The 57,671-nt window shown below is 61.0% G+C and carries 48 protein-coding genes and 1 other RNA gene (2 of these 49 cut by a window edge); 29 read left to right on the forward strand and 20 right to left on the reverse strand.

All coding sequences use genetic code 11. From position 1 onward, the window contains the following. The 4 genes from K5Y35_RS25865 to K5Y35_RS25880 all read right to left on the reverse strand — a co-directional run. Window positions 1–3,159 carry the beginning of a non-ribosomal peptide synthetase gene (locus tag K5Y35_RS25865; protein WP_222833308.1) on the reverse strand. 4,671 nt of this gene lie to the left of the window's left edge, so the window shows 3,159 of its 7,830 coding nt (coding positions 1–3,159); its start codon is at window positions 3,157–3,159; its stop codon lies off the left edge, out of view. Beyond that, window positions 3,156–6,557 carry a non-ribosomal peptide synthetase gene (locus K5Y35_RS25870; protein WP_222833309.1) on the reverse strand — a complete coding sequence of 1,134 codons (3,402 nt, stop codon included), beginning with the start codon at window positions 6,555–6,557 and terminating at the stop codon, window positions 3,156–3,158. Before K5Y35_RS25870 ends, K5Y35_RS25865 begins: the two co-directional genes overlap by 4 nt. A 178-nt stretch (window positions 6,558–6,735) precedes the next feature. Continuing rightward, window positions 6,736–7,719 carry a TauD/TfdA family dioxygenase gene (locus tag K5Y35_RS25875; protein ID WP_095111786.1) on the reverse strand — a complete coding sequence of 328 codons (984 nt, stop codon included), beginning with the start codon at window positions 7,717–7,719 and terminating at the stop codon, window positions 6,736–6,738. Window positions 7,720–7,758: 39 nt separating this feature from the next. Continuing rightward, window positions 7,759–8,499 (reverse strand): thioesterase II family protein, encoded by a 741-nt coding sequence (locus K5Y35_RS25880; protein ID WP_222833310.1) that lies wholly within the window; start codon window positions 8,497–8,499, stop codon window positions 7,759–7,761. 233 nt (window positions 8,500–8,732) lie between these two features. Between K5Y35_RS25880 and K5Y35_RS25885 the strand changes: the two genes are divergently transcribed. From K5Y35_RS25885 to K5Y35_RS25895, 3 genes are all read left to right on the forward strand, one after another. Beyond that, on the forward strand, window positions 8,733–9,533 hold the full coding sequence (locus K5Y35_RS25885) for a glucose 1-dehydrogenase (protein ID WP_222833311.1): 801 nt from the start codon (window positions 8,733–8,735) through the stop codon (window positions 9,531–9,533). Next, the gene (locus K5Y35_RS25890) at window positions 9,526–11,352 is read left to right on the forward strand and encodes a glycoside hydrolase family 15 protein (protein ID WP_128615316.1); all 1,827 of its coding nucleotides are present in this window, start codon (window positions 9,526–9,528) and stop codon (window positions 11,350–11,352) included. The genes K5Y35_RS25885 and K5Y35_RS25890 overlap by 8 nt, the downstream gene beginning before the upstream one ends. Window positions 11,353–11,744: 392 nt before the next feature. Then, window positions 11,745–12,134: a hypothetical protein gene (locus K5Y35_RS25895; protein WP_123463529.1), complete on the forward strand. Its 390-nt coding sequence runs from the start codon at window positions 11,745–11,747 to the stop codon at window positions 12,132–12,134. A gap of 111 nt (window positions 12,135–12,245) precedes the next feature. On the opposite strand, the gene K5Y35_RS25900 is transcribed toward K5Y35_RS25895, so the two are convergent. Beyond that, window positions 12,246–13,250: a GlxA family transcriptional regulator gene (locus K5Y35_RS25900; protein WP_222833312.1), complete on the reverse strand. Its 1,005-nt coding sequence runs from the start codon at window positions 13,248–13,250 to the stop codon at window positions 12,246–12,248. A gap of 89 nt (window positions 13,251–13,339) precedes the next feature. Between K5Y35_RS25900 and inhA the strand changes: the two genes are divergently transcribed. From inhA to K5Y35_RS25925, 5 genes are all read left to right on the forward strand, one after another. Continuing rightward, a complete protein-coding gene (inhA, locus tag K5Y35_RS25905; RefSeq protein ID WP_222833313.1) occupies window positions 13,340–14,026 on the forward strand; it encodes an isonitrile hydratase in 687 nt (228 codons plus the stop codon). Between the two features lie 254 nt (window positions 14,027–14,280). After that, a complete protein-coding gene (locus K5Y35_RS25910; protein ID WP_222833314.1) occupies window positions 14,281–15,072 on the forward strand; it encodes a CPBP family intramembrane glutamic endopeptidase in 792 nt (263 codons plus the stop codon). A gap of 102 nt (window positions 15,073–15,174) precedes the next feature. Then, window positions 15,175–16,740 (forward strand): methyl-accepting chemotaxis protein, encoded by a 1,566-nt coding sequence (locus tag K5Y35_RS25915; RefSeq protein WP_123463537.1) that lies wholly within the window; start codon window positions 15,175–15,177, stop codon window positions 16,738–16,740. 349 nt (window positions 16,741–17,089) lie between these two features. Next, window positions 17,090–17,236: a hypothetical protein gene (locus K5Y35_RS25920; protein WP_163005103.1), complete on the forward strand. Its 147-nt coding sequence runs from the start codon at window positions 17,090–17,092 to the stop codon at window positions 17,234–17,236. A gap of 6 nt (window positions 17,237–17,242) precedes the next feature. After that, window positions 17,243–17,662: a type II toxin-antitoxin system YafO family toxin gene (locus K5Y35_RS25925; RefSeq protein ID WP_123463541.1), complete on the forward strand. Its 420-nt coding sequence runs from the start codon at window positions 17,243–17,245 to the stop codon at window positions 17,660–17,662. Between the two features lie 293 nt (window positions 17,663–17,955). On the opposite strand, the gene K5Y35_RS25930 is transcribed toward K5Y35_RS25925, so the two are convergent. Further along, complete coding sequence (locus tag K5Y35_RS25930; RefSeq protein ID WP_128615233.1) at window positions 17,956–18,321, reverse strand: DUF6124 family protein; 366 nt, start codon at window positions 18,319–18,321, stop codon at window positions 17,956–17,958. 859 nt (window positions 18,322–19,180) lie between these two features. On the opposite strand from K5Y35_RS25930, the gene K5Y35_RS25935 reads away from it, so the two are divergent. Beyond that, window positions 19,181–20,323: an IS481 family transposase gene (locus K5Y35_RS25935; protein WP_222833315.1), complete on the forward strand. Its 1,143-nt coding sequence runs from the start codon at window positions 19,181–19,183 to the stop codon at window positions 20,321–20,323. A gap of 636 nt (window positions 20,324–20,959) precedes the next feature. Here K5Y35_RS25935 and K5Y35_RS25940 read toward each other — a convergent pair. Continuing rightward, window positions 20,960–21,640 (reverse strand): alpha/beta family hydrolase, encoded by a 681-nt coding sequence (locus K5Y35_RS25940; protein ID WP_222833316.1) that lies wholly within the window; start codon window positions 21,638–21,640, stop codon window positions 20,960–20,962. A 94-nt stretch (window positions 21,641–21,734) separates the two neighbouring features. On the opposite strand from K5Y35_RS25940, the gene ccoN (K5Y35_RS25945) reads away from it, so the two are divergent. From ccoN (K5Y35_RS25945) to hemN, 16 genes are all read left to right on the forward strand, one after another. After that, a complete protein-coding gene (ccoN, locus tag K5Y35_RS25945) occupies window positions 21,735–23,159 on the forward strand; it encodes a cytochrome-c oxidase, cbb3-type subunit I (RefSeq protein WP_041067879.1) in 1,425 nt (474 codons plus the stop codon). Between the two features lie 10 nt (window positions 23,160–23,169). Next, window positions 23,170–23,778 carry a cytochrome-c oxidase, cbb3-type subunit II gene (gene ccoO / locus K5Y35_RS25950; protein ID WP_003223389.1) on the forward strand — a complete coding sequence of 203 codons (609 nt, stop codon included), beginning with the start codon at window positions 23,170–23,172 and terminating at the stop codon, window positions 23,776–23,778. Window positions 23,779–23,781: 3 nt separating this feature from the next. Then, entirely contained in the window at window positions 23,782–23,979 is a 198-nt protein-coding gene (locus K5Y35_RS25955) for a cbb3-type cytochrome oxidase subunit 3 (RefSeq protein ID WP_102358145.1), read from the forward strand. After that, window positions 23,976–24,929 carry a cytochrome-c oxidase, cbb3-type subunit III gene (ccoP, locus tag K5Y35_RS25960; RefSeq protein WP_222833317.1) on the forward strand — a complete coding sequence of 318 codons (954 nt, stop codon included), beginning with the start codon at window positions 23,976–23,978 and terminating at the stop codon, window positions 24,927–24,929. Before K5Y35_RS25955 ends, ccoP (K5Y35_RS25960) begins: the two co-directional genes overlap by 4 nt. 482 nt (window positions 24,930–25,411) lie before the next feature. Further along, window positions 25,412–26,854: a cytochrome-c oxidase, cbb3-type subunit I gene (gene ccoN, locus K5Y35_RS25965; RefSeq protein WP_123463551.1), complete on the forward strand. Its 1,443-nt coding sequence runs from the start codon at window positions 25,412–25,414 to the stop codon at window positions 26,852–26,854. Next, the gene (gene ccoO, locus K5Y35_RS25970) at window positions 26,854–27,462 is read left to right on the forward strand and encodes a cytochrome-c oxidase, cbb3-type subunit II (protein ID WP_007917161.1); all 609 of its coding nucleotides are present in this window, start codon (window positions 26,854–26,856) and stop codon (window positions 27,460–27,462) included. The genes ccoN (K5Y35_RS25965) and ccoO (K5Y35_RS25970) overlap by 1 nt, the downstream gene beginning before the upstream one ends. Before the next feature lie 5 nt (window positions 27,463–27,467). Continuing rightward, complete coding sequence (locus K5Y35_RS25975; protein WP_003175465.1) at window positions 27,468–27,653, forward strand: CcoQ/FixQ family Cbb3-type cytochrome c oxidase assembly chaperone; 186 nt, start codon at window positions 27,468–27,470, stop codon at window positions 27,651–27,653. Beyond that, the gene (ccoP, locus tag K5Y35_RS25980; RefSeq protein ID WP_123463553.1) at window positions 27,650–28,633 is read left to right on the forward strand and encodes a cytochrome-c oxidase, cbb3-type subunit III; all 984 of its coding nucleotides are present in this window, start codon (window positions 27,650–27,652) and stop codon (window positions 28,631–28,633) included. The genes K5Y35_RS25975 and ccoP (K5Y35_RS25980) overlap by 4 nt, the downstream gene beginning before the upstream one ends. Before the next feature lie 528 nt (window positions 28,634–29,161). Next, window positions 29,162–29,416 (forward strand): type II toxin-antitoxin system Phd/YefM family antitoxin, encoded by a 255-nt coding sequence (locus tag K5Y35_RS25985; RefSeq protein WP_185015777.1) that lies wholly within the window; start codon window positions 29,162–29,164, stop codon window positions 29,414–29,416. Continuing rightward, complete coding sequence (locus tag K5Y35_RS25990) at window positions 29,416–29,835, forward strand: type II toxin-antitoxin system VapC family toxin (RefSeq protein WP_123463557.1); 420 nt, start codon at window positions 29,416–29,418, stop codon at window positions 29,833–29,835. Before K5Y35_RS25985 ends, K5Y35_RS25990 begins: the two co-directional genes overlap by 1 nt. Before the next feature lie 542 nt (window positions 29,836–30,377). Then, the gene (gene ccoG, locus K5Y35_RS26000) at window positions 30,378–31,793 is read left to right on the forward strand and encodes a cytochrome c oxidase accessory protein CcoG (protein WP_123463559.1); all 1,416 of its coding nucleotides are present in this window, start codon (window positions 30,378–30,380) and stop codon (window positions 31,791–31,793) included. A gap of 11 nt (window positions 31,794–31,804) precedes the next feature. Next, window positions 31,805–32,344: a FixH family protein gene (locus tag K5Y35_RS26005; protein WP_128614875.1), complete on the forward strand. Its 540-nt coding sequence runs from the start codon at window positions 31,805–31,807 to the stop codon at window positions 32,342–32,344. A 321-nt stretch (window positions 32,345–32,665) separates the two neighbouring features. Next, a complete protein-coding gene (locus K5Y35_RS26010; protein WP_222833318.1) occupies window positions 32,666–35,116 on the forward strand; it encodes a heavy metal translocating P-type ATPase in 2,451 nt (816 codons plus the stop codon). A gap of 22 nt (window positions 35,117–35,138) precedes the next feature. Further along, window positions 35,139–35,351 carry a cbb3-type cytochrome oxidase assembly protein CcoS gene (gene ccoS, locus K5Y35_RS26015; RefSeq protein ID WP_128615624.1) on the forward strand — a complete coding sequence of 71 codons (213 nt, stop codon included), beginning with the start codon at window positions 35,139–35,141 and terminating at the stop codon, window positions 35,349–35,351. After that, entirely contained in the window at window positions 35,344–36,027 is a 684-nt protein-coding gene (locus K5Y35_RS26020; protein WP_222833319.1) for a sulfite exporter TauE/SafE family protein, read from the forward strand. The genes ccoS and K5Y35_RS26020 overlap by 8 nt, the downstream gene beginning before the upstream one ends. Window positions 36,028–36,159: 132 nt before the next feature. Next, on the forward strand, window positions 36,160–37,542 hold the full coding sequence (gene hemN / locus K5Y35_RS26025) for an oxygen-independent coproporphyrinogen III oxidase (RefSeq protein WP_128615625.1): 1,383 nt from the start codon (window positions 36,160–36,162) through the stop codon (window positions 37,540–37,542). Here the strand turns inward: hemN and K5Y35_RS26030 are convergent. Beyond that, window positions 37,539–38,021: a hypothetical protein gene (locus K5Y35_RS26030; RefSeq protein WP_123463573.1), complete on the reverse strand. Its 483-nt coding sequence runs from the start codon at window positions 38,019–38,021 to the stop codon at window positions 37,539–37,541. The genes hemN and K5Y35_RS26030 overlap by 4 nt on opposite strands. 154 nt (window positions 38,022–38,175) lie before the next feature. Here K5Y35_RS26030 and fnr point away from each other — a divergent pair, with 154 nt between their 5' ends. Both fnr and K5Y35_RS26040 read left to right on the forward strand, forming a co-directional pair. Continuing rightward, a complete protein-coding gene (gene fnr, locus K5Y35_RS26035; RefSeq protein ID WP_025110355.1) occupies window positions 38,176–38,910 on the forward strand; it encodes a fumarate/nitrate reduction transcriptional regulator Fnr in 735 nt (244 codons plus the stop codon). A 78-nt stretch (window positions 38,911–38,988) separates the two neighbouring features. Then, a complete protein-coding gene (locus K5Y35_RS26040) occupies window positions 38,989–39,537 on the forward strand; it encodes an adenine phosphoribosyltransferase (RefSeq protein WP_027921719.1) in 549 nt (182 codons plus the stop codon). 135 nt (window positions 39,538–39,672) lie between these two features. Here the strand turns inward: K5Y35_RS26040 and K5Y35_RS26045 are convergent, their stop codons facing one another. The 5 genes from K5Y35_RS26045 to dnaX all read right to left on the reverse strand — a co-directional run bounded on the left by K5Y35_RS26045 (window position 39,673) and on the right by dnaX (window position 45,411). Further along, window positions 39,673–40,821: an acyl-CoA dehydrogenase family protein gene (locus tag K5Y35_RS26045; RefSeq protein ID WP_123463575.1), complete on the reverse strand. Its 1,149-nt coding sequence runs from the start codon at window positions 40,819–40,821 to the stop codon at window positions 39,673–39,675. Between the two features lie 207 nt (window positions 40,822–41,028). Further along, entirely contained in the window at window positions 41,029–41,631 is a 603-nt protein-coding gene (gene recR / locus K5Y35_RS26050) for a recombination mediator RecR (protein ID WP_123463576.1), read from the reverse strand. A gap of 66 nt (window positions 41,632–41,697) precedes the next feature. Continuing rightward, window positions 41,698–42,732, reverse strand: coding sequence for an NADP-dependent oxidoreductase (locus tag K5Y35_RS26055; protein WP_222833320.1), 1,035 nt, complete (start codon window positions 42,730–42,732; stop codon window positions 41,698–41,700). Window positions 42,733–42,926: 194 nt separating this feature from the next. Beyond that, on the reverse strand, window positions 42,927–43,265 hold the full coding sequence (locus tag K5Y35_RS26060) for a YbaB/EbfC family nucleoid-associated protein (RefSeq protein ID WP_003223337.1): 339 nt from the start codon (window positions 43,263–43,265) through the stop codon (window positions 42,927–42,929). A gap of 67 nt (window positions 43,266–43,332) precedes the next feature. After that, complete coding sequence (gene dnaX / locus K5Y35_RS26065) at window positions 43,333–45,411, reverse strand: DNA polymerase III subunit gamma/tau (protein WP_222833321.1); 2,079 nt, start codon at window positions 45,409–45,411, stop codon at window positions 43,333–43,335. 145 nt (window positions 45,412–45,556) lie between these two features. Between dnaX and K5Y35_RS26070 the strand changes: the two genes are divergently transcribed. Then, on the forward strand, window positions 45,557–46,306 hold the full coding sequence (locus K5Y35_RS26070) for a substrate-binding periplasmic protein (protein ID WP_123463582.1): 750 nt from the start codon (window positions 45,557–45,559) through the stop codon (window positions 46,304–46,306). Between the two features lie 130 nt (window positions 46,307–46,436). Here the strand turns inward: K5Y35_RS26070 and K5Y35_RS26075 are convergent, their stop codons facing one another. From K5Y35_RS26075 to K5Y35_RS26105, 7 genes are all read right to left on the reverse strand, one after another. Continuing rightward, the gene (locus tag K5Y35_RS26075) at window positions 46,437–46,934 is read right to left on the reverse strand and encodes a hypothetical protein (RefSeq protein WP_222833322.1); all 498 of its coding nucleotides are present in this window, start codon (window positions 46,932–46,934) and stop codon (window positions 46,437–46,439) included. A 119-nt stretch (window positions 46,935–47,053) separates the two neighbouring features. Beyond that, window positions 47,054–47,150, reverse strand: an RNA gene (ffs, locus tag K5Y35_RS26080) — signal recognition particle sRNA small type. A 146-nt stretch (window positions 47,151–47,296) separates the two neighbouring features. Further along, window positions 47,297–48,460 (reverse strand): putative zinc-binding metallopeptidase, encoded by a 1,164-nt coding sequence (locus K5Y35_RS26085; RefSeq protein ID WP_222833323.1) that lies wholly within the window; start codon window positions 48,458–48,460, stop codon window positions 47,297–47,299. 110 nt (window positions 48,461–48,570) lie between these two features. Next, on the reverse strand, window positions 48,571–50,928 hold the full coding sequence (gene ligA / locus K5Y35_RS26090) for an NAD-dependent DNA ligase LigA (RefSeq protein WP_222833324.1): 2,358 nt from the start codon (window positions 50,926–50,928) through the stop codon (window positions 48,571–48,573). Window positions 50,929–51,014: 86 nt separating this feature from the next. Beyond that, window positions 51,015–51,878 (reverse strand): cell division protein ZipA, encoded by an 864-nt coding sequence (zipA, locus tag K5Y35_RS26095; protein ID WP_123463590.1) that lies wholly within the window; start codon window positions 51,876–51,878, stop codon window positions 51,015–51,017. Between the two features lie 260 nt (window positions 51,879–52,138). After that, window positions 52,139–55,627 (reverse strand): chromosome segregation protein SMC, encoded by a 3,489-nt coding sequence (gene smc / locus K5Y35_RS26100; protein ID WP_222833325.1) that lies wholly within the window; start codon window positions 55,625–55,627, stop codon window positions 52,139–52,141. A gap of 2 nt (window positions 55,628–55,629) precedes the next feature. After that, window positions 55,630–56,289, reverse strand: a complete 660-nt coding sequence (locus tag K5Y35_RS26105; protein WP_123463594.1) for a GntR family transcriptional regulator — start codon at window positions 56,287–56,289, stop codon at window positions 55,630–55,632. 268 nt (window positions 56,290–56,557) lie between these two features. On the opposite strand from K5Y35_RS26105, the gene xdhA reads away from it, so the two are divergent. Beyond that, window positions 56,558–57,671, forward strand: the 5' portion of a protein-coding gene (gene xdhA, locus K5Y35_RS26110; protein ID WP_222833326.1) for a xanthine dehydrogenase small subunit. It continues 341 nt past the right edge of the window; the window shows 1,114 of its 1,455 coding nt (coding positions 1–1,114); its start codon is at window positions 56,558–56,560; its stop codon lies off the right edge, out of view.

Raw genomic sequence — 57,671 nt, forward strand, 5'->3', positions numbered from 1 at the left:
CCGGGCAATGATTTGCAGACTGAGGATCGAATCACCGCCCAGTTCGAAGAAGTTGTCGCTGCTGCCCACGCGCTCCAGCTTGAGCACCTCGGCCCAGATCGCCGCCAGCTTTTCCTCGACCTCACCCACCGGCGCGACGAACTGCTGCGTGACCAGCCCCGGCACCGGCAAGGCGCGCTTGTCGAGTTTGCCGTTGGCGGTCAGCGGCAGTTGCGCCAGCAGCACAATCTGCGCCGGCACCATGTACTCCGGCAGGCACGCCTGCAATTGCTCGCGCAGCCCCTGCGCCTGCAGGCTCACACCCGCCACCGGCACACACCACGCCAGCAGTTGCAGCCGCGCCGGGTCATCATCCAGAGCCAATGCCAACACCGCAGCCTCACTGACGCCATCGAGGCCGAGCAGCACCCGTGCGACTTCCGCCGGTTCCACGCGATAACCGCGCACCTTGACCTGATCGTCGGCGCGGCCGATGAATTCCATGGCCTGTTGACGGTTACGCCGCACGCGGTCGCCGCTGCGGTACACCCGCGAACCCGGCGCGCCGAACGGATCGGGCAGGAAGCGTTCGGCGGTCAATCCGGGCTGGTTCAGATAGCCCAGCGCCACGCTGTCACCACCGATGTACAACTCGCCGGCCACCTGATCAGCGACGCTGTTGAGCACATCGTCGAGCACGTAAACCTGCGCGCCCGTCAGCGCCGTGCCGACCGGAACACAGCGCGCATCGGCCGCCAGTTCGCCAACTTCGTGGGTCAACACACCGACCGTGGTTTCACTCGGCCCGTAGTGGTTGATCACGCGGCAGCCCGGTTTGAGCTGACGCACGCGCTCCACCAGAGCTGGCGAGCAGGCTTCGCCGCCGACGATCAACGCGTGCTGCGGCAACACATCGGCGGCCCGGGCAGCTTGTAACAGAGCGGCCAGATGCCCCGGGACGATTTTCAGCATGCCCACGCGGTGAGTGGCCATGTATTCGGCAAACCGGTCCGGGTCAAAACCCAGTTCTTCCGGCAACACGTGCAACAGGCGCCCGGAACACAACGCGCCGAACAGCACGGTAAAGCCCAGGTCGGCGGCGATGGTCGAGACCAGCGCCATGCTGCTGTCCGGCGTCGGTGCCAGGCGTTCCAGCGCACCGCGCACGTAACTGCCCAGCGCCCCGTGGCTGACCAGCACACCCTTGGGTTGCCCGGTGGAACCGGAGGTGTGAATCACATAGGCCGGTGACTGCGCGAACAGGCTCACGGCCGGGCTGACGTCCGCCATCGCCTGCCATTGCGTGGGTGCGTAAGCGAGCCCCTGACATCCATCCACCGCCAGCGCGGACACCCGCGCATCCCCTTCAGCGCACAGCAGCAGCCGCGCCCCGGCACCGCCGAGCATCTGCTGCAGCCGTGCGTTCGGCGCCTTGACGTCAAGCGGCATGTACACCGCGCCGGCCTTGAAGATCGCCAGCACACAGGTCAGCCAGTCCAGCGAACGCTCCATCAGCACCGCCACCGGCTCACCGATGTTCAGCCCCTGCGCCAGCAGATGATGGGCCAGACGATTGGCCGCCTGATCCAGCGCCTGAAAACTCATGCTCTGATGCAGGTCACGCGCAGCCAGTGCCTCGGGCTGCTGCGCGACTTGTCGATCCCACAGGTGCAACACCGACTGCGCCGGTTCGCCGGGTGCAGCAAGCACCGCTGGCGCCAACGGGGCAACACTGTGCAACGGCGCTTGCGGTGCTTTCAGCAACTCACTGAACAGGCCAAGCAAGGCCGGCACAAAACCGGCGACAGTCTCTGGACGATAGAGGTCGCTGGCATAGGTCATCTGCCCGTGAATCAAGGTGCCGTCATCGGTGATGTCCAGCGCCAGATCGAAGTGGGTGCCGTCCTTGTCCAGCGGGTATTCCGCCACGCTCAGCCCCGGTAGCGTCATCGAGCGTTGCTTCTGCATGCCGACGTTCTGGTTGAACTTGGCCTGGAACAGCGGGTTGTGACCGAGGGTGCGCTCGGCGACCAGTTCGTCCACCAGTTGCTCGAACGGCAACTCCTGATGCGCCTGGGCACCGAACGCCGCTTCGCGCACCCGCGCCAGCAAGTCGGCGAAGCTGCCGCGCTCATCCACTTCGCAACGCAGCACCTGGGTGTTGACGAAGAAACCGATCAGCCCTTCGACTTCGGCGCGGCCACGGTTGGCATTCGGCACGCCAACACGGATGTCGCGCTGCCCCGCGTGGCGCGAGAGGAACAGCGAGAACCCCGCCAGCACCAGCATGAACAGACTGATGCCCTGGCTGCGGGCAAAGGCGTTGAGTTGCAGGGACAACTGCGCGCCGAAATCGAAACTCAGGGTCTGCCCTGCAAAACTTTGCGTCAGGGGCCGGGCGTAGTCCGGCGCCACTTCCAGCAGCGGCTGTTCTTCACCGAGTTGCTGGCGCCAGTACTCGAGTTGCCGCTCGCCCTCGCCGGCTTCCAGCCAGCGTCGCTGCCAGATCGCATAGTCGGCGTATTGCAGCGGCAGAGCGGGCAATTGTGGCTCGCGCGCCAGGCTGAAGGCCTGATAGCACTGGACGAATTCCTTGACCATCACGTCCATCGACCAGCCGTCGGAGACGATGTGGTGCATGCTCACCACCAGCACGAATTGTTCATCGGCTACTGCAAACAGGCTGGCGCGCAGCAACGGCCCGTGGCGCAAATCGAACGGCCGCGCCGTGACGGTTTGTACCTGTTGCGCCAGGGCCGCCTCGCGCTCCGACACCGGCAAACCGGTGAGGTCGATGCGCTCCAGCGCAATGGGTTGCTGATCGAGAATCACCTGATACGGTTGATCGCCATCGGTATGGAACACCGTGCGCAACACTTCATGGCGCATGACCAGATGATCGAAGGAACGTTGCAGCGCCGCTTCGTCCAGGCGCCCGTTCAGACGCAGGCCGGCGGCCATGTTGTACGCGGCGCTCTGCGGTTCGAGCTGCCAGAGAAACAGCAGGCGTTGCTGGGCGAACGACAACGGAATCGGCGTGGCCTCGTGCCGGCTGACCGGCAGCGGCAACAGGCTGAAGTCCTTGCCTTCCTCACGCAGTCTGGCCAGAAACTGTCGACGCTGTTCCAGCGGCAAACCGACGAACCTTTTCGCGATGCGTTCCGCCATGGTGCCGCTCATACTTCCTCTCCTTCCAAAGCATTCATGAACTGATCCATGTCGGACCAGTCGTCGTCCGTTGCACCGCCGGCCTGTTGTGCCAGCAGCGCCGCCAGATCGGTCAGTAACGGTTTTTCGAACAGACTGCGCAGCGGTAACACCACGCCCAATTGAGTCTTGATGCGCGCAATCACTTGCGCGGCCAGCAGCGAATGGCCACCGAGTTCAAAAAAGTGATCATCCAGACCGACCCGCGGCACCTGCAGGACCTCGGCCCAGATCCGCGCCAGACACTGCTCGGTCTCCGTTTGTGGCGCGCGATAGTCGCCCTGCAACTGGCTGGCATCCGGCGCCGGCAAGGCTTTGCGGTCGAGCTTGCCGCTCGGCGTCAGTGGCAGGTTCGGCAACAGCAGCAAGTGCCCCGGCACCATGTAATCCGGCAGATGGCTTTGCAGCGCGGTGCGGATCTGCTGACGGAATGCCGATTGGCTGGCGGCGCCCGCCAGCACGGCCTGCTCGCCAACCACGTAGGCCACCAGTTGCTGACCGCCGCTGAGCGGCACCGCCAGCACCACGGCTTCACGAACGCCCGCGCACTGTTGCAGGCGTGATTCGATTTCGCCCAGCTCGATGCGGAAGCCACGGATCTTCACTTGATGGTCGACCCGGCCGACATATTCCAGCGCACCGTCAGCGCGCAGTCGGGCGCGATCACCGGTGCGATACAGGCGCTGGCCATCAGCAAACGGGTCTGCGATAAAGCGCTCGGCACTGAGCATCGGCTGACGGTGATAACCACGGGCCAGGCCCGGGCCACCGATGTACAACTCACCCACCGCGCCTTGCGGCAACAGGTTCAAGTCATCATCGAGCACGTACAGCCGACGGGCCTCCAGACCGTGGCCGATCGGAATGCCGCGCCACGACACGGCATCCGCCGTCAGCGCCGTGCAGTCATGAATAGTCGAGACGACTGTGGCTTCGGTCGGTCCGTAGGTATTGAGCAAGCGCACATGGCCCAAACCGGCCCGTTGCCACAGGCGCAAACCATCCACCGCCATCGCCTCGCCACCGACGTGAATCTGCCGCAGCGCGCCGAAACCGGCCGGCGGCTGCGCCGCGTATTCCTGCACCAGCCAGTACCAGTAGGCGGCCGGCAGGTCGGCCAGGGTGATGCCGTGATCGACAATCACCTGACGCAACGTCGCGCTGTCCCACAACGGCGCATCACGCAACACCACAGCGGCGCCATGACACAGCGGCGGGAAGAACTGCTCGACGAAACCATCGAAGCTGCTGGTGGCGAATTGCAGGACGCGGTCGCCTTCGCGCAAGTCGCTGTAGTCGATGGCGCGAGCGATGAACTCGCTCAACGCACCGTGACTGACCGCAACACCTTTCGGTCGCCCGGTGGAGCCGGAGGTGTAGATCACATAGGCGAGGTGCTGCGCATCAACCGTCACCGACAGATTGTCGGCGTGGTCACTGTCGTCCAGTTGCTCCAGGCACAGGCAATCGACGCCCCCCAGATCCGGCAGGCTGGCGAGGTTTTCGTGATCGCTCAGCAGCAGTTTCAGGCCGCTGTCATCCAGCACATGGCGCAGGCGTTCGGCCGGGGTTTGCGGGTCCAGCGGCACATAGGCGCCGCCGGCCTTGAGCACGGCCAGCAAGGCCACCGCCAGTTCCAGCGAACGCCCCAACGCCACGCCGACCAGCACGTCCGGCCCGACACCACGTGCACGCAACTGATGCGCCAGGCGATTGCTGCGCGCATTGAGTTCGCTGTAGGTGAGTGACGGTGACGGCGCCGTGGCGAGGCGTACCGCCGCTGCCTGCGGCGTGCGTGCCACTTGCGCCTCGAACAGGGTCTGCACACTGGCGAAAGCGGGTTCGCTCGCAGTGGCCTGAATCAGCTGTGCGCGCTCGACCTGCGCCAGCAGCGCGACGTCGCCGATCAATTGCTGCGGGTCGCGGCAGACGGAAAGCAGAATATTGCGCCAGTGTCCGGCCATCGCGGCGATGGTCGCGGCATCGAAAATATCGGTGGCGTAGGTGAAGGCGGCGAACAGTTGCTCGCCCTCTTCGCGGGTGTCGAGCATCAGGTCGCTGGTGGCGGCATGTTGTCGACCGCTGCCGGCCAGTTGTTCTTCGGTCAGATAGCCGACCTGCAAACCCGACTCCAGTTGCACGTGCTGCAAGTCGGTCACCAGCGGCTGGTGGTTGAACATCACCTGGAACAGGGGGTTGTGGCTTTGGCTGCGCGCCGGTTGCAGGGCTTCGATCAAGGCGTCGAACGGCAACTCCTGATGGACCTGGGCACCGAGGGCGGCTTCACGCAGGCTTTGCAACAGCTCGGCGAAACGGGTTTGCGCGGTGACTTCGCTGCGCAGGATCTGCGTGTTGACGAAGAAGCCGATCAGCCCTTCGGTTTCACTGCGGGTACGGTTGGCAATCAGGCCGCCGACACGAATGTCGGTCTGGCCGCTGTAGCGATGCAACAAGGTCTTGAACGCGGCCAGCAACACCACGAACAGGGTCACGCCCTGACGCTGGGCAAGGCTTTTCAATTCCTGGCGCAGCGCGGCATCGATCACCGTTTCCAGGCGCGCCCCCTGATGACTCGATTGCGCCGGATAAGCACGGTCAGTGGGCAATTCCAGCACCGGATGTTCGTCGCCCAGTTGCCCGCGCCAGTACTCCAGTTGCCGCTCACGCTCACCCGCCTCCAGCCAGCTGCGCTGCCACAGGGCGTAATCGCGGTAGTGCACGGTCAGTGCCGGCAGCGACGGTTCGCGCCCCGCCACCAGCGCGTCGTAGGTGCGCATGAACTCGTCGATAAGAATGTTCATCGACCAGCCATCGGCAATGATGTGATGCAAGGTCAACAGCAACACGTGTTCCTGCTCGGCCAGACGCAGCAGGCGCAGGCTCAGCAGCGGGCCGTGTTCCAGATCGAAGGCCTGACCGGCCTCCGCCATCATGTGCTGCTGCGCCAGCGGCCAGCGCTGGGCTTCAGGCAATGCACTGAGATCGGTGATCGGCAGTTTCAACGGCTGCGGTGCGGCGACGCGCTGGAACGCGCGCTCACCTTCCTGACCGAACGTGGTACGCAAGCACTCGTGCCGCGCCGCCAGCAGACTGAACGCCTGCTCCAGCGCCTGCACATGCAGATCGCCGGTCAGGCGCACCGCCATCGGCAAGTTGTATGCGGCACTGTGCGGGTCCAGTTGCCAGAGAAACCACATCCGCTGCTGGGCATACGAAAGCCCGTCTCGCTCGGCGATCCCGTCACAGGCAGTCATGGGCAGCTGCGCAAAATCGATGCCCTCACGGGCCATGCCGGCGAGGAACAAACGACGTTTGTCCTGTGGCAGTTCGATAAAGCGACGGGCTAGTTTCTGGGCGTCTGCGGCATTCATGCATGGGGTCCTTGCTGATCGGCGGCGTGACCAGGAGACCCGGTCGTATCAACAAGAACGAATGACAAACGCGATGATTTAGCGCGCTGACGCAACAGCGGCTCGACGGTAGATACACAAATGCCGAAGCCGGTACGAGACCGGCTTCGGCAGCTTTACCAACAGGCGCGGAGTTGGCTCAGAGCGGGCCCTGTGAATGCCCCTCGGCCATGGCAACAATCACTTTGCGCGGTCCCTCGAATGGCGAACGCGCGTGCGCCGAGAGCATATTGTCGAGCATCAGCACATCACCTTCCTGCCAGGGGAAACTGATCGCGCATTCATCGAGTACCGCACGAATCTGCGCCAACACCTCATCTTCAATCGCCGAGCCATCGCCGTAATAGACGTTACGCGGCAAGTCCTCTTCGTCGACGATGTCCAGCAGGCTTTCGCGCACTTCCGCTTGCAGGTTGGAAATGTGGAACAGGTGCGCCTGATTGAACCAGACGTTGTCACCGGTCACCGGATGCACCGCCACCGCCTGACAGGTCTGGCGGGTGCGCAATTCACCGTCGTCCTTCCATTCGCAGACGATGCCGTGAGCCTTGCAGTAGGCTTCGACAACTTCGCGATCTTCGGTGTTGAACACATCTTCCCAGGCCACATCCAACCCGTTGCCAAAGTTGCGCACATACATCAGCCCTTTGCTGACGAAGCGCTCGCGAATCGCCGCCGGAATGCGCCGATAGACTTCACGGCTGTCGGCAATCGGCGTCTCGCCACCCGACTTCGCGGCGATCATGCTGTAGAACCAGATCTTCATCGGCCAGTCGCGGGAATAGGCCTGCTCGTTATGCAGCGGAATGCTCTGGTGCGCCGGGTATTCGGTAGAGGTGTACACGCCCTGCGTCACGTTGGTGCGCGGCGTCGAACCGAATTCATAGTTCAACAGCGGATGGCCGAAACTGGCGGCGAACTGACGGAACTGCTCGGCACCGTTCAACCGAAAGCCACGGAACAGCACCCCACCGTCGCGCAGCAGGTGTTCGTCCACCAATTCTTTCAATTCATCGAACACCGCCAACAGGTCAGTGTCCGCATCGGTCGCTTCCACCAACAACGGCAAGCGCCCCCGTTGCGGCAAGAGTGGCCGAACGGAAAATCCCACAGCAACAGCCATGACTGGCCTCCTGTAATCACTCGATAGGTGAACCGTGCGCTAAAACGCCGGTGCCGCGGCCTGCGCATGCCGGCGGTGATGGACTTCCAGATGGGTCTTGATCGTGCGAATGACCCGCGCTTCATGCTCATGAATGAAGAAATGCCCACCGGTCATCATGTCCACGGAAAAGCTGCCCAGGGTTTCCTTGCTCCAGCCAATCAGTTGCTCGGTGGTCGCGCGGTCTTCCTTGCCGCCGAGCACGTGCACCGGGCAATTGAGCAACGGCCGCTGCGCCGGGGTGAAGCGCCCGCACATCATGAAGTCAGCGCGCAACACCGGCAGGGTCAGGCTCATCAGTTCTTTGTTGGCCAATACTTCCTCGCTGGTGCCCTGGAAGGTGCGCAGTTGCTCGATCAATTCTTCATCGCTGCGCGCATCGGCAAAGCCGCGATCGTAGTCACTGCGCATCGTCGGCGCGGCGGTGCCGGAAGCGAACAGCGCCACCGGTTCCGGTGCGCCGAGTTCGCGAAAGGCGTGGGCCATCTCGCAGGCCAGCAGCGCGCCGAGGCTGTGCCCGAACAGCGCATAAGGCGTGTGCAGACCGGGCTTTTGCTCGCGGGCCAGCTGGCGCGCCAGGGCGCGCATGTCGATTTGCAGGGGTTCGTCGAAACGGGCACCGCGCCCGGGCAGTTCTACCGGTTGCAAGTGCAGCCACGACGGCAATTGGCGCCGCCAGCGGCTGTAGACCATGGCGCTGGCGCCCGAATAGGGCAGGCACAGCAGTGTCAGCTTTGTCACCGCGTTTACCTCAATGGGTTATCTGTAAAAGAGAACGGATGAGGCGTCGCGCGAATTAGTCCGCGCTTCGCGAGCAGGCTCGCACAGGGGATTTGTGTGCGTCGCAGCCCCCTTGCAGGAGCGGGCCTGCTCGCGAAGAGGTCAGCCCATTCGACGCAGCATCTTGCGTCGAGTGAACTCTCGTCGCTTACCACCGGTCAGCTAATTAAGCCCTCAACCCAGGCCCCTCCCCTATGCACATTTCTCTCGCCGGTCAGGTAGCCCTCGTCACCGGCGCCAGCTCCGGCATCGGCCACGCCGCCGCCAAGGCCCTGGCCGCCGCCGGGGCTGCGGTGGTCATCAACTACAATCGCCAGGCCGAGCCCGCCGAAGCCCTCGCCCGGCAGATCGTCGCCGACGGTGGCCAGGCCATCGCGATTGGCGCCGATGTGTCGAAGGAAGACGAGGTCGAACGGCTGTTCGCCCAGACCCTCGAGGCCTTCGGCTCGCTGGACATTCTGGTGGCCAACTCGGGTATGCAAAAAGACGCCGCCGCCGTGGACATGAGCCTGGATGACTGGAACGCGGTGATCGGCGTCAACCTCACCGGCCAGTTTCTCTGCGCCCGTGCCGCGTTGCGAATCTTCAATCGCCAGGGCATTCGCCGGGGCGTGTCCCGCGCCGCCGGCAAGATCATTCACGTGAGTTCGGTGCACCAGCGCATTCCGTGGGCCGGGCACGTCAACTATGCGGCGTCCAAGGGCGGCGTCGACCAGTTGATGCAGACCCTCGCCCAGGAAGTCAGCCATCAGCGCATTCGCATCAACGGCATCGCGCCGGGGGCGATCCGCACGGCGATCAACGCGGCGGCCACCGAGGGCGACGCGGCGCAGGCGTTGCTCAAACTGATTCCCTACGGCCGCATCGGCGATGTCGAAGATGTCGCCAACGCGGTGGTATTCCTTGCCTGCGACGCCTCCGACTACATCGTCGGCACTACCCTGTTCATCGACGGCGGCATGAGCCTCTATCCGGAGTTTCGCGGCAATGGCTGAGCATCACCTGGAACGACAAAGCCCGATCGACGCCCACGGCATCATCGGCGACATGCGCACCGCTGCACTGGTCAACGACAAGGGCAGCGTGGATTTTTTCTGCTGGCCGGAGTTCGACAGCCCGTCGATTTTCTGTTCGCTGCTCGACAGCCCTGACGCCGGGATTTTCCAGTTGGCGCCGGACCTGCCCGACGCCCGACGCGAACAGATTTACCTGCCGGACACCAACGTGCTGCAAACCCGCTGGCTCAGTGAACGGGCGGTGGTTGAGGTCACCGACCTGCTGCCGGTGGCCGACAACCAGGACGACCTGCCGCTGTTGATGCGCCGGGTGCGGGTGGTCAGCGGCGAGGCGACCTTCCATGTGCGTTGTGCCGTGCGCCACGACTACGCCCGCGCCAAGACCCGCGCACAGATGGACCGGCAAGCCGTGGTGTTCAGCGCCGAGGGGCAACCGTCGATGCGGCTGACCTCGGATCAAGCGCTGCACATCGAGAACGATGCGGCGCTGGCCTCCTTTACCTTGAAGCACAACGAGCACGCCGAGTTCCTCCTCGGTGGCGCCGACGATCCGCGCTTTGAACAAGGTGCCGCGCAATTGTGCATGGAGCGCACCTTGAGCTTCTGGCGCGGCTGGATCGGCCAGTCCAACTATCGCGGCCGCTGGCGGGAGATGGTCAACCGTTCAGCCCTCGCGCTGAAGCTGCTGACATCGCGCCAGCACGGCGCAATTCTGGCGGCGGCGACCTTCGGTCTGCCGGAAACCCCCGGCGGCGAACGCAACTGGGATTACCGCTACACGTGGATACGCGACGCATCGTTTACCGTTTATGCCTTTATGCGCCTGGGCTTTGTCGACGAAGCCAATGCCTACATGGGCTGGCTGCGTGGGCGGGTCAGCGATTGCTGCGGCCAGCCAACCAAACTCAACATTCTGTATGCCATTGACGGTCGTCAGGAACTGCCCGAAACCGAACTCACTCACCTGTCCGGCCACGGTGGCGCGCAACCGGTGCGTATCGGCAATGGTGCGTATGAGCAGATTCAGCTGGATATCTTTGGCGAATTGATGGACGCGGTGTATCTGGTCAACAAGTATGGCGACGCCATTTCCCACGAAGGCTGGAACCACGTGCGCGAAGTGGTCGATCAAGTGTGTGAGACATGGCAGACCGCTGATGTAGGCATTTGGGAAATGCGCGGTGAACAACATCACTTTCTGCATTCGCGGCTGATGTGTTGGGTGGCGCTGGATCGGGCCATTCGTCTGGCTTCGAAACGCTCGTTGCCGGCGCCGTTTGTGCAATGGGATCAGACCCGGCAGGCGATCTACGCCGATATCTGGGGCAACTTCTGGAATGAGGAGCGCGGGCATTTCGTCCAGTACAAGGGCGGAACGGCGCTGGACGGTTCGATGCTGTTGATGCCGCTGGTGCGCTTTGTCAGCGCCAAGGACCCGCGGTGGCTGTCGACCCTTGAGGCAATCGAAAAGACCTTGGTGCGCGACGGTATGGTTTATCGCTATCGCAACGACGACGCCAACATCGACGGTTTGACCGGCACCGAAGGCGCGTTTGCCGCCTGTTCGTTCTGGTACGTCGAATGCCTGGCCCGCGCCGGCCAGGTGGAAAAGGCCCATCTGGAGTTCGAACAACTGCTGCGCTATGCGAACCCGCTGGGGCTGTACGCCGAAGAGTTCGACAGCAAGGGTCGGCATCTGGGCAACACCCCTCAGGCGCTGACGCATCTGGCACTGATCAGTGCGGCGAGTTTTCTTGATCGGCGTTTGAGTGGGGAAAAGAGTGTTTGGCAGCCGTAATTTCGTCAGTCTCTGTAGGAAATATGCCGAACTTCAGCGCTTCGCCGGACTAACCCCTACACAGAAATAAACAGAATCAGATCCCCTTTGGTGAGGGGATTTATCCCCCGACGGGCTGCGAGGCGGCCCGGCTCTTTGCCCGCTCGTTTCTTCAGCAGCACCGCATTGCATGGCTTTGCGACTGCTGCGCAGCCGATCGGGGATAAATCCCCTCGCCACAGTTTGTGTAGTTTTTTCCGACTTCGTCTAAACAACACTCAGGTAAATCCCTCCCCCGTAACCTGCACTTACACCCTGAAATACCCTGTTGCCAGCTGTTACATCCACCCCTACCATCCACCGCAACGGGCACAGCGGAGCTGTCCAATAAAACCCGAATTCAAGGAACCAGAATGACCCAGCACGTCCACCGCACCATCGGCACGCCCCTGCGCAGCGGCCTGACCCGCACCCAACTCTGGGAAGCCGCCGACCAAGGCCTGATCAAATGCTGGGAGATCGGCCGCCAGCGCGCCACCCGCTTCCCCGACCTCGCGCAAAAATGCCTTGCCGGCGAACTGCCGGTGCTCGGCTGGAAAGGCGGCGTCAGTCGCAGCCTGAAGAAAAACGAAAAATTCGGCTCGCTGAAGTATCTGGCGCAGTGGCAAGGCTTGCGCGGTGAGGATCTGGATATTGATCTGGGTGAAGAGCGTTCGCTGACCTGCTCGCGGACGAAGATGCGGGTGACGTTTACTCCGGATCGGGCGAAGTATTTCAATCAGCTGGCAGAGGCCGAGGCCTGATTCCGCAAGTGGGTAGCGCTTGTGGCGAGGAAGCTTGCTCGCGCTGGACTGCGCAGCAGGCCCTTTAAAATTCGGAGCGCGTCGCGGCTCAGCGCAAGCCCTCGCCACGTTTCAGACTCGTCCGATCACATCAGTGTCGATTGATGAATCTGCTGATGCATGCACCGAAAACCGCTCCCGATAAGCCTGCGGCGTCACGCCAATTGCCCGCAGAAAACTGCGGCGCAACGTTTCTTCACTGCCAAACCCGCAGTTGGCCGCGATGCGTTTGACCGGCAGGCCGGTGTCGCTGAGCAAGCGCCGGGCGGTTTCGACACGAATCAATTCAATCGCCCGTGCCGGGGTCTGGCCGGTGTCGGCGCGGTAGTGGCGGACGAAACTGCGCTCGCTCATCCCGGCCTGTTCGGCCAGGGTCGGGATGCCGAGGTCGCAGGTGAGGTGTTCGGCGATCCACGCGTGCAGTTCATCAAAGCGATTGCCTTGATTTTGCAGCGACAGAGTTACGCTGAATTGCGATTGCCCGCCCGGGCGTTTGAGGAACACCACCAGGTGCCGCGCCACGTCCAGGGCGATGTCGCGGCCCAGATCTTCCTCGACCATTGCCAGGGCCAGATCAATGCCGGCGGTGACGCCCGCCGAGGTCCAGACCGGGCCGTCGTTGATGAAAATCGGATTGGCCTCGACCTGCAGCTTCGGGTGCTGCTGCGCCAATTGTTCGCAACGGGTCCAGTGGGTGACCACGCGGCGACCGTCGAGCCAGCCGCTGGCGGCGAGCAGAAATGCGCCGGTACATACCGAAGCCACGCGCCGGCATTTGCCGGCATGCTCGCGCACCCAATCCACCAACAGCACATCTTCGGCCGCCGGATAAATGCCCCAGCCACCGGCGATGATCAACGTGTCGCTGGGCAGTTGCGGCAACGGCTCGGCCAACACCGCCAACCCCGCCGACGACATCACCGCCCCGCCGCCGCTGGCAATCACGCTCGGCGCATACGGGATCGGCAAGCCGCGCTGACGGGCGATGTCGTTGGCCGAGGCGAACACCTGCAACGGCCCGGTGACATCGAGGATCTGCATGTTGGCAAACGCGAGTACGTGAATGGCTTTGGGCATTTGGCGTAATTCGTGGGGTGATTGGCGTATACGCCAGAACCTACGCGCCTACAGTGAAGCCGTCCACCCCTTTTCATGGAGCAAGAACAATGACGCTGCAGATCGGTTTTCTGTTGTTCCCGCAAGTTCAGCAACTTGACCTGACCGGGCCGTACGACGTGCTCGCCTCGTTGCCGGGCGTGCACGTGCATCTGATCTGGAAGGATTTGATGCCGGTTACCGCCAGCACCGGTCTGCTGCTGAAACCGACCACCACGTTCGAGGATTGCCCGGATCTGGATGTGATCTGCGTGCCAGGCGGTGGTGGCGTCGGCGCGCTGATGGAGGATGAGTTAACGCTGGCCTTCATCAAGCGTCAGGCTGCGCAGGCGAAGTACGTGACATCGGTGTGCACCGGTTCGCTGGTGCTCGGCGCGGCGGGCCTGCTGCAAGGCAAACGTGCGACCACGCATTGGGCGTATCACGATCTGCTGCCAACACTGGGCGCAATTGCGGTGAAGGATCGGGTGGTGCGTGACGGCAATCTGTTTACCGGTGGCGGGATTACGGCGGGGATTGATTTCGCCCTGGTGCTGGCGGCTGAACTGTTCGATGCCGACACGGCGCAATTGGTGCAGTTGCAGCTGGAATATGCGCCGGCGCCGCCGTTCAATGCCGGTAGCCCGGACACCGCGCCGGGGGCGATTGTCGATGAAGCTCGCCTGCGTGCCGCGCCATCGCTGAAGTTGCGCACGGAAATCACCGAGCGTGCGGCGGCGAAACTCAACTTGCGCTAGATCCCAATCCCTACACAAATCCCTTGCTGGAATACTAATCCCCTGTGGGAGCGAGCTTGCTCGCGAAAGCGGTGCATCAGTCGAAACAACTATTGCCTGTCACACCGCTTTCGCGAGCAAGCTCGCTCCCACATTGGGATTTATGTTGGGCCAACGGTATCGGAGCTGTCCCGCTTTACCGCCACACCTTCACTTGTCCCCACGCCCCCACCCGTGTAGAAAGCCCTTCCACATATTCTGCACAGGGACTTTCCATGAAGGCGTTGCCATGGCTCTATCTGGCACTTCTCAGCCTCGGTTACGGGTGGGCGCTGAGCTACGGACAGGTCGGCTGGCTGGCGCTGATCAGCATCGGCCTTCTGTTATTTGCCGGATTTGCCGTGCGCCAGCAACAGGTACCGGTGGCGCGGTTTCTCGGTCATGGTCTGTTTATCGTCCTCGCCCTGTCGCTGGCCCTGCACTGGTTACCGGGTTTCTACAATGGTCGCGCCATCGACCCGCAGCGCTTCACCGACAACGCCGTGCCGTTCGCGATGTACCTGAATCTGGACAAACCGCTGATTGGTTTCTGGTTGTTGCTGGTCTGTCCGTGGATTGTCGCGCGGCGGTCGTTGCGCCTGACCGTATATGCCACCCTCCTCGCCCTGACCCTGAGCGCCATCCTCGCCCTCGGCGGCGCACTGTTGCTTGGCGTCATCACTTGGGCGCCAAAGTGGCCGGACCCGGCGTGGCTGTGGGTGTTGAACAACCTGCTGCTGGTGACACTGGTCGAAGAAGCGCTGTTTCGCGGCTATATACAGGGCGGGCTCAGCCGGCGCTTCCAGCACCTGCCCTACGGCGACAACCTCGCCCTGTTGCTGGCCTCGCTGCTGTTCGGCCTGGTGCACGCCGGTGCCGGCTGGACCTGGGTGTTGCTGGCGGGTCTGGCCGGTGTCGGCTATGGTCTGGCCTACCGTTTTGGCGGGCTGGGTGCGGCGATCGCCACGCACTTCGGGCTGAACCTGCTGCACTTTGCGCTGTTCACCTATCCGATGCTGGCGAGTTGAAGCAAGGCCCGTTTTGCGACGCCGTACTTATTACTGAAAAAAAACTTCAATAATTTCCTGACATCGCCGACAACCTTTCAAAGCCTTGCGGATTGAAAAACCATGCGTAACAACCAGCCCATTACACAACGCGAACGGACTTTCCCGGCTCAGCAGCGGTTGATCTCCACAACCGACGCCAAGGGCGTGATCACCTACTGCAACGACGCTTTCGTCGAGATCAGCGGGTTTTCGCGTGAAGAACTGATCCGTGCGCCGCACAACCTGGTCCGTCACCCCGACGTCCCGGCGGCGGTGTTTTCGCACATGTGGGGCACACTGAAACAAGGCTTGCCATGGATGGGCATTGTCAAGAATCGCTGCAAATCCGGTGACCATTACTGGGTGAACGCCTACGTGACACCGGTGTTCGATGGCAGTCAGGTGATCGGTTACGAGTCGGTGCGGATCAAACCCACCGCCGAACAGATCCGCCGTGCCGAAGCGCTCTACCAACGCATCAACCAGGGCAAGTCGGCGATCCCTTCCAGCGATAAATGGCTGCCGGTGCTGCAAGACTGGCTGCCGTTCATTCTGGTCAGCCAACTGAGCTTCGTGATCGGCGCGACCCTCAACTCGCACTGGGGCTTCGCCCTCGCGGCCGGTTTGTCGGTGCCGCTGGGCCTGATGGGCCTGCAATGGCAGCAACGCGGGCTCAAGCGCCTGCTGCGCCTGGCCGAGCAGACCACTTCCGACCCGCTGATCGCGCAGATGTACACCGACAGCCGTGGCGCCCAGGCGCGTCTGGAAATGTCCATCCTCAGCCAGGAAGCGCGCCTGAAAACCTGCCTGACCCGTCTGCAGGACACCGCCGAACACCTGACCGATCAGGCCAAACAGTCCGACGCCCTGGCGCACAACAGCTCCAGCGGCCTGGAACGCCAACGCGTGGAAACCGAACAGGTCGCCACCGCCGTCAACCAGATGGCCGCGACCACTCAGGAAGTGGCGAGCCACGTGCAGCGCACTGCTGACGCGACTCAGGAAGCCAATCGCCTGACCGGTCGCGGTCGTGACATTGCCGGCGAAACCCGTGAAGCCATTCAGCGTTTGTCGGTGGTCGTCGGCGAAACCGGCCTGACCGTGACCCAACTGGCCAAGGACAGCGACGAAATCGGCGGCGTAGTTGATGTGATCAAAGGCATCGCCGACCAGACCAACCTGCTCGCCCTCAACGCTGCCATCGAAGCGGCCCGTGCCGGCGAGATGGGCCGTGGTTTCGCGGTAGTGGCTGACGAAGTTCGCCAACTGGCGCAACGCACCAGCGAATCGACCGGGCAGATTCATGCCCTGATCGCCAAGTTGCAGCAGACCGCTTCGAGTGCCGTGCAAACCATGGAAGCCGGGCATCGTCAGGCCGAAGAAGGTGTGGCGCGGGTACTGGAGGCGGATCAGGCACTGGTCGGGATCAGTGAAGCGGTGGCCAACATCACCGACATGACCACGCAGATTGCTGCCGCGACCGAAGAGCAAAGTGCGGTGGCTGAAGAGATCAGCCGCAACATCAGCAATATTTCGGAACTGGCGGATCAGACTTCCGAGCAGGCACATAACTCGGCGTTGCTGAGTGAAGAACTGACGAAGACGGCGAATACGCAGTACTCGTTGGTGGAGCGGTTTAACCGCTGATTGAACTGGCGATAACAAAAAACCCGGAGGGCGAGAGCTTCCGGGTTTTTTGTTGCTTGTCTGAAAGTGATGGTGCTTGGCAGACCGCTTTCGCGAGCAAGCTCGCTCCCACATTGGAACTGCTTGGGACCACAGTTTTGTGTCCGACGACAATCTCCTGTGGGAGCGAGCCTGCTCGCGAAGAGGCCTTCTCTGCCGGCGAAGATCTCACTCAAGCAATGCAGACACTGCCTACAACTCGCCCAGAATGCGCCGACTGGTGCTCGTTGGGGCCAGGTTCTATTGTTTGCCGGTCAAAACTTATTCACATAAGCTGGTCAGCATGAATACACATCCTTCGGAGGCTCCGATGGCCACCACCCGAAAAACCGACAAACCCAGCAAAAAGGAAGTTCGTGAAGAACTGACATTCCTTGATGTTCGGCAAGCCGCGCGTGATGGGCAGAAAGTGTTCGATAAATTTGTGATCACTGGCAGGCTACCTATTACAAAGTAGGCCTGGATGCCAGCCATCAAAATTTCTGCACTTTTTGAACGAATCAAGAACTGGCAGAACTTTGCTGCACACTTCTACAACTACAAAATTTGCGATGAATTACCTGCCATTTTCGGGCGGGATGAACGACTCGATCTGAGCGACATGCACCACATCCACCTTGCCAGTACACAGTCACTGCAGGCTCGATGGGCAAAAATCAATCGCCAGTATTACCGGACAGCATTGGTTAATGATGCTGACAATGACTTTTGGCTGATTTATGCCTATGACGCTTTTCGGGATGAATACTTGCTACTGACAATCACCGGCCCGGATGCCCATAACCGAAGCGAGTGGGGGTCATTTTTGCGCACCGTGCATTGTGAAATCGTTGAACCCTGGGCATTAGGCAGGATTATCTTTCCCGATCTGGATGATTTGTGACTCAAAGAGCTGATCGAGACCGGCAACAAGCGAAAGATCGCTACCTGCGCACCGTCCATGCCCAATGATCTGTAAGGACTGTTGCAGGCTGCGATCCTTTGATCCTGCAAAACCGGGTAGCGAAAGCTTCCGGTTTTTTATTGCGTGTCTGAAATTGATAGTGCTTGGCAGACCACCTTCGCGAGCAGGGCTTGCTCCCACTTTGGAACGTAGTGGGATCACAGATTTGTGTCCGACGACAATCCCTTGTGGGATCGAGCCTGCTCGCGATGAGGCCATAACAGCCGGCGAAATTACTGAGGCAACTTCAGCTTATCCAGCAGCCGATTGACCAACAGCTCATTGAGCATGATCACCTGTTGCAGCGCCAGCAGCGGTTTGCGCTCCGGGCCGCCGATTGAGTTGGCGATATTGCCGGCCATGGCGTGGGCGTAAGAAAGCGACTCGCTCGCCTCGACCAGCAGGGTTTCGTCGTCCAGCGTGGGATCGACGAGATAGACGGGGCGAAACTTGGGCGAGCTTGGCGGGGCCGCCAGGTCTTCGGGCTTGAGGTAGTAGTCGAGAGCGCGGTCGGTTGCTTCTTTGACCTTTTGCGAGCTGAGCGCTGGGTCGTGGGGGATTGGATCTGTGGGTGGTGGGTTTGGTGTGATTTTGAACATGGATGAAACTCCTATCGCAGTTTAAGGAGCCATCACTCTCGCTACCAAACGAGTGGGTGGTGGCCATACGCGGGTTGGTAGACCGGCTGCAATAGGAACCCGGCGCTCACGAGTGAGCCCCACGCATGACCACCATAAAACCGAGCCTCAAGAAAGAGACTCTATACGGTGTTGCCACACAGCTATTACAGACGGGCTACCAAACCCGATCACTGATTTGCAGTGACAGGCAAACGATATAGCCCGGCCTATAGCCGCGTAAGCCGGCGGATTCTGGCGTACGCGTAGGCAACGGCGCAAGGTGTTGTAGGCTCGATGGCGTAACGTGCTGTGTGATTTAAACGTGCTTGCGCAATCATGTTTACGCACAGGAAATGCTGGACAGTGATCGCTTCCAGTTCTTTACCGTGTCAGCAGAATCGCCCCTCACCCTAACCCTCTCCCTGAGGGAGAGGGGACTGACCGAGGTGTTTGGGCAAGATACGCCGACGTGCGATACCGCGTTGAACTCAGATTCTGAAACAGATCAAAAGCCCCTCACCCTAACCCTCTCCCCGAGGGAGAGGGGACTGATCGAGGTGTTTGGATGAGGTACGCCGACGTGCGATACCGCGTTGAACTCCAGCTTTGAAAAGCACACATATCGGCCCTTCTCCATCCCAGAGAAAGGGACTGACCGAGGTGTTTGGGAGAGCTACGCCGACGTGAAATACCGCGTTGAACTCAGATTCTGAAACAGATCAAAAGCCCCTCACCCTAACCCTCTCCCTGTATGTACCGGACACATGGTGGACAGGTGTTCGGAGACATGGTGGACACTTTTTAATAGGCACATTGCTCATCACTAAGGAGATGACCTGTGTCTTGGGAAGAGGTGTCCACTGTGCAGCTTCGTTCAGAATTCGTGCTTTTGGCTCGGCAAGAAGGGGCCAATGTCCGGCAGCTTTGCCGTCGATTTAATATCAGCCCAAGCACCGCCTATAAATGGCTTAACAGGTTTGAAAACCTGGGTGCAGAAGGACTGAACGATCAGTCTCGACGACCGAAGACATCACCCAAGCGATGTGCTGATGAGGTTGAACAGCAGATTCTGACCGTGAGTCAGGAGTACGCGGCCTGGGGCGCTCGCAAGCTCAAACGTGTGTTGGAAGACAATGGCTTAGTGATGCCTTCAGTCAGTACCGTGCATGCGGTTTTACAGCGTCATTCACGCGTTGATCCAAAGGCCGCCGAGATCAAACCGTTTATCCGTTTTGAGCATGAAGCGCCCAACGATCTTTGGCAGATGGACTTCAAGGGGCATATCAGTCTGGGTCAGGGGCGTTGCCATCCGTTGACGATACTGGACGATCATTCGCGGTTTTCACTGTGCATCGCGGCGTGTATCAATGAGCAGCGCGACACCGTCCAGGAGCATCTGGTCCGGGCCTTTCGGCGCTATGGCCTGCCTTTGCGCATGACGATGGACAACGGCTCTCCATGGGGTGATCAGACAGGCGTTTATACCGCGCTGGAGGTCTGGCTGATGAGTCAAGGCATCAAGGTCGGCCACTCTCGACCTTATCATCCGCAAACCCAGGGAAAGCTGGAACGCTTCCACCGCAGTCTGAAAAATGAAGTTCTCCAGGGTCAGCACTTTAACGATCTCAACAGCGCGCAACGGGCGTTTGATATCTGGCGTGATATTTACAACCAGAAGCGCCCGCATCAAGCGCTGGACATGCAGGTTCCTGCTACTCGGTACAGCAGCAGCTCAAGGGAATATCAGGAGCAACCCGCAGCGCCGGAGTACGACGATGGTGATGTGGTCAGGAAGGTTCAGGTAAAGGGCGAGATCTACTGGAGGAACCGTGAATACACAGTCGGGAAAGCTTTTTACGGGAAGTCAGTAGCTATCCGGGAAACGACGGAGGACGGCATCCACGATGTCTACTGGAGTAGACATCGCATCGCCCGAATCGACTTGAACTTGCAGATCGTTACAGCAGGTAAGAAGATCTAAAACCGTCCACCATGTCTCCGAACATGTGTCCACCATGTCTCCGGTACATACACTCCCCGAGGGAGAGGGGACTGACCGAGATGTTTGGGCAAGATACGCCGACGTGCGATACCGCGTTGAACTCAGATTCTGAAAGGCTCACAAATCGGCTCCCTCTCCCTCTGGGAGAGGGCTGGGGTGAGGGAAAATCCACCACAAATCCAAAGCCGACCACACTGTGGCTCTTCACCACTCAACAGGATGAGCGTTAGCTCGGCTGCAGCTTTTGATCTGTAAGGCGACGTCGGAAGGCTGAGTGGAGGGATTGATCCGGGCGTGGGAGCGCAGCGACCGTTTGGCGAAGCCAAACACAGCGAGAGGAGGTGCAGCGAAGCAAACCGGAGGCGCTGCGCCCGGATCACTCCCGGAGCGAAGGAACCCCGAGCCTCAGCGAGCGGGCCGCACGTAGGAGCAAGCCTTTTTGGTTACTTTTTCGGCGTCTGGAAAAAGTGACCCGCCGTAAGGGCGGAACCCTAAGTGGCCGTTACCGCAGCAATGGATATGTACCCAAAACAAAAACTGCGGCGCGTCCAAGATCTATCCCCCAAGGGGGCGAGGGGGAAAGGGAGCCGATCTTCATCTGGTTCAGAATCTCGGTTAACCCTTGAGAAACTCGGCCACCTTCTGCGCGGCGCTAGCCAAATGCTGTTCATGGGTAAACCCGGAAACCTTCAACGGCTTCAAATCATGATCCCCAGCCACCAGCCACGCCACCTCAATACTCGGTGACAAGCTGTAAGCCTCAACCGCCTCACGATTGCCCAGCGCATCCCGCTCCCCCTGCACAATCAACGTCCGCGTCTGCAAAGAAGCCAAATGCTCAACCCGAGGCTTCTCCGGCTTCCCCACCGCATAAAACGGATAGCCCAGACACACCAACGCATCAACCCCCAACTCATCAGCCAGCAGACTCGCCATCCGCCCGCCCATCGACTTCCCGCCAATGGCCAAAACCCCAGCGACATGACGCCGCACCTCGGCATACACCTCACGCCAACATTCCTGCAATTTCGCAGCAGGATTCGGCGGGCGCTTCACCCCATCCACCCGCCGCTGCGCCATATACGGAAACTCAAACCGCAACACATTCACCCCAAGCACGGCAAGGCGCCCAGCCATATCGTTCATCCAGTCACTGTCCATCGGCGCCCCCGCCCCGTGCGCCAGGATCAACGTCGCCGAAGCCTTACCCGTGGCGGCATCCCACAACCATCCATGATCACGCACACACTGCGCCCATTGATCCCCGTCAATACTGGCCTTGTGCTGTTTGTCCATGCTTGCCTCGCTTTTAGTCTGCCTATAACTCCAGACGAAGGATTCGCGGCGTTCTCGCGCGCGCTCACTTCGGCTGAACCGTGGATGGGGAACCATGAACACTTCTATCAGTACCGCCTACAACTACAAGGTGGTCCGCCAATTCGCCATTATGACGGTGGTGTGGGGCATCGTCGGCATGGGCCTCGGGGTTTTTCTCGCGGCCCAATTGGTCTGGCCTGAACTCAACTTCAATTTGCCCTGGACCAGTTTCGGCCGTCTGCGCCCGCTGCACACCAACGCGGTGATCTTCGCGTTCGGTGGCTGTGCGCTGTTCGCCAGTTCGTTCTACTCGGTGCAACGCACCTGCCAGACCCAATTGTTTGCGCCGAAAATCGCCGCATTCTGCTTCTGGGGCTGGCAACTGGTGATCCTCCTGGCCGCGATCAGCCTGCCACTGGGTTACACCAGTTCCAAGGAATACGCCGAGCTGGAATGGCCGATCGACATCCTGATCACCATCGTCTGGGTCGCCTACGCCATCGTGTTCTTCGGCACGATCATGCAGCGCAAAACCAAGCACATCTATGTGGGCAACTGGTTCTTCGGCGCGTTCATCATCACCGTGGCAATCCTGCACATCGTCAACAACCTTGAGTTGCCGGTGAGTTTCACCAAGTCCTACTCGGTGTACGCCGGTGCAACCGACGCGATGGTGCAATGGTGGTACGGCCACAACGCCGTGGGCTTTTTCCTCACCGCCGGTTTCCTCGGGATGATGTACTACTTCGTACCGAAGCAGGCCGAACGTCCGGTGTATTCGTATCGCCTGTCGATCGTGCACTTCTGGGCTTTGATCACCCTGTACATCTGGGCCGGCCCGCACCACTTGCACTACACCGCGCTGCCGGACTGGGCACAGTCGCTGGGCATGGTGATGTCGCTGATTCTGCTGGCACCGAGCTGGGGCGGCATGATCAACGGCATGATGACCCTCTCGGGCGCCTGGCATAAGTTGCGCAGCGACCCGATCCTGCGCTTCCTCGTGGTGTCGCTGGCGTTCTACGGCATGTCGACCTTCGAAGGGCCGATGATGGCGATCAAGACCGTCAACGCCCTCTCCCACTACACCGACTGGACCATCGGCCACGTGCACGCCGGCGCTCTCGGCTGGGTGGCGATGATTTCCATCGGCGCGCTGTACCACATGATCCCGAAAGTCTTCGGCAAAGAGCAGATGCACAGCATCGGCCTGATCAACGCGCACTTCTGGCTGGCGACCATCGGCACCGTGCTCTACATCGCCTCGATGTGGGTCAACGGCATCGCCCAGGGCCTGATGTGGCGCGCAGTCAACGAGGACGGCACGCTGACCTACTCCTTCGTCGAAACCCTGGTGGCCAGCCACCCAGGCTTCATCGTGCGACTGGTGGGCGGCGCGATCTTCCTCAGCGGCATGTTCCTGATGGCTTACAACACCTGGCGCACCGTGCGGGCCTCGCAGCCTGCTGACGTCGTTGCTGCCGCGCAGATGGCCTGAGGAGTCCGCCATGAAACACGAAACGATTGAAAAGAACGTCGGCCTGTTAATGCTGCTGATGGTGTTTGCCGTGAGCATCGGCGGCCTGACGCAGATCGTCCCGCTGTTCTTCCAGGACGTCACCAACAAACCGGTGGAAGGCATGAAGCCCTACACCGCGCTGCAACTGGAAGGCCGCGACATCTACATCCGCGAAGGCTGCGTCGGTTGCCACTCGCAGATGATCCGTCCGTTCCGCGCCGAGACCGAGCGCTACGGGCACTACTCGGTTGCGGGCGAAAGCGTATGGGATCACCCGTTCCTGTGGGGTTCGAAGCGCACCGGGCCGGACCTGGCCCGGGTCGGCGCGCGCTACTCGGATGACTGGCACCGCGCGCACTTGTACAACCCGCGCAACGTCGTACCGGAATCGAAAATGCCGGCCTATCCGTGGCTGGTCACGCAGGCGGTCGACAGCAGCCACACCGAAACCAAGCTCAAGACCATGCGTACCCTCGGCGTGCCATACACCGACGACGACATCAGCGGCGCGGTCGCCAGCCTCAAGGGCAAGACCGAAATGGACGCGCTCGTCTCCTACCTGCAAGTGCTCGGCACTGCGATCAAGAGCAAGAGGTGAGCCATGGTCATTGAAATGAGTGCAGGCCTGATTCGCGGCCTCGGTACGGTTGTGGTGTTCGTCGCCTTCGTCGGCCTGACGTTGTGGGTGTTCAACCGCAAACGCACCCCGGAATTCGCCGAAGCGCGTCTGCTGCCGTTCGCCGACGAGCCGCAACCCGACACTACCCCCGCATCTGAAACAAGGAGTACCCGGCCATGACCACCTTCTGGAGTACGTGGATCTGCGTACTGACCATCGGCAGCCTGATCGGCCTGACGTGGCTGCTGATCGGCACTCGCCGGGGCGAGACCAAGGGCAGTGTCGACCAGACCATGGGCCACAGCTTCGACGGCATCGAGGAGTACGACAACCCGCTGCCGCAGTGGTGGTTCATGCTGTTCGCCGGCACGCTGGTGTTTTCCGTGGGCTACCTGATCCTGTATCCGGCCCTGGGCAACTGGAAAGGCATCCTGCCGGGCTACGAGGACGGCTGGACCGGCGTCCACGAGTGGGAAAAGGAGATGAACAAGGCCGACGCCAAATTCGGGCCAATCTTCGCCAAATTTGCCGCGATGCCGGTGGAAGAAGTGGCGAAGGACCCGCAGGCGCTGAAAATGGGTGGCCGCTTGTTCGCCTCCAACTGCTCGGTGTGCCACGGCTCCGATGCCAAGGGCGCGTTCGGTTTCCCTAACCTGGCCGACAGCGACTGGCGCTGGGGCGGCAGTGCCGAGACCATCAAGACCACCATCATGGGTGGGCGGATGGCGGCAATGCCGGCCTGGGGCGAAGTGCTCGGTGAGGCGGGGGTGAAGAACGTCGCCGCTTACGTGCGCCACGAACTGGCCGGCCTGCCATTGCCGGCGGACAGCAAAGCTGATCTGCAAGCCGGACAGCAGGCGTTCAGCACCACTTGCGTAGCCTGTCATGGGGCAACCGGCCAAGGCACTGAAGCCATGGGTGCGCCGAATCTGACGCACCCGGCCGGGTTTATCTATGGCACCAGCCTGACCCAACTCGAACAGACCATTCGCCATGGCCGCCAGGGTCACATGCCGGCGCAGAACGAGTTGCTGGGCAACGATAAAGTGCAACTTCTGGCTGCTTATGTGTACAGCCTGTCGCACGGATTGAATACAGAAAAACTGATTACTGAAGACAAGAAACAGTAAGCATTGCGCACACCTCTGCCGCATCGTTCTCGGTGCGGCAGCATCCAGCCCCTTTGCGACGCATTGTCGCACCCCTTAACACCCTCGCCTTTCGAATCCCCCGAATCGGGTCTACGCTTGCTCGATGCGGACTGGCCCGTGCCGGTTCCAGGTCGACCCTGAGCGATGTGTTCGACAAATCGCCTGACTGACAGGGCGCAAAGCCCGGTAGATACCGGCTGTCGCGTCGATGACCGTCCGTCACCCGATCACTGCGTTCGAACACACCCCGTTACAACTGACCTGAACCCCTCACTTTTTTTCGTCCGCTGCGACATTTTGTCCAAGGCCAATTTTGTCCTTACGCGGCGTATGGAAAGGCCGCAGAATCAGCGTTGGAAAGCATTGACCCAGGTCATGGCGCGTTGCAATGACCCCCTGCTCTCTGCATACTTGCGGCCGATTTTAATCCTAATAAAACACCTAAACCGTGGAACCTTAGAATGAGCACAGCAATCAGTCCGACTGCTTATAACTATAAGGTAGTCCGCCAGTTCGCCATCATGACGGTGGTCTGGGGGATCCTTGGCATGGGGCTCGGTGTCTTCATCGCCTCGCAACTGGTCTGGCCGGAGTTGAACTTCGGTCTGCCGTGGACGAGCTTTGGACGCCTGCGCCCGTTGCACACAAACCTGGTGATTTTCGCCTTCGGTGGTTGTGCACTGTTTGCCACTTCCTACTATGTCGTGCAGCGAACCTGCCAGACGCGACTGATTTCCGACAGCCTCGCGGCCTTCACCTTCTGGGGCTGGCAAGCGGTGATCGTCGGCGCGATCATTACCTTGCCGCTGGGTTACACCACCACCAAGGAATACGCGGAACTGGAATGGCCGCTCGCCATTCTGCTGGCGATTGTCTGGGTCACCTACGGGCTGGTGTTCTTCGGCACCATCACCAAGCGCAAGACCAAGCACATCTACGTCGGTAACTGGTTCTACGGCGCGTTCATCGTCGTGACCGCGATGCTGCACATCGTCAACCACGCGTCCTTGCCGGTCAGCTTCTTCAAGTCCTACTCCGCCTATTCGGGCGCGACCGACGCGATGATCCAGTGGTGGTACGGCCACAACGCGGTGGGTTTCTTCCTGACCACCGGCTTCCTCGGGATGATGTACTACTTCGTGCCGAAACAGGCCGAACGTCCGATCTACTCCTATCGTCTGTCGATCGTGCACTTCTGGGCACTGATCACCCTGTACATCTGGGCCGGCCCGCACCACCTGCACTACACCGCACTGCCGGATTGGGCACAATCGCTGGGCATGGCGATGTCGATCATCCTCCTGGCGCCAAGCTGGGGCGGCATGATCAACGGCATGATGACCCTGTCGGGCGCCTGGCATAAGCTGCGCACCGACCCGATCCTGCGTTTCCTCGTGGTATCGCTGGCGTTCTACGGCATGTCGACCTTCGAAGGGCCGATGATGGCGATCAAGACCGTCAACTCGCTCTCGCACTACACCGACTGGACCATCGGCCACGTACACGCCGGCGCCCTCGGTTGGGTAGCGATGATCTCGATCGGCGCGATCTACCACATGATTCCGAAACTGTTCGGCCGTGCGCAGATGCACAGTGTCGGTCTGATCAACGCGCACTTCTGGCTCGCGACCATCGGTACCGTGCTGTACATCGCTTCGATGTGGGTCAACGGCATCACTCAGGGCCTGATGTGGCGTGCGATCAACGACGACGGCACCCTCACCTACTCGTTCGTTGAGGCGCTGCAGGCCAGCCACCCTGGCTACATCGTCCGTGCCCTGGGCGGTGCGTTCTTCGCCAGCGGCATGTTCCTGATGGCTTACAACGTCTGGCGCACCGTGCGCGCCTCGAACCCGGCTGAAGCCGAAGCCGCTGCCCAGATCGCTGTCGTTGGAGCTCACTGATGAAGCATGAAGCTGTCGAGAAGAATATTGGCCTGCTGGCCTTCTTCATGGTCATCGCCGTCAGCGTTGGCGGCCTGACCCAAATCGTTCCGCTGTTTTTCCAGGACGTCACCAACAAGCCGGTCGAAGGCATGAAGCCGCGCTCGGCGCTGGAACTGGAAGGCCGCGATGTCTATATCGCCAACGGTTGTGTCGGCTGCCACTCGCAGATGATCCGTCCGTTCCGCGCCGAAACCGAACGCTATGGCCACTACTCGGTTGCCGGTGAAAGCGTGTGGGACCACCCGTTCCTGTGGGGTTCCAAACGTACTGGCCCGGACCTGGCCCGTGTCGGCGGTCGTTACTCCGATGACTGGCAACGTGCGCACTTGTACAACCCGCGCAACGTCGTCCCTGAGTCGAAAATGCCGGCTTACCCGTTCCTCGTGGAAAACAAGCTCGACGGCAAGGAAACCGCCAAGAAAATGGAGGTTTTGCGCACCCTCGGCGTCCCTTACACCGACGAAGACATCGCCGGTGCACAGGATGCCGTGAAGGGCAAAACCGAAATGGACGCGCTGGTGGCCTACCTTCAAGGCCTGGGCACCATCATCAAAAGCAAACGGTGAATTCGATGGATATCGGGATGATTCGTGGCCTCGGCACCGTTGTCGTGATGGTGGCCTTTATCGGTCTGGCCTTGTGGGTATTCAGCCCCAAGCGCAAGTCGGAGTTTGAAGACGCGACCTTGCTGCCTTTTGCGGATGATCCCGAAGCCATCAAGCACGTCGAGCAAGCTTCTAGGAGTAACAAAGAATGACTACATTCTGGAGTCTGTACGTCACAGTCCTCAGTCTCGGTACGATCTTTTCCCTGACCTGGCTGCTGCTGTCGACCCGCAAGGGCCAGCGCAGCGAACAGACGGACGAGACCGTCGGGCACTCCTTCGACGGGATCGAGGAGTACGACAACCCGCTGCCGAAATGGTGGTTCATGCTGTTTGTCGGCACCATCGTCTTTGCCCTGGGTTACCTGGTGTTGTACCCGGGCCTGGGCAACTGGAAAGGCCTGCTGCCGGGCTACAACTACCTCGATAACGACAAGCAGACCGCGTTCGCCAACGGCCAGACCGGCTGGACCGGCGTGCACGAGTGGGAAAAGGAAATGGCCCGCTCGGACGCCAAGTTCGGTCCGATCTTCGCCAAGTTCGCGGCGATGCCGATCGAAGAAGTGGCCAAGGATCCACAGGCACTGAAGATGGGTGGCCGTCTGTTCGCCTCCAACTGCTCGGTGTGCCACGGTTCCGACGCCAAGGGCGCTTACGGTTTCCCGAACCTGACCGACGCCGACTGGCGCTGGGGCGGTGAGCCGGAAACCATCAAGACCACCATCATGGGCGGTCGTCACGCGGTGATGCCGGCCTGGGCTGAAGTCATCGGTGAGCAAGGTGTTGCCGACGTAGCAGCATTCGTCGTGACCAACCTGGATGGCCGCAAACTGCCGGAAGGCACCAAGGCTGACCCGGCCAACGGCGGCAAACTGTTCGCCGCCAACTGCGTGGCCTGCCACGGTCCGGCCGGCAAAGGCACCCCCGCCATGGGCGCGCCTGACCTGACCCATCCGGGCGCGTTCATCTACGGTTCGAGCTTCGCGCAACTGCAGCAGACCATCCGTTACGGCCGTCAGGGCCAGATGCCTGCGCAGGAACAACTGCAAGGCAACGACAAGGTTCACCTGCTGGCGGCGTATGTTTACAGCCTGTCCCACGGCGAAAAAGCACCCGAAGCGAACGCCGAGTAAGGCAAACGCTTGAAGCAAAAAAAGGCCCCGCCAAGTTGATTGGCGGGGCCTTTTTTCATACTGGCATTCATGCCTTGAGACATTTGCTCAATAGACCTGAGCAGCGCTGCCCTGTAGGTTTTTGCCACGCCGATGAGCCACATCGGGTCAACCTTCAAGGATGAAGCCTACATGTCAAAAAATGACGAAAGCACAGTACCAAAACGTTTGCAGCCCCACCCTGATCAGAAAGAAACGCCGGTGAAAACGCCTGTGGCGCCCGCACGCTCACCCGGTCCCAGCACCGCTGGCAGGCCAGCTAACGGTCGTGGCCTGGACGGTCTCGGCGGTGGCAGGTTGCCCTGACAACGGCAGCAAAACACAGCGAATATTCGTCCAACATCCAGCGCCCTGCCCTCTGGAAGAGGCGCTTTCGCCGGTGCCGTTATGACAGTGAACAACCGATCGTGCGCAATCCACCTTTTCGATTGCTGTACAAACTCCAAAGTAGTAACGTTTCTACACCAGAATCACCGGAGGCCGAACATGATGGCCATCACGACTATTTCCAGCCGCGAATTCAACCAGGACACCAGTGCTGCCAAAAAAGCCACGCATCAGGGTCCGGTCATCATTACCGATCGTGGCAGGCCTGCTCATGTACTGCTGAGCATCGAGGAGTATCAGAAACTGACCGGCAGCCAGACCAGCATCGTCGATTTGCTGGTCATGCCGAATGCGCCTGAAATCGAGTTCGAATCCGAGCGCGTCGTCATCACTCCTCGCAGCGTGGACCTGTCTTGATGTTTCTACTCGATACCAACGTAGTTTCAGAGCTGCGAAAACCCCAGGCCGACAAACAGGTGGTGAGGTGGGCAAACAGCGTCACCCCGGCCAGCCTGTATTTATCGGCAATCACGGTGCTGGAACTGGAAACCGGCATCCTGCGTATCGAGCGCCGCGACCCGGCACAAGGAGGGATGCTGCGTAACTGGCTTGAGCGTCACGTCAAACCCGCATTCTCGGGAAGAATCCTGTCAGTCGATACCGCGGTCGCCACCCGATGCGCACAGTTGCATGTGCCTGATCGCAGCAATGAGTGCGACGCCTTGATCGCCGCCACCGCGCTTGTACATGGGCTAACGCTGGTCACCCGTAATGTTGCCGATTTTCAACCCAGCGGCGTTCATCTGATCAACCCATGGGCCGCTGCCAAAAACTGATCATGCAAAGCCCCGCCAGATCACTGGCGAGGCTTTTTCATGGGCGTTTGGCAAAGGCTCAACGCGATGGTGTCGATCAGCGTTCGATTGCGCCATTGGCTGTTCTTCATCAGATAGGCCTGCATTCGCTTGCGGTCCTCGGTAACACACGCGATCAGGTAGGTTTGGAAACGTCGTCGGGTTCAGTGGATGAGCAATCCGGGCGGTCTATGTCGGCTCGTTGTTGAGTTGAACCCTATGAACTTCGCCAATGTTCTTTGAATAGGCGAGGTTTCCCGCCATGACCAAAAACGGTGATGTCAGCGTTGATCATCAATAGCATTAGCCGTCGGGCCAAAACCGACCATACTCAACAAGTCAATTGACCTGCATCATGCTTTGTTGCATTCGCTACACCATTCAGGTTTTTTACCCAACGCGACCAAAGGTCGCACCCTTGAGCCAGAGCGACAGGCGTATCATTGCGCCACTGCTTTACCCCCTTTTGACCTTGGTTGGCACGTATCGACCGAGGCATTTTTCCACTGCCGTGGGATGCAATGATGAGCAACCAGATTCCGGTACACGACGTCACGCCACCGAGCAAGAACGCGAACAACAGCGTCGATCTTTACGCCTCACGAGAAAAAATCTACACCCGCGCCTTCACCGGCCTGTTTCGCAATCTGCGGATGATGGGCGGCGCCGCGCTGTTCCTGCTGTACTTCGGCACGGTCTGGCTGAGTTGGGGCGGCCATCAGGCGGTGTGGTGGAATTTGCCCGAGCGCAAGTTCTTCATCTTCGGCGCCACGTTCTGGCCTCAGGACTTCATTCTGCTTTCCGGCCTGTTGATCATTGCCGCATTCGGGCTGTTCTTCATCACCGTGTATGCCGGTCGTGTGTGGTGCGGCTACACCTGCCCGCAAAGCGTGTGGACGTGGATTTTCATGTGGTGCGAGAAGGTCACCGAAGGCGACCGCAACCAGCGCATCAAGCTCGACAAGGCGCCGATGAGCGCCAACAAATTCGCGCGTAAATTCGCCAAACACGCGCTGTGGTTGTTGATCGGTTTTGTCACCGGCATGACCTTCGTCGGCTATTTCTCGCCGATCCGCGAACTGGTGTTCGAGTTCTTCACCGGTCAGGCCGATGGCTGGTCGTACTTCTGGGTCGGCTTCTTCACCCTCGCCACTTACGGCAACGCCGGCTGGCTGCGCGAACAGGTGTGCATCTACATGTGCCCGTATGCACGCTTCCAGAGCGTGATGTTCGACAAGGACACCCTGATCGTGTCCTACGATCCGCGTCGCGGCGAAAGCCGTGGGCCGCGCAAGAAAGGCGTCGACTACAAGGCCCAGGGCCTGGGCGACTGCATCGACTGCACCATGTGCGTTCAAGTCTGCCCGACCGGTATCGACATCCGTGACGGCCTGCAGATCGAATGCATCGGCTGCGCCGCGTGCATCGACGCCTGCGACGCGATCATGGACAAGATGGACTATCCACGCGGGCTGATCAGCTACACCACCGAACACAACCTGTCTGGCCAGAAAACCCATAAACTGCGGCCACGCCTGATCGGCTACGCGGTGGTGCTGCTGGCGATGATCAGCCTGTTGGTCACTGCGTTCTTCATGCGTTCGCTGGTCGGTTTCGACGTCAGCAAAGACCGCGTGCTGTACCGCGAAAACGCCGAAGGCCGGATCGAGAACGTCTACAGCCTGAAGATCATGAACAAGGATCAGCGCGACCACACCTACGTGCTGGAAGCCGCCGGCCTGCCGGATCTGCGCCTGCAGGGCCGACGCGAGATCAAGGTGCCGGCCGGGGAGATTTTCAGCATGCCGGTCGAACTGTCGAGCGCACCGGAACAATTGCCATCGAGCACCAACGAGGTGAAATTCATCCTCAAGGACGCCGATGACGACAGCGTCCACGTTGAAGCCAAGAGCCGATTCATCGGCCCACAAATCCGTTGAGAGAACTGAACATGCCCGCCGCAAACGCCGCAAGTCCTTGGTACAAGCACCTTTGGCCATGGATCATCATCGGGATTCTGGCCTGTTCGGTGACGTTGACCCTGTCCATGGTGACCATCGCGGTAAACAACCCGGACAACCTGGTCAACGACAACTATTACGAGGCCGGCAAAGGCATCAACCGCTCGCTGGACCGTGAACTGTTGGCGCAGAACCTGAAGATGCGTGCTGCCGTGCATCTGGATGACGTCACCGGCGAAGTTGATCTGCGCCTCAGCGGTGACAGTCAACCGAAGACGCTGGAATTGAACCTGATTTCGCCGACCCAGCCGGAGAAGGATCGCAAGATCGTCCTGACCCGCAGTGAAACTGAGACCGGGCGTTACATCGGCCAGTTGGGTGACAAGGTTGAAGGCCGGCGATTTGTCGAGTTGCTCGGCAGTCAGGATGATCACGTGTGGCGCATGTTCGAAGAAGAGCTGGTCAGCCATGACAAGGAGCTGTTGCTCGGCGACGAACCCTTGCAAGGCGCCGAAGACCTGAAGAAATGAATCAACCTCAGAAGCCCCTCACCCTAACCCTCTCCCCGAGGGAGAGGGGACTGATCTCGAGCGCTTGCACGCTTTGCGTATGCCAGTAACGATGTCGGCGACTGAATTTGTTCTCCCGGCCCGCACCGATCAGCGCCCTCACCCAGAGAGAGAGGGGACTGATCTCGAGCGCTTGCACGCTTTGCGTATGCCAGTAACGATGTCGGCGACTGAATCTGTTCTTCCGGTTCACACCGATCGGCTCCCTCTCCCCCCGGGAGAGGGCTGGGGTGAGGGCAAGCGGACAACTCCAATGCAAGGGTTTGACCCCTCGACGATGCCATGACCACCCCACTCCCCTGCTACCACTGCGCCCTGCCCGTCCCGTCCGGCAGCCGCTTCACCGCTGTCGTGCTCGGGGAGTCCCGCGAGTTCTGCTGCCCGGGCTGCCAGGCGGTGGCCGAAGCCATCGTTGCCGGCGGCCTCGAAAGTTATTACCAGCACCGCAGCGAAGCCTCGGCCAACCCCGAAGCGCTGCCGGTGCAACTGACCGATGAACTGGCGCTGTACGACCGCACCGACGTGCAAAAGCCGTTCGTTCGCCATGAAGGCGAGCTGGCCGAAACCACTCTGTTGATGGAAGGCATCAGTTGCGCCGCCTGCGGCTGGCTGATCGAGAAACACCTGCGCACCCTGTCGGCGGTGGCCGAGGCACGGCTGAATCTGTCCAACCATCGCCTGCATGTACGCTGGGCCGACGCGCAATTGCCGCTGAGCCAGATCCTCGCCGAACTGCGGCACATCGGTTACGCCGCTCACCCGTATCAAGCCGACCGCGCCAGTGAACAACTGGCCAGCGAAAACCGTCTGGCCCTGCGTCAGCTCGGGGTCGCCGGCCTGCTGTGGTTCCAGGCGATGATGGCGACAATGGCGACGTGGCCGGAATTCAACATCGACCTCAGCCCCGAGCTGCACACGATCCTGCGCTGGGTCGCGCTGTTCCTCACCACGCCGATCGTGTTCTATAGCTGCGCGCCGTTCTTCAAAGGCGCGATGCGCGATCTGCGCACCCGTCACCTGACCATGGATGTCTCGGTGTCGCTGGCCATCGGCAGCGCCTACATCGCCGGGATCTGGACCTCGATCACCGGGGTCGGCGAACTGTATTTCGATGCGGTCGGAATGTTCGCACTGTTCCTGCTCGCCGGGCGTTACCTGGAACGCCGCGCCCGCGAACGCACCGCGGCGGCAACGGCACAACTGGTCAATCTGCTGCCGGCCTCGTGCCTGCGCCTCGACGATAACGGCCAGAGCGAACGCATTCTGCTCAGCGAGTTGCGCCTGGGCGACCGGGTGCTGGTGCAGCCCGGTGCGATCCTGCCGGCCGACGGCAAAATCCTCGACGGCCAGTCGAGCATCGACGAATCGCTGCTGACCGGCGAATACCTGCCGCAACCGCGCACCTTGGGCGATGCGGTCACCGCCGGCACCCTGAATGTCGAGGGCGCACTGACCGTCGAAGTACTGGCGCTGGGTCAGGACACGCGGCTGTCGGCCATCGTCCGCCTGCTGGATCGCGCCCAGGCCGAGAAACCACGACTCGCGGAAATCGCCGACCGCGCCGCGCAATGGTTCCTGCTGTTGTCGCTGCTTGCGGCGGCAGCCATCGGTCTGTTGTGGTGGCAACTGGATGCATCGCGGGCCTTCTGGATTGTCCTGGCCATGCTGGTCGCCACGTGCCCGTGCGCGCTGTCGCTGGCGACGCCAACCGCCCTCACCGCCGCTACCGGCACCCTGCACAAACTCGGCCTGCTGCTGACACGCGGGCATGTGCTGGAAGGCCTCAATCAGATCGACACGGTGATTTTCGACAAGACCGGTACGTTGACCGAAGGCCGCCTGGTGCTGCGTTCGATCCGGCCACTGGCAGCGCTGGACAGCGATCAGTGCCTGAGCCTCGCCGCGGCCCTGGAAAACCGTTCCGAGCACCCGATTGCCCGCGCGTTCGGCCGCGCCCCGCTGGCCGCTGAAGAGGTGCACAGCGCACCGGGACTCGGCCTCGAAGGCCTGGTCGGCGCACAGCGTCTGCGCATCGGTCAGGCTGAATTTGTCTGCGCCCTCAGCGGCGCCGCGCTGCCAGCCGTGCCGAGCGAACCGGGGCAATGGCTGCTGCTCGGCGATGTTCAGGGGCCGCTGGCCTGGTTCGTTCTCGACGACCGCCTGCGTGATGACGCGCCGGCCCTGCTGGCTGCATGCAAGGCCCGCGGCTGGCGCACGCTGCTGCTGTCCGGCGACAGCTCGCCGATGGTCGCCAGCGTCGCCGCCGAACTGGGCATCGACGAGGCACGCGGTGGCCTGCGCCCGGACGACAAGCTGCAGGTGCTGCAACAGTTGCATAAGGAGGGGCGCAAGGTGTTGATGCTGGGGGATGGCGTCAATGACGTGCCGGTCCTCGCCGCCGCCGACATCAGCGTGGCCATGGGCTCGGCCACCGATCTGGCGAAAACCAGTGCCGACGCGGTGCTTCTGTCCAATCGTCTCGACGCCCTGGTGCAGGCCTTCACACTGGCGCGCCGGACCCGTCGGGTCATCATCGAGAACCTGCTGTGGGCCGCGCTGTACAATGGCCTCATGTTGCCGTTTGCCGCCCTCGGCTGGATCACTCCGGTGTGGGCGGCGGTCGGTATGTCGATCAGTTCGTTGACCGTGGTGCTCAATGCCCTGCGCCTGACTCGTCTGCCGAGTGCGCCGGCCACCCGCCTCACGGCGCAAACCCGTCCGTTGCCGGCCTGAGCCGCGCGGACCTGGAGTACCGATGCCAGCTCTTTACGTGATGATCCCGGCCGCCCTGCTGATCGTGGCCATCGCCGTGTACATCTTCTTCTGGGCGGTGGACAGCGGCCAGTACGACGACCTCGACGGTCCGGCGCACAGCATCCTGTTCGACGATCAGGACCCGAACCACACCGCGGCGGTGGACGAAGCCAACGCGCACAAACCGGACGACAAGGCGCCACCTCATGCTTGAACTGGCGCCCCTGCTAGTGTCGGCACTGATCCTCGGCCTGCTCGGCGGCGGCCATTGCCTGGGGATGTGCGGCGGTTTGATGGGCGCGCTGACGCTGGCGATTCCCAAGGAGCAGCGCAGCCGGCGTTTTCGCTTGCTGCTGGCATACAACCTTGGACGAATCTTCAGTTACGCAACGGCCGGGTTGCTTATCGGGCTGGCCGGCTGGGCCGTGGCCAATAGTCCTGCCGCGTTGTTTATGCGGGTGCTGGCCGGGCTGCTGCTGATCGCGATGGGCTTGTATCTGGCGGGATGGTGGAGCGGCCTCACCCGTATCGAAAGCCTCGGCCGTGGGTTGTGGCGCTACATTCAACCGGTGGCCAACCGCTTGTTGCCGGTGTCGAGCCTGCCTCGTGCACTATTGCTCGGCGCCTTGTGGGGCTGGCTGCCCTGCGGGCTGGTTTATAGCACGTTGCTGTGGTCGGCGAGTCAGGGCAATGCGCTCGACAGTGCGCTGTTGATGCTGTCGTTCGGGCTGGGGACGTGGCCGGTGTTGCTCGCCACGGGGCTGGCGGCGGAACGGGTGACCGCGCTGCTGCGCAAGCGCAGCGTGCGCATGGCCGGCGGTTTGCTGGTGATTGTCTTCGGTATCTGGACCTTGCCGGGGCCGCATCAGCATTGGCTCATGGGCCACTGACCTGTGGCGAGGGAGCAAGCGCCCTCACCACAAAAGCGGTCACTCCTCGCACCCGTTGATGCAAATCAAGAGCCCTTTCGCCGCACCTCGATAGACTCGCCACACTGCCAGCCTATCCGGGGGAATGCCCGCATGCTCGACGCCATTCGTTGGGACACTGATCTGATCCGCCGCTACGACCTGGCGGGGCCGCGCTACACCTCGTATCCGACGGCCGTGCAATTTCACAGTCAGGTCGGCACGTTCGATCTGTTCCATGCCCTGCGCGACAGCCGCAAGGCCCTGCGCCCGTTGTCGCTGTATGTGCACGTGCCGTTCTGCGCGAACATTTGCTACTACTGCGCCTGCAACAAGGTCATCACCAAGGATCGCGGCCGTGCCCTGCCATACCTGCAACGTCTGGAGCAGGAAATCCAGTTGATCGCCTGCCACCTCGACCCGGCACAAAAGGTCGAGCAACTGCACTTTGGTGGCGGCACGCCGACCTTTCTCAGCCACGACGAACTGCGGCAGTTGATGGCGCACCTGCGCAAGCACTTCAATCTGCTGGATGACGACTCGGGCGATTACGGCATCGAAATCGACCCGCGCGAAGCCGACTGGTCGACCATGGGCCTGCTGCGCGAACTGGGGTTCAACCGGGTCAGCATCGGCCTGCAAGACCTCGACCCGGCGGTGCAGCGCGCGGTCAATCGCCTGCAAAGCCTTGAAGAAACCCGTGCAGTGATCGACGCGGCGCGCACCCTGCAGTTTCGCTCGATCAACATCGACCTGATTTATGGTTTGCCGAAGCAGACCCCGGAGAATTTCGCCCGCACGGTCGAGGAAGTCATCAGCCTGCAACCGGACCGGCTCTCGGTGTTCAACTATGCGCACCTGCCGGAACGCTTCATGCCGCAGCGGCGCATCAACGGCAACGAGCTGCCGAGCCCGGCGCAGAAACTGGAAATGCTGCAGCGCACCATCGAACAACTGACCGCCGCCGGTTACCGCTACATCGGCATGGATCACTTTGCCCTGCCCGACGATGAACTGGCGATTGCCCAGGAAGAAGAAACCCTGCAACGCAACTTCCAGGGCTACACCACCCACGGTCACTGCGACCTGATCGGGCTAGGGGTTTCCGCGATCAGTCAGATTGGCGACCTGTACTGCCAGAACAGCAGCGATCTCAGCCACTACCAGAACACCCTCGCCGCCGCGCAACTGGCGACCAGCCGTGGCTTGGTGTGCAACGCCGATGACCGTCTGCGCCGCGCAGTGATTCAGCAACTGATCTGCAACTTCAGCCTGGTATTCGCCGATATCGAGCAGCCATTCAACATTGATTTCCAGGGCTATTTCGGCGCGCTGTGGCCACAACTGCAAGGAATGGCCGACGATGGCCTGATCAGCCTGCAACGTGAACGGATCGACGTCCTGCCAGCCGGACGTCTGTTGGTGCGCTCGGTGTGCATGGTCTTCGACGCCTACCTGGAACACCAGAACCGTCAGCGCTTCTCGCGGGTGATTTAGTTTTTCATCAGCAGCGCGGCGGTTTTCATGGTCTGCTCCGGGGTCAGGTTCGACTGGTTCATGACCTTGGACAGGGACAGGTTGGCGGTGATCAAACCGTTGTTCAGTGCCGCGATGGCGCCTTTGAGCGCGGCGAGTTTGGCAAGTTTCACTTCGGTGGACAGGGTCTTGTCGGCCATGACCGCTTTGATCCGCGCATTTTTTTCGGCGATCTGTTGTTGCAACTGGCGGATCATCTTCAGCAATTGCTGAATGTTCTCCGGCAGGCCGCTCTCTTCGATGTCGCGGTTATCGCCGCCGGCGCCGGCGGACTTTTCGATGGCGGCACCGGACAGCGACACTTTGATGCCTTCGACCAAGGTCGGGGTTGCCAATAGTGAGGTGCCGGCCTCCTGTTCGTCGCCGGTCGCGGCTCGCGAGGTGTCCAGCAACGACGCTACGCCACTGCTACCGGGGTTAAGCGTGCCAATGGCGGCCATCGACGGGTTCCTTGTATGCGCGTTGATACCTGATTATCGGCTGCAGGTGCTGCGGCTTTATGGCCGCAGGACAAAGTCGCCTCAGACTGGCCTGAATGTCCTCCCGTGAGTTACCCTTACGGCTTATGTGTGTTTTCCCACAAGGATTAAAGAAATGTCTGAGCCAGTAAAACTGCGCGCTCACAACCAGGCCCATTGCAAGGATTGCAGCCTGGCCCCTCTTTGCCTGCCACTTTCTCTGAATCTGGAAGACATGGATGCGCTGGACGAAATTGTTAAACGCGGTCGCCCGTTGAAAAAAGGCGAGTTCCTGTTCCGCCAGGGCGACACGTTCGATTCCGTTTATGCAGTACGCTCCGGCGCCTTGAAGACCTTCAGCCTGAGCGACACCGGCGAAGAACAGCTGACCGGCTTCCACCTGCCGAGCGAGCTGGTTGGCCTGTCCGGCATGGACACCGAGAAGCACCCGGTGTCCGCCCAGGCGCTGGAAACCACCTCCGTCTGCGAAATTCCTTTCGAACGCCTCGATGAACTGGCCCTGCAACTGCCGCAGTTGCGCCGCCAGTTGATGCGCGTGATGAGCCGGGAAATCCGCGACGATCAGCAAATGATGTTGCTGCTGTCGAAAAAAACCGCCGATGAGCGCATCGCGACGTTCCTGGTCAATCTGTCGGCACGCTTCCGCGCCCGCGGCTTCTCGGCCAATCAGTTCCGCTTGAGCATGTCGCGCAATGAAATCGGCAACTACCTGGGGCTGGCCGTGGAAACCGTCTCGCGGGTATTCACGCGCTTCCAGCAGAACGAACTGATTGCTGCCGAAGGCAAAGAGATTCATATCCTCGACCCGATCCAGCTCTGCGCCCTGGCCGGCGGCTCGCTCGAAGGCTGATCGCGACCCGCGGCCGAGCGAACCGTTTCAGCCGCGGGTATACTGCGCCGTTTGCAGCCCTGCCAGGACACCTCGACGATGGTCTTCGACTCCTTCGACATCAAATCCTTGATCCGCCCCGTGATCGACTTCCCGAAACCGGGCGTGATCTTTCGCGACATCACCCCGCTGTTCCAGTCGCCAACGGCCCTGCGCCTGGTGATGGACAGCTTCGCCCACCGCTATGTCGAAGCCGACTTCACCCACATCGGCGCGATGGACGCCCGTGGTTTTCTGATCGGTTCGGTACTGGCCTATCAACTGAACAAGCCGCTGGTGCTGTTCCGCAAGCAAGGCAAGCTGCCGGCGGACGTGTTGGCCGAAGGTTATGCGACGGAGTACGGCGAAGCGTTCCTCGAAGTGCATGCCGACAGCCTGTGCGAAGGTGATTCGGTGGTGATGTTCGATGACCTGATCGCCACGGGCGGCACGCTGATTGCGGCGGCCAACCTGATTCGCCGGATGGGTGCGCGGGTGCATGAGGCGGCGGCGATCATTGATTTGCCAGAGCTTGGGGGTTCGCAGCGACTTGAGGACATGGGCATCCCGACGTTCTGCCTGACGCAGTTTGCCCTGACTGACAAGTAAGCGGCGCCCCCACTGACGCCATTGCTGGCAAGCCAGCGCCCACAGTGATTTCAGTCGTTCACAAATATTGTGTACGCGCCAAAAACCTGTGGGAGCGGGCTTGCCAGCGATGGCGCCAGCGGCTTCACCAACCATTCAAAGCCCCATCTGCTTGCTGATGATTTCGTTCATCACCTCCCGCGTCCCGCCGCCAATCGACAAGATGCGGTTATCCCGATACAGCCGCTCCACCAGACTCTCGCGCATATAACCCAACCCGCCAAGAATCTGCACCGCCTCGGTGGTGATCCGGTCCGACGTGTCCGTGGCAAAGTTTTTCGCCATGGAAATCTCCTTGATCACACTCTGCCCCGCCGCCATCTTCGCCGCCTGCCGATAGGTGAACTCCCGCGAGACCTCCAGCGCCGTGGCCATTTCGGCGAGGCGATGCTTGATCACTTGAAACTTGCCGATCGGTTTACCAAACGCCTCACGCTCGCGCGCCCACTTCAGGGCCTCTTCCAGCGCCAGCTGTGAGGTCATGTTGGCCATCAGTGCCAACGCCAGGCGCTCGCTCTGGAAGTTGCCCATGATGCAGGCGAAGCCCATGTTCTCGGCGCCGATCAGGTTTGCCAGCGGCACGCGACAATCGTCGAAAAACAGTTCAGCCGTGTCTGACGCCCACCAGCCCATTTTCTTCAGTTGGCGGCCAACGGTGAAACCGGGCGTGCCCTTCTCGATCAGCAACAGGCTGATACCGCCGAAACCCGGCGCGCCGGTGCGCACCGCCACGGTGTAGAAATCGGCGCGCACGCCGCTGGTAATAAACGTCTTGCTGCCGCTGACGCGGTAGAACTCGCCGTCACGCACAGCACGGGTTTGCAGGTTGGCGACGTCGGAGCCGCCGCCGGGCTCGGTGATGGCCAGGGCGCTGATTTTCTCGCCGCTGAGCACCTGTGGCACCACGCGATCACGGACTTCAGGCCGCGCCCATTTGACGATCGGCGGCAAGCCGATATCCAGCGAACCCAGCCCCGCCACCAGGCCGCCAGAGCCACAGCGCATCAACTCCTCACTGGCGGCGACCTTGGCGAACAGATCGCCTTCGTGGCTGCCACCCAGCGCTTCGGGATAACCGATGCCGAGAATCCCCGCCGCCCCGGCCTTCAGGTACAACTCACGGGGGAAGCTTTCGGCTTCTTCCCACGCATCAATATCCGGCAGGATCTCGCGTTCGACAAAACGTCTGACGCTGTCGCGGACCATTTGGTGGCTGGGGTCGAAGTATTCGTGGAAGGCAGGCATGGGCAAACTCCACTAGAGGGTTCGCCGAACTTAACCGAGCGCTTGCTTGGTTTTCAACAAGATTGTGCAAGCCAGGGAAACCGGGGGGGTCATTGCTGGCAAGCCAGCGCCCACAGGTCCGGAGTTGTTCACCCTGTTTGGTGATCAATACAAATCACTGTGGGAACTGGTCCGCCGGCGATAAGGCCAGATCAGGCCATACAAATATCAGAGGGAAATCGGCTTACGCCCGGCAAACGAATGCGCCAGCGTCCCGCCATCGACCAACTCCAGCTCACCACCCAACGGCACGCCGTGAGCAATGCGCGAAGCGATCAGGCCTTTGTTGGCGAGAAGCTGCGCGATGTAATGCGCCGTGGCCTCACCTTCCACCGTCGGGTTGGTGGCGAGGATGACCTCGGTAAACGTGCCCGCCTCTTCAATTCGCGTCATCAATTGCGGAATGCCGATGGCCTCAGGCCCAAGGCCATCGAGCGGCGACAGATGCCCCTTGAGCACGAAGTAGCGTCCACGGAACCCGGTCTGTTCGACCGCGTAGACATCCATCGGCCCTTCGACCACACACAACAAGGTGTCATCGCGGCGGGTATCGGCGCATTGCGGGCACAGATCGTCTTCGGTCAACGTGCGGCACTGGCGGCAATGACCGACCCCTTCCATGGCCTGACTCAGGGACTGGGCCAGGCGCGTACCGCCGCTGCGATCACGCTCGAGCAACTGCAACGCCATGCGCTGGGCGGTTTTCTGACCCACACCCGGCAAAATTCGCAGGGCGTCGATCAGTTGGCGAATCAAAGGGCTGAAGCTCATGGGTAAAAAGTCCGACAAAACAACGAGACGCGGTTTATACCCGCGCCTCTGGCCAGCGTCAAATACTCAGTCTGTGGCGACCTTCACCACCAGTTTGCCGAAGTTGCGCCCTTCCAGCAGGCCGATAAACGCCTCGGGGGCCAGCTCCAGGCCCTCGACCACGTCCTCGCGGAACTTTACCTTGCCTTCGCGCACCCACGGCACCATGTGGCTGATGAATTCCGGCTGACGATCACCGTAGTCATCGAACACGATAAAGCCCTGAATGCGCACACGCTTGGTCAGCAACGTGCGTTGCAGCATCGGCAGGCGGTCCGGGCCTTGCGGCGCTTCGGCAGCGTTGTAACCGGCAATCAGCCCGCACAACGGAATGCGCGCCTTGGGATTGAGCAGCGGCACCACCGCGTCGAAGACATGACCGCCGACGTTTTCGTAATAGATGTCGATGCCTTGCGGGCACGCCTTCGCCAGCTGTTCGGCAAAGTCCGGCGCCTTGTGATCGATGCAGGCGTCGAAACCCAGTTCCTCGACCACGTATTTGCACTTCTCGGCCCCACCGGCCACACCGACCGCACGCAGGCCTTTGATCTTCGCCACCTGGCCGACCACCGAGCCCACGGCGCCGGAGGCGGCGGCCACCACCAGGGTTTCCCCTTCTTTCGGCTGACCGATGTCCATCAGCCCCATGTACGCGGTCATGCCCGGCATGCCGAGCACACCGAGGGCCATCGACGGGCTCGGCAGCCCGGCAGGGATCGGGATGATGTTGCGTCCGTCACTGATGCTGTGGCTTTGCCAGCCTGTGGCGCCGACCACCAGATCGCCCTTGTGGAATTTCGGATGACGCGAGTCCTCGACACGGCTGACAGCGCCACCGGTCATGACTTCGCCGATTTGTACCGGAGCGGCGTAGGACGGGGCGTCGCTCATGCGTCCGCGCATATAGGGGTCAAGCGACAGGTACAGGGTTTTCAGCAGGATCTGGCCATCTTCGAGGTCGGGCAACGCTTCGCGCTCCAGGCGGAAGTTTTCCGGGGTCGGCGCGCCCACAGGACGAGAGGCAAGGACAAAACGTTGATTGAGGGTAAGAGGGTCGGACATGTCAGCGTCTCCTGTGAATGATGAATTCCGGGGTATAGGGAGCAGACCGTTGTGGCAATAGCAGGTTCGATGTTTCTACTGTGAACCTGGGGCGAGGGAGATCACAAGACGCGCACTCCAGGAGGCGCCAGAAACAAAAATGCCAAGCGCAATGCCTGGCATTTTGTGTAGCTCATCTGCCGCCGTATGGCGAATCAGAATGGCAGTTTCATACCGGCTGGCAGGTTCATGCCAGCGGTCATGCTGCCCATTTTTTCCTGGCTGTTGGCTTCAATCTTGCGCACGGCGTCGTTGACGGCGGCAGCAACCACGGCTTCCAGCATCTCCTTGTCGTCTTCGCTCAGGCCTTCGACCAGGCTTGGGTCGATGCTCACGCTTTTCACGTCGTGACGACCGGTCATCACCACGGTGACCATATCGCCACCGGCTTTACCGGTGACTTCGGCGTTGGCCAGTTCTTCCTGCATCTTGGCCATTTTTTCCTGCATCTGCTGCGCCTGCTTCATCAGGCCGGCCATGCCACCTTTCATCATGGGAATCACCTCAAAAGTACTTGGATCAAAACAGCGTCCGCCCTGTGCGGCCGGACGCCTTCAGTTATTAGCCTTGGGGGACCAAAGCGTCGACAGGTTCAATAGTATCGTGTCGCACCACCGCGCCGAACTGCTGGACCATCTGCTGGATGAACGGATCACCGTGGATCGACTCCTCCGCCTCGCGCTGACGGTTGGCCCGGCGACGCGACGCAGCCTGGGCCGGGGTTTCCTGCTCGGGCTTGATCAGCTCGATGGTCAGGCTCAGCGTACGACCGTGAAACTGGTTCAATGCATCGTTCAGGCGCCGCTGTTGCGTGGCATTGAACAGTGCACTGTGCGCCGGGTCCAGGTGCATCAGCCAGTGATCGCCATCGACGGCGATCAGCGTGCAGTTGGCGGCGATGCTGCCGGTCATGCCGGAGATCGGCAATTGCGGGAACAGCTCCAGCCATTGCAGTGCAAGACCGGTGGCCGGCGCTGCCGCAGGTTCCGGCTCGGGTTCCGGCGCTGGCTCAGCAGCGTGTTCGCTGGCCAGTTCGTCGAGGTAACTGTAGGCCGAATCCATGTCCGGCTCGATGTAATCCTCGTCCAGCGGCGGCTCGTCGTCCAGGTCCATGCCCGGGGTGGCGGCATCGACGTCGGCAACCGACGGCTCGGGAATCGGCGCAGCGGCCCATTCCGGCGCATCCGGGACCACGCTGTCCGGAGTCGGCAGCGGCATCGGCGGCAACTCGGGCTGCTCGGCAGCGGTTTCCAGTACCGGTTCGACGGCGGGTTGCTGCACGGGCTCTGGCTCGGCTTCAACCGGGTCGTTCCACGGCAGGTCGACCACCGCTGCGGCGATGACCGGCTCAGGTTCTGGCTCGGCAACCACGACGGGCGCAACCGGTGCAGGTTCCGGAACCGGTGCCGGGGCCACCACGGGCGTCGGAGCCGGCGCAACAGCCGCAGCGACTACCGGCGCAGGCTTGGGCGCGGCAGCCACTGAGTTTGCGGAATCAACTGTGGCCTGGCTGATCCCCACTGGCTTTAGCGGTTGCCTCGGGGCGTCCGCCGTGTCCGCCGGCCGGAAGGCCAGCATCCGCAGCAGCACCATCTCGAAACCGCCACGCGGGTCCGGCGCCAGCGGCAAATCGCGGCGGCCGATCAGGCCCATCTGGTAATAGAACTGCACGTCTTCGGCAGGCAATGCCTGGGCCAGCGCCAATACGCGATCGCGGTCGCCATGACCGTTATCGACGCCTTCCGGCAGCGCCTGGGCGATGGCGACGCGGTGCAGCACGTTGAGGATTTCCGAGAGCACGCCGTTCCAGTCCGGGCCTTGCTCGGCCAGGTGCCGTACGGCCTCGAGCAGCGCCTTGGCGTCGCCTTCGATCAAAGAATGCAGGACGTCGTAGACCTGACCATGGTCCAGCGTGCCGAGCATCGCCCGCACGTCGGTGGCCAGGACCTTGCCCTCACCGAAAGCGATGGCCTGATCGGTCAGGCTCATGGCGTCCCGCATCGAACCGTCAGCAGCGCGACCGAGCAACCACAGGGCATCGTCTTCGAACGGCACGTTCTCGGCGGTCAGAACGTGGGTCAAATGCTCGACCACGCGCTCCGGTGTCATGTTCTTCAGGGAGAACTGCAGGCATCGCGACAAAATCGTTGCCGGAAGTTTCTGCGGGTCAGTGGTCGCCAGGATGAACTTGACGTACGGCGGCGGCTCTTCGAGGGTTTTCAGCAGCGCATTGAAGGAATGGCTGGAGAGCATGTGCACTTCGTCGATCAGGTAGACCTTGAAGCGCCCGCGGCTCGGCGCGTACTGCACGTTGTCGAGCAGTTCGCGGGTGTCTTCGACCTTGGTGCGGCTCGCGGCGTCGATCTCGATCAGGTCGACGAAACGGCCCTCGTCGATTTCCCGGCACACCGAGCACTCACCGCAGGGGCTGGAAGTGATACCTGTCTCACAGTTCAGGCATTTGGCAATGATCCGCGCAATTGTGGTTTTACCCACCCCACGCGTCCCGGTGAACAGGTAGGCGTGGTGCAGCCGCTGGCTGTCCAAGGCATTGATCAGAGCCTTGAGCACATGGGTCTGGCCGACCATTTCGCGGAACGAGCGCGGACGCCATTTACGTGCAAGAACCTGATAACTCATCGAAAACCGTCGCAACGAAGGAAGCTGAAGCGGCTAATGCTAGCGGAGCAAGGGCAAAATTGCATCCGGTGTGCTCGTCTAATATGGCTAAGCTGCATGAGCAGAGGCTTTTATCGGCTCGGGATGGGGAATTACCGGAGCGTTTATGCGTTGGGCCTTGGCGGCTTTGTTGGGAATCAGCCTGAGCACGTCCGCAGCGGAGCCCCCGCTGCGCTTCGCCATGCCCGACAGCTGGGCCATGCCGATGGTGCAATTGGAACACGGCCGCCCGACCCAGGGCATTCTGTACGACCTCATGCTCAGTCTCGCCACTCAGGTCGGCGTGCCGGCGCAATTCCATGTCCTGCCCCGCGCCCGGGTACAGACGGCCATGGAACAAGGCGCGATCGACGTGCGCTGCTATGCCGCGCAGTCGTGGCTGCCGAATCAGTCCGGCGATTACATCTGGAGCATTCCGCTGCTGTTTCAGCGTGATCTGCTGGTCAGCCGCAAGGCACCGTTGACCCGTGTCGACCCGACCACCCTGCCGCGCCAATCGATCGGCACCGTGCTCGGCTACACCTACCCGACGCTGCAACCCCTGTTCGATGCCGATCAACTGCAGCGCGAAGATGCGCGCAATCAGGAACAGGTGCTGGAGAAGCTGCTGGCCGGGCGTTATCGCTATGCGGTGAGCAACCAGTGGACGCTGGACTGGTTCAATCAGCGATTGATACCTGAACAGCAGCTGCAAGGCGTGGCGGTGCTACAGGAGCAGAAGGTCGGGTGCTATGTGCGCAATGACCCGAAAGTACCGGTGCAGCGGATCTTGCGCACATTGCTGCGGATGAAGATGTCGGGGGAGATTGATGAGATTATCCGGTTGTATACCGGTCGTGCAGAACCAGGGGCCTGAGCACACATGGCCATCGTAAGCCTGTTCGATAGCTGACGGCCTGCTCGACAGTTCGTGCAACAAAGACACAATAAAAAACCACCTGAACAGGTGGTTTTTTCGGGCCCAAACAGCGCGTTTTGCTGAATCCTTACGGTTGCAAGAAGCGCCCGGCAAATCGCCAGTGTTGCGGCGAGTGGCGCGTCATCACGATCAGATCGCCTTTTTTGACATTGATCCGGCTTTGCATCGGAATCAGTCGAGGATCCTTTACGACCGTATCTTCAGACGCCACGGTGTAGGAAAACCCCGCCCAACGATGAACACCGTTGTAGAGCTCGCAATCGAGCGTAGGAAATGCGCCCATCTTGCCTACGCACTTGGTGACTTCTTCGGTGTAGAGCGGGGTCATCTTATCCGCGCCGTAGTAGGCAAGAACGTAACCCTCAATGGAGTTCTTCAATTCCAGCGTGGTGTAACCCGCTGAATCGCCGCCATCATCGGTGAGTTCGACCTTGCGCGAAAAGTAGTCGCGGGCCGCTGCGGTTTCCGCATCCTGAGCCTCTTGTTGCTCAGGCGTCAGCGGCGTGGCGCAGGCTGCGAGCAACGTGGATGCCAACAGGCAGAGGAAGAGTTTTGGAAATGACATGAAAAGCCTCCTGGCAACAGCAAAGAATGAAGCGGAAGATCGACAGGCATAAAAAAACCGCAGTGGGCGAAACCCATGCAGTTCTGTTTGAAGCGTTCGATTGTTCGTTAAGGTGGTAACCCCACCAGCCACACCCCGGCACACAATGTTCCCGCTGTGGCTGCTTCCTTCCGGATCTGACCAGGTTCACGGGTAATCGTTGCGGGGGGACCGATGGGGTCACCATAACGACGCTTGCCTGTCGGCGAGCCGCGCCATTGTACCTATCTGAAGCGAAGTTACAACCGTTGGTTGCAGATTAAAAATATGAACGGGTTCAAGGACATGCAGTGACGGCGAAAGACCGCAGCCGGCGCCAGCGCCTACAGGGTCAGGACTTCGTCTGCACGACCGCCCGCCTGCTGGATCACCAGATGAATGAAATGCAGTTTGGCAATCGCCGGCGCCGGCAGCACGAACGGGTAGAAATCCGGCTGACCCATGCTCCGTGACAGTTCATTGAGCATCCCTGCCAGCTCGATCCAGGCATTGACGAACGACAGGAATGCCGCACCGCCGGGGTGCTCCGGGTCGTACAGGGTGCCGGGCGGAAACGGCTGGTAGTCGAAATCCATTTCCCGCGCACTCATGCCGAAGCCCAGCGCGGTGTCCACCGCGTCCATCATGTGCAGGTAGTGCGCCCAGGTTTCTGCCCAGTCTTCCCACGGGTGCATGGTCGCGTAGGCGCTGACGTAGCGCTGCGGCCAGTCCAGTGGCGCGCCTTGCTGGTAATGGCGATCCAGAGCCTCGGCATAACTGGCGCGTTCGTCGCCGAACAGATCACGAAACGATCCGAGCCACGGGCCGTTGGCGATCAGGCGATCCCAGTAGTAATGCCCGACCTCATGACGGAAATGTCCGAGCAGCGTGCGATAGGGTTCATGCATCGCCGCCCGCACCTGTTCGCGGTGCGCGTCGTCGGCTTCCTTGATGTCGAGGGTGATCAGGCCGTTGGCGTGGCCGGTCATCGGCGCGTTGCCTTCAAGGTCGACGCCGATGAAATCGAAGGCCAGCCCGGCGTCTTCGTCCACGGTTTTCGGGATGACCTGCAAACCGAGCGTGATCAGTTGCGCGACCAGACGACGCTTGGCGATTTCGACCTTGCGCCAGCGCTCAGGGTTGTCCGGGACGGACAGGTCGGGGATGGTGCGATTGAGGCTGCAGGCGACGCACAGGCGGTCGTGATCGTTGGCCGGCAGCAGCCAGTTACACGCGGCGGGCGTGTCGAGGTTGGCGCAGCGGCGGAAAAGCCCGGCCTCAGGAGCGACGTCGAGGGTCCACGTGTCGGCCAGCAGCCCAGGCTGCAGCGAGGTCAGGCGGCTTTCTTCGGGTTGATAGCCAAGCAACGCATTGCAGGCCAGGCACTGGCTGTTGCGAAAGAACAGCGACTGGCCGCAGCGGCACGGCCAGACTTTACTGTTGCGTGAGGATTCACCCGTGAACGGCGCGACGATGCGCGAACTGAGCTGCTCGAAAAAGCGGTACATGGCGATCTCTCCCTGGGGCTTGCCAAGACTAGATCATTGCCGAGACAACATCGTTCCGAATACTCCACAGCTATTGGCTGATACCACAGGTTTTGGGTTCACCCAATGACTCAGGCGGAGATACCGTGGGTTTTGAGGAAGGCGATAAACGCTTCTTCGTCCATCACTTTCACGCCCAGCTCATTGGCTTTGGTCAGCTTGGAACCGGCCCCTGGGCCGGCGACCACGCAGTGAGTTTTTGCCGACACCGAACCGGCGACTTTCGCACCAAGGCTTTCCAGATGCTCCTTGGCGACATCGCGGCTCATCAACTCGACCTTGCCGGTCAACACCCAGGTCTCGCCGGACAGTGGCAGACCTTCGACGACTTTCTTCTCGCTCTGCCAGTGCATGCCGAAATCACGCAGCTGTTTCTCGGCGGACTCGGCGATCTGCCGATGCTCTGCCGATGCAAAGAACTCACGCACCGCGTTGGCCTGTTTTTCCGGCAGCGCCTGACGCATGTCCAGCCAGTCCGCATTCATCACGGCTTCCAGCGAACCAAACTTGTCCGCCAGTTTCTGCGCACCGCCGGGGCCGACCGAAGGAATGTGCAGTTTGTCGAGGAAACCACCCAGGGTGGTGCTGGCCGCAAACTCGGCGCCCAGCTCACCCTGATCCTGAATCTGCAAACCATGACCGAGCAACTCGCTGATGACCTGCTGGTTATGCGCATCTTCAAAGAAGCTGTGAATCTCGTGCGCCACCTCCAGCCCCACGTCCGGCAGATAGGTCAGCACTTGCGGCAGCGCCTGCTGCACGCGCTCCAGCGAACCCAGCGAGCGCGCCAGGACTTTGGCCGTCTCTTCGCCGACGTCGGGAATGCCCAGCGCGTAGATAAACCGCGCCAGCCCCGGCTGCTTGCTGTCTTCAATCGCCGCCAGCAGTTTGTTGCTGGACACTTCGGCGAAGCCTTCCAGATCGACGATGTCGTCGAACTTCAGCGCATACAGATCCGCCGGTGAACTGACCAGACCTTCATCGACCAGTTGCTCGACGCTCTTGTCGCCAAGGCCTTCGATATCCATCGCTCGACGCGAGACGAAGTGAATGATCGCCTGCTTCAATTGCGCACCGCAGGCCAGGCGACCGACGCAGCGATACACCGCGCCTTCGCTGACCGTTTCCTTGCCCTTGCTGCGCTTGATCAGTTGCGTACGCTCAACATGCGACCCGCACACCGGGCACGTCTGCGGGATCGCTACCGGCCGCGCATTTTCCGGACGGCGCTCGGTGACCACCTGCACCACTTGCGGAATCACGTCACCGGCGCGGCGGATGATCACCGTGTCGCCGATCATCAGCCCCAGGCGCGCGACTTCATCCATGTTGTGCAACGTCGCGTTGGCCACGGTGACACCTGCAACCTTGACCGGCTTCAGGCGCGCGACCGGCGTAACGGCGCCGGTGCGGCCGACCTGGAACTCCACGTCGAGCAGCTCGGTGAGCTCTTCCATCGCCGGGAATTTATGCGCGATCGCCCAGCGCGGTTCGCGGGCGCGGAAGCCCAGCTCGCGCTGATCGGCAATGCTGTTGACCTTGAACACCACGCCGTCGATTTCATAGGCCAGTGAATTGCGTCGTTCGCCGATGTCGCGGTAATAGTCCAGACACTCGCCAATGCCCTTGGCCAGTTTCAGCTCATGGCTGATCGGCAGACCCCACTGCTGCAACTGCTTGAGGTTGCCGATGTGGGTGTCGGAAATATCGTGGGAGACCTGACCGATGCCGTAGCAGCAGAATTCCAGCGGCCGGTTGGCGGTGATCTTCGAATCCAGCTGACGCAGACTGCCGGCAGCGGCGTTGCGCGGGTTGGCGAAGGTCTTGCCACCGACTTCCAGTTGCGAGGCGTTGAGGCGCTCGAAACCGGCCTTGGACATGAACACTTCACCGCGCACTTCCAGGGTCGCCGGCCAGCCTGCGCCGTGCAGCTTCAGCGGAATGTTGCGCACGGTGCGCACGTTGACGCTGATGTCTTCGCCAGTGGTGCCATCGCCGCGTGTGGCGCCGCGCACCAGCACGCCGTCCTGATACAGCAGGCTGACCGCCAGACCATCGAGCTTCGGTTCGCAGCTGTACTCCACCGCCGCGCCACCACCGAACAGATCGCCCGCCGGCAGATCCAGACCTTCGGTCACCCGGCGATCGAATTCGCGCATGTCGGTTTCTTCGAAGGCGTTGCCGAGGCTGAGCATCGGTACTTCGTGACGCACCTGAGTGAACGCGGTCAGTGCCACGCTGCCGACGCGTTGGGTCGGCGAGTCGCTGGTGATCAGTTCCGGGTGGGCCGCTTCCAGTGCCTTGAGCTCGTGGAACAACCGGTCGTACTCGGCGTCCGGAATGCTCGGCTCGTCGAGGACGTGGTAACGGTAGTTGTGCTGATCGAGTTCAGCGCGCAGCTCTAGAATGCGGGTTTTGGCGGCGGTCATGGGTGTTCTCTCATAAAGCAAAAGAGCAGCCGAGGCTGCTCAATCTATATTGCCGACTGCCTCTTGTGCCGAGGCAATCTTTTCAATCAACGCTTCTGGGTCAGGGCGCGGCGTTCGAATTCGACGATGCGCTGGCGGTAGTGCTCGATGGTCTGCGCGGTCAGAACACTGCGCTGGTCATCTTTCAGTTCGCCGTTCAGTTCCTGGGACAGCTTGCGGGCTGCCGCCACCATCACATCGAAGGCTTGCTTCGGATGACGCGGGCCTGGCAGGCCGAGGAAGAAGCTCACCGCCGGGGTGCTGAAATGGTCGATATCGTCCAGATCGAAGATCCCCGGTTTGACCGCGTTGGCCATGGAGAACAGCACTTCACCGTTGCCGGCCATGCTTTCGTGACGGTGGAAAATATCCATCTCGCCAAAACGCAGACCGCTTTCCAGAATGTTCTGCAACAGCGCCGGGCCTTTGAAGCCGGCGGCGTCGCGGCAGATCACGCTGATCACCAGGACTTCTTCGGCTTGCGGCTGGTCCTTGTCGACCACGGCCGGCGCAGGCTTGGTGTCTTCGACGAAATCGTCGTCACGGCTGCTGAAGCTCGGGCCACCGTCCAGATCGAGGTCGAGGTTCAGGTCGCCCTGGGCCGGACCGTTGCTGCCGCGCTTGCCACGCTTGGAGCCGGATTCACGAGGCTCGCGAGGTTCGCGGGCCGGCATGCTCACCGACGGCAGATCATGCTCGTCCAGTTGCGGTTCTTTATGTGTGTCCAGCACGCGGGCCGGGCCCAACAGCTCAGCGCTGGTGTCCTCGTCCGGCAGGTTGGACAGACTTCGGTCAAGACGGAATTTCAGTTTTCCCTTGCCGCCGCGCATACGGCGCCAGCCATCGAAAAGAATACCGGCTATCACAATGATGCCGATGACGATCAGCCACTCGCGCAGACCGATTTCCATGTAATCCCGTGCCTCTATAAAAAATGCTGAAAAATAAGGGGTTTACATTGTGCAAACCGCTTTAAAACGTGGCGCCAACTCTATGTTCTGACAGGCGTTTTGCCCACGTATACGAAAAATTGACATTAAACTAGCACGACCAAAGACAACTTTACACCGTCTGTCTCATTGGCTTGCGCGAATATGTCGATTGGCCAGCAAGTCGACCCCCGGTAAAAAAGTCCTACAACCCTCAATTACCTTTCCGACACCACGCTGGCTCAGGCGTCCACCATCGCCATCGCCTCCTCGACATCCACGGCTACCAGTCGCGAACAACCCGGCTCATGCATCGTCACGCCCATCAACTGCTCAGCCATTTCCATGGCGATCTTGTTGTGGGTGATGTAGATGAACTGCACGGTCTGCGACATCTCTTTGACCAAGCGTGCGTAGCGTCCAACGTTAGCGTCATCCAGTGGCGCGTCAACCTCATCGAGCATACAGAACGGCGCCGGATTCAATTTGAAGATGGCAAATACCAGTGCCAGTGCGGTCAGGGCCTTTTCCCCGCCAGAGAGCAAATGGATGGTGCTGTTCTTCTTCCCTGGCGGCTGCGCCATGATCGTTACCCCTGTATCGAGTAGATCTTCGCCCGTCAGTTCCAAATACGCGCGCCCGCCACCGAAAACTTTTGGGAAAAGCGCCTGTAAACCGCCATTGATCTGATCAAAGGTATCTTTGAAACGGTTACGGGTTTCCTTGTCGATCTTGCGAATCACGTTCTCCAGGGTCTCCAGGGCCTCGACCAGATCGGCGTCCTGAGCATCCAGATAACGTTTACGCTCGGATTGTTGCGTGTACTCGTCGATGGCCGCGAGGTTGATCGCGCCCAGGCGTTGAATCCGCGCGTTGATCCGTTCGAGTTCTTCTTCGGCTTCACGTTCACTGGCTTGCGCCGTCAATGTCGCGAGTACGCCGTTGAGATCGTAGCCGTCTTCGAGCAGTTGATCTTGCAAGGCCTTGCGGCGCACGGTCAGGGCTTGCCATTCCATGCGCTGCTGTTCGAGCTGGCCGCGGATCAGTTGCGATTGCTGCTCGGCCTGGGTCCGGCGTTTTTCCGCATCGCGCAGTTCGCGGTCGGCGTCTTCGAGGGCGATTTGCGCGGTCTTGAGTTCTTCGTCGACGGTCATGCGCTTGTCGAGCAACTCTTCAAGCTTCAGGCGCAGCTCTTCCAGCGGTGCCTCGCCCTCCTCCAGATTCAGACTCAACTGTTCGCGCTTTTCCGTCAGGCGCTCGGCCTGCATTTCCAGACGCTCCAACGCCTGACGCGTGGAGTCATGCTGCGCGCGCAACGAGCCGAGACGCACGGCCAACTGATGGGCGTGATCCTTGTGCTGCCGCGCTTCCTGACGCACGCGGTCGAGGCGTTCGCGCAGACTGTCGCGCTGGGCCAGCAGCAATTCGCGCTGTTCAGTGTCCAATGCCATGGCGTCCAGCGCTTCCTGCAATTGCATGCGCGCTTCGCCGATCTGCTCGTGCTCGAGTTCGCGTTGTTCGCCGAGTTCGATCAGTTCTTCATCGAGACGGGTGCGGCGCAAGGTCAGTTGCTCGGCCTTGGCTTTACCAGCGGACAACTGCGCTTTCAATTCGCCTTGCTGGCGTGCTTCGTCTTGCAGCAAGCGACGCAAATGTTCGCGGCCGTTTTCCTGCTGACGCTGTTGCGCGCGCAGGGTTTGCAAACGGGTTTCCATGGCTTCGACCGTGGCTTCGCGCTCTTCGCGCTCGAGATGCAAAGTCTCGATTTCCTGACCACGGGCGAGCATGCCGCTTTCCGCTTCGCTGGCCCGACGCACGCGCAGAAAATGCCGACCGACCCAATAACCATCGCGACTGATCAGGCTCTGGCCGGCGCTCAATTGTCCGCGCAATGCCAATGCCTGCTCCAGGCTGTCGACCGGTTTGACCTGGCCCAGCCACGGCGACAGATCAATCTGCGCTTCGACTTTGTCCAGCAGGCTGCCCGCCACGCGCACGCCATCGTTGCCCGGACTGAGCAGGCGCAGATCGCCCTGGCTGAACCCGGACAGATCGAAACCGCTGAAATCGTCGACCAGCACCGCTTGCAGATCGGCGCCGAGCACGGTTTCCACCGCCAGCTCCCAACCCGCCTCGACCTTCAGGCCTTCGGCCAGACGTGGGCGCTCAGCGAGATTATGTTCCTTCAACCATTCGGCGGTGCCGGTGCCCGGATCGAGCGCAGCTTGCTGCAAGGCTTCCAACGAAGCCAGCCGGCCGTTGAGGCGTTGCAGATCGCCCTGCGCCTGTTGTTGCGCGGTCAGTGCCTGCTGCAACTCCTGACGCAGTTGCTCAAGTTTTTCGACCTGCGCTTCTTCGCTGGTCTGCAAATCTTCAAGCGTCGCTTCGGACTCGGCGAGTTGCTCGTTGAGCGCCATGATCGCCGCGTCTTCGGGATCGGCCGAGAGCAACGCGCGCTCTTCACCGAGACGCTTCTGCCGATCGGCCAGGCGCTCCATGCTGGTTTCCAGCTGCTGGATGCGCGACTGCTGCACTTCGGCCTGACGTCGCGGTTCAGCGGCGGTCAGGTTGAAAGCGTCCCACTGCTCCTGCCAGCCATGCATGACGCTTTCGGAATCTTCCAGCGCAGCAGCGGCTTCTTCGGCGGCAGCGCTGGTGACTTCCTGTTCCGGGGTCAGCATGTCCAGCTCTTCGCCGAGAGTCAGCAGCAACGTGCGGTCGTGCCCCAGGTGCGATTCGGTTTCCAGCCGCGCCCGCTCGGCTTCTTTCAGATCGTCCTGCAACTGGCGCAGGCGTTGCTGACCGTGCTGGATACTCTGCTCGACCCGGGCAATGTCGCCGCCGACCGAATAGAAGCGTCCCTGCACCAGATTGAAGCGCTCGGACAGGTCGTGGTGACCGTCGCGCAGGCGTTCAATCGCGGCATCGGCATTGCGCTGCTCGGCGACCAGCGCCTCGAAACTGATTTCCTGGGTGCCGATGATTGACTCGCGCTGGCCGACCTGATCGTTCAGATCCTGCCAGCGCAGGGCCGACAGTTGCGCCTTGAGCTGACGCTCCTCGGCCTTGAATTCCTGATACTTCTTCGCCGCTTCGGCCTGACGGTGCAAGCGTTCGAGCTGACGCTCGAGTTCTTCGCGCAGGTCAGTCAGGCGGGCGAGGTTTTCGTGGGTGCGGCGGATACGGTTTTCGGTCTCGCGGCGGCGCTCCTTGTACTTGGAGATGCCCGCCGCTTCTTCGATAAAGTTGCGCAGGTCTTCGGGCTTGGATTCGATCAGCTTGGAGATCATGCCTTGTTCGATGATCGAATAGCTGCGCGGGCCGAGGCCGGTGCCGAGGAAGATATCGGTGATGTCGCGACGACGGCATTTGGTGCCGTTGAGGTAATAAGTAGTCTGGCTGTCGCGGGTGACTTTACGGCGGATGGAAATCTCCGCGTAAGCCGCGTACTCGCCCAGCAGCGTGCCGTCGGAGTTGTCGAACACCAGTTCGATGCTCGCCTGGCTCACTGGTTTGCGGCTGGTCGAGCCGTTGAAGATGACGTCGGTCATCGACTCGCCACGGAGGTTCTTCGCCGAACTCTCGCCCATCACCCAACGCACGGCGTCGATGATGTTCGACTTGCCGCAACCGTTCGGCCCGACGACCGCCGCCATGTTACTGGGGAAGTTCACCGTGGTCGGGTCGACGAAGGATTTGAATCCCGCCAGTTTGATGCACTTGAGCCGCACGCTTAGGCGACCGTCAGGGCAGACACCACCAGATCGCAGCTGCGCCGGGCGTAAGCCGTCAGCACGATGCGGATCTGCGGCAAATCACGGGCAAGCACGGCGGCCAGCAGGCGTTCGAACAGTTCGAGGAACTCGCTCATTTCCGCCTTGCGTTGTTCGAGGGCGAGGAAATAGGCACGGCTCATGGCCGGCTGCAGGTTCTCGACCGTCTCTTGCAGGTACGGGTTGTTGGCGAACGGATAAGCGGCGCGCATCACCGCGAAGCTGTCGTCGACAAAAGTGCGGATGTCCTGACGCTCGTAGCTGGCGGTCAGGCGCTGCTGGATCTGCACGAACGGCGCCATGTCCGACTGGACTTGCCAGCCATTGGCAACCGAGTTGCCGAGCAGGATGTACAGCTCGCTCATCAGCGTGCAAAGGCTCTGCACCTTGTGCGGCGTGAGTTCGGTTACATGGGCGCCACGTCGCGGCAGGATCGCGATCAGGTGGCGACGCTCGAGGATCAGCAAGGCTTCGCGGACCGAGCCGCGGCTGACATTGAGGGCCAGCGTGACCTTCTGTTCCTGGATGCGCTCTCCCGGCTTCATTTCGCCACGAATGATGCGTTCGGCGAGGTGGTGAGCGATTTGCTCGGCGAGGCTGTCCGGCGCCTTGAACGTCATGGTTGTCCTTCAAACTCTTTCGATCTGCACAAGCGGCGCAGTGTAGCGCAAATGCAGGCTCATGGCGGAGTGCCCACTCAGCGGTTTTTGGCACGAATCCCGCAAAAAAGCAGGGGATCCAATGAGGGTCAATACTGAATAGACACGTTGTCGATCGACGAAACGCATTTTCCTGACCTTTAAGTCAGAAAATCATTGACCGAAAAGTCAGACCTGCTAAATTCGGTTCACGTCGGTTAACAACAATAATGAGTCTGCGAGGCCTTCCGTGATCCAGTTTTTACTTAACCAGGAACTCCGTAGCGAGCACGCCCTGGACCCGAATCTGACCGTGCTCAATTACCTGCGCGAACATGTGGGCAAATCCGGCACCAAAGAAGGTTGCGCCAGCGGTGACTGCGGCGCCTGCACCGTGGTGGTCGGCGAGTTGCAAACGGATGACGACGGCCGCGAACACATTCGCTATCGCAGCCTCAACTCGTGCCTGACGTTCGTTTCGTCGCTGCACGGCAAACAACTGATCAGCGTCGAAGACCTCAAGCACAAAGGCGAACTGCACAGCGTGCAGAAAGCCATGGTCGAGTGCCACGGCTCGCAGTGCGGTTTTTGCACCCCCGGTTTCGTCATGTCGCTGTTTGCCCTGCAAAAGAACAGCGATGCACCGGATCAGGCCAAGACCCACGAAGCGCTGGCCGGCAACCTCTGCCGGTGCACCGGCTACCGACCGATTCTGGCCGCCGCCGAGCAGTCGTGCTGCGGCAAGCAACCGGACCAGTTCGACGCCCGTGAAGCCGAGACCATCGCCCGCCTCAAAGCCATCGCCCCGACCGATATCGGCGAACTCAACAGCGGCGACAAGCGCTGCCTGGTGCCGCTGACCGTCGCTGATCTGGCCGACCTTTACGACGCTTATCCACAAGCGCGACTGCTGGCCGGTGGCACCGACCTGGCGCTGGAAGTCACCCAGTTCCACCGCACCCTTCCAGTGATGATCTACGTTGGCAACGTCGCGGAAATGAAGCGCATCGAAACCTTCGCTGACCGTATCGAAATCGGCGCCGCCACCGCCCTCTCCGACTGCTACGAAGCGCTGAACGCCGAATACCCGGACTTCGGTGAACTGCTGCACCGCTTCGCCTCCCTGCAGATCCGCAACCAGGGCACCCTCGGCGGCAACATCGGCAACGCCTCGCCGATCGGTGACTCGCCACCACTGCTGATTGCCCTCGGCGCGCAGGTCGTGCTGTGCAAAGGCGAAACCCGCCGCACCTTGAACCTGGAAGATTACTTCATCGACTACAAAGTCACCGCGCGTCAGGAAAGCGAGTTCATCGAGAAAATCATCGTCCCGCGTGCCACGGCCGAGCAGCGTTTCCGCGCGT

This window comes from Pseudomonas sp. SC3(2021) (genome assembly GCF_019856535.1).
GTDB classification, from domain to species: Bacteria; Pseudomonadota; Gammaproteobacteria; order Pseudomonadales; family Pseudomonadaceae; genus Aquipseudomonas; species Aquipseudomonas monsensis.

Bases quoted from the DNA above. Each gene is read 5' to 3' on its own strand.
- K5Y35_RS25870 (WP_222833309.1), bottom strand. From the start codon at position 6,557: ATGAATGCCGCAGACGCCCAGAAACTAGCCCGTCGCTTTATCGAACTG.
- K5Y35_RS25875 (WP_095111786.1), bottom strand. From the start codon at position 7,719: ATGGCTGTTGCTGTGGGATTTTCCGTTCGGCCACTCTTGCCGCAACGG.
- K5Y35_RS25885 (WP_222833311.1), top strand. From the start codon at position 8,733: ATGCACATTTCTCTCGCCGGTCAGGTAGCCCTCGTCACCGGCGCCAGC.
- K5Y35_RS25890 (WP_128615316.1), top strand. From the start codon at position 9,526: ATGGCTGAGCATCACCTGGAACGACAAAGCCCGATCGACGCCCACGGC.
- K5Y35_RS25895 (WP_123463529.1), top strand. From the start codon at position 11,745: ATGACCCAGCACGTCCACCGCACCATCGGCACGCCCCTGCGCAGCGGC.
- K5Y35_RS25900 (WP_222833312.1), bottom strand. From the start codon at position 13,250: ATGCCCAAAGCCATTCACGTACTCGCGTTTGCCAACATGCAGATCCTC.
- inhA (WP_222833313.1), top strand. From the start codon at position 13,340: ATGACGCTGCAGATCGGTTTTCTGTTGTTCCCGCAAGTTCAGCAACTT.
- K5Y35_RS25910 (WP_222833314.1), top strand. From the start codon at position 14,281: ATGAAGGCGTTGCCATGGCTCTATCTGGCACTTCTCAGCCTCGGTTAC.
- K5Y35_RS25915 (WP_123463537.1), top strand. From the start codon at position 15,175: ATGCGTAACAACCAGCCCATTACACAACGCGAACGGACTTTCCCGGCT.
- K5Y35_RS25920 (WP_163005103.1), top strand. From the start codon at position 17,090: ATGGCCACCACCCGAAAAACCGACAAACCCAGCAAAAAGGAAGTTCGT.
- K5Y35_RS25925 (WP_123463541.1), top strand. From the start codon at position 17,243: ATGCCAGCCATCAAAATTTCTGCACTTTTTGAACGAATCAAGAACTGG.
- K5Y35_RS25930 (WP_128615233.1), bottom strand. From the start codon at position 18,321: ATGTTCAAAATCACACCAAACCCACCACCCACAGATCCAATCCCCCAC.
- K5Y35_RS25940 (WP_222833316.1), bottom strand. From the start codon at position 21,640: ATGGACAAACAGCACAAGGCCAGTATTGACGGGGATCAATGGGCGCAG.
- ccoN (WP_041067879.1), top strand. From the start codon at position 21,735: ATGAACACTTCTATCAGTACCGCCTACAACTACAAGGTGGTCCGCCAA.
- ccoO (WP_003223389.1), top strand. From the start codon at position 23,170: ATGAAACACGAAACGATTGAAAAGAACGTCGGCCTGTTAATGCTGCTG.
- K5Y35_RS25955 (WP_102358145.1), top strand. From the start codon at position 23,782: ATGGTCATTGAAATGAGTGCAGGCCTGATTCGCGGCCTCGGTACGGTT.
- ccoP (WP_222833317.1), top strand. From the start codon at position 23,976: ATGACCACCTTCTGGAGTACGTGGATCTGCGTACTGACCATCGGCAGC.
- ccoN (WP_123463551.1), top strand. From the start codon at position 25,412: ATGAGCACAGCAATCAGTCCGACTGCTTATAACTATAAGGTAGTCCGC.
- ccoO (WP_007917161.1), top strand. From the start codon at position 26,854: ATGAAGCATGAAGCTGTCGAGAAGAATATTGGCCTGCTGGCCTTCTTC.
- K5Y35_RS25975 (WP_003175465.1), top strand. From the start codon at position 27,468: ATGGATATCGGGATGATTCGTGGCCTCGGCACCGTTGTCGTGATGGTG.
- ccoP (WP_123463553.1), top strand. From the start codon at position 27,650: ATGACTACATTCTGGAGTCTGTACGTCACAGTCCTCAGTCTCGGTACG.
- K5Y35_RS25985 (WP_185015777.1), top strand. From the start codon at position 29,162: ATGGCCATCACGACTATTTCCAGCCGCGAATTCAACCAGGACACCAGT.
- K5Y35_RS25990 (WP_123463557.1), top strand. From the start codon at position 29,416: ATGTTTCTACTCGATACCAACGTAGTTTCAGAGCTGCGAAAACCCCAG.
- ccoG (WP_123463559.1), top strand. From the start codon at position 30,378: ATGAGCAACCAGATTCCGGTACACGACGTCACGCCACCGAGCAAGAAC.
- K5Y35_RS26005 (WP_128614875.1), top strand. From the start codon at position 31,805: ATGCCCGCCGCAAACGCCGCAAGTCCTTGGTACAAGCACCTTTGGCCA.
- K5Y35_RS26010 (WP_222833318.1), top strand. From the start codon at position 32,666: ATGACCACCCCACTCCCCTGCTACCACTGCGCCCTGCCCGTCCCGTCC.
- ccoS (WP_128615624.1), top strand. From the start codon at position 35,139: ATGCCAGCTCTTTACGTGATGATCCCGGCCGCCCTGCTGATCGTGGCC.
- K5Y35_RS26020 (WP_222833319.1), top strand. From the start codon at position 35,344: ATGCTTGAACTGGCGCCCCTGCTAGTGTCGGCACTGATCCTCGGCCTG.
- hemN (WP_128615625.1), top strand. From the start codon at position 36,160: ATGCTCGACGCCATTCGTTGGGACACTGATCTGATCCGCCGCTACGAC.
- K5Y35_RS26030 (WP_123463573.1), bottom strand. From the start codon at position 38,021: ATGGCCGCCATTGGCACGCTTAACCCCGGTAGCAGTGGCGTAGCGTCG.
- fnr (WP_025110355.1), top strand. From the start codon at position 38,176: ATGTCTGAGCCAGTAAAACTGCGCGCTCACAACCAGGCCCATTGCAAG.
- K5Y35_RS26040 (WP_027921719.1), top strand. From the start codon at position 38,989: ATGGTCTTCGACTCCTTCGACATCAAATCCTTGATCCGCCCCGTGATC.
- K5Y35_RS26045 (WP_123463575.1), bottom strand. From the start codon at position 40,821: ATGCCTGCCTTCCACGAATACTTCGACCCCAGCCACCAAATGGTCCGC.
- recR (WP_123463576.1), bottom strand. From the start codon at position 41,631: ATGAGCTTCAGCCCTTTGATTCGCCAACTGATCGACGCCCTGCGAATT.
- K5Y35_RS26055 (WP_222833320.1), bottom strand. From the start codon at position 42,732: ATGTCCGACCCTCTTACCCTCAATCAACGTTTTGTCCTTGCCTCTCGT.
- K5Y35_RS26060 (WP_003223337.1), bottom strand. From the start codon at position 43,265: ATGATGAAAGGTGGCATGGCCGGCCTGATGAAGCAGGCGCAGCAGATG.
- dnaX (WP_222833321.1), bottom strand. From the start codon at position 45,411: ATGAGTTATCAGGTTCTTGCACGTAAATGGCGTCCGCGCTCGTTCCGC.
- K5Y35_RS26070 (WP_123463582.1), top strand. From the start codon at position 45,557: ATGCGTTGGGCCTTGGCGGCTTTGTTGGGAATCAGCCTGAGCACGTCC.
- K5Y35_RS26075 (WP_222833322.1), bottom strand. From the start codon at position 46,934: ATGTCATTTCCAAAACTCTTCCTCTGCCTGTTGGCATCCACGTTGCTC.
- K5Y35_RS26085 (WP_222833323.1), bottom strand. From the start codon at position 48,460: ATGTACCGCTTTTTCGAGCAGCTCAGTTCGCGCATCGTCGCGCCGTTC.
- ligA (WP_222833324.1), bottom strand. From the start codon at position 50,928: ATGACCGCCGCCAAAACCCGCATTCTAGAGCTGCGCGCTGAACTCGAT.
- zipA (WP_123463590.1), bottom strand. From the start codon at position 51,878: ATGGAAATCGGTCTGCGCGAGTGGCTGATCGTCATCGGCATCATTGTG.
- K5Y35_RS26105 (WP_123463594.1), bottom strand. From the start codon at position 56,289: ATGACGTTCAAGGCGCCGGACAGCCTCGCCGAGCAAATCGCTCACCAC.